Annotated in this window: 40 protein-coding genes and 2 pseudogenes; 17 read left to right on the top strand and 25 right to left on the bottom strand. The window is 63.5% G+C overall.

Translation table 11 applies throughout. The annotated features are described in order from the left end of the window. From CC207_RS27370 to CC207_RS03350, 4 genes and pseudogenes are all read left to right on the top strand, one after another. Positions 1 to 396, top strand: a pseudogene (locus tag CC207_RS27370) (ABC transporter substrate-binding protein); the annotation flags it as partial. 1 nt (position 397) lies between these two features. Beyond that, positions 398 to 1471 (top strand): microcin C ABC transporter permease YejB, encoded by a 1074-nt coding sequence (locus tag CC207_RS03360; RefSeq protein WP_011534684.1) that lies wholly within the window; start codon positions 398 to 400, stop codon positions 1469 to 1471. 1 nt (position 1472) lies between these two features. Continuing rightward, entirely contained in the window at positions 1473 to 2492 is a 1020-nt protein-coding gene (locus CC207_RS03355) for an ABC transporter permease (RefSeq protein ID WP_028690523.1), read from the top strand. A 1-nt stretch (position 2493) separates the two neighbouring features. Next, positions 2494 to 4095: an ABC transporter ATP-binding protein gene (locus CC207_RS03350; protein WP_088851587.1), complete on the top strand. Its 1602-nt coding sequence runs from the start codon at positions 2494 to 2496 to the stop codon at positions 4093 to 4095. 116 nt (positions 4096 to 4211) lie between these two features. Here CC207_RS03350 and CC207_RS03345 read toward each other — a convergent pair whose 3' ends face one another. Beyond that, complete coding sequence (locus CC207_RS03345) at positions 4212 to 5729, bottom strand: ATP-dependent endonuclease (RefSeq protein WP_088851586.1); 1518 nt, start codon at positions 5727 to 5729, stop codon at positions 4212 to 4214. A gap of 495 nt (positions 5730 to 6224) precedes the next feature. On the opposite strand from CC207_RS03345, the gene CC207_RS03340 reads away from it, so the two are divergent. The 3 genes and pseudogenes from CC207_RS03340 to CC207_RS03330 form a co-directional block, all read left to right on the top strand. After that, on the top strand, positions 6225 to 6470 hold the full coding sequence (locus CC207_RS03340; protein ID WP_011534689.1) for a hypothetical protein: 246 nt from the start codon (positions 6225 to 6227) through the stop codon (positions 6468 to 6470). Between the two features lie 145 nt (positions 6471 to 6615). Continuing rightward, positions 6616 to 6885: a DUF3077 domain-containing protein gene (locus tag CC207_RS03335; protein ID WP_046854813.1), complete on the top strand. Its 270-nt coding sequence runs from the start codon at positions 6616 to 6618 to the stop codon at positions 6883 to 6885. Positions 6886 to 7061: 176 nt separating this feature from the next. Continuing rightward, positions 7062 to 7502 (top strand): annotated as a pseudogene (locus CC207_RS03330) (GNAT family N-acetyltransferase); the annotation flags it as partial. A 355-nt stretch (positions 7503 to 7857) separates the two neighbouring features. On the opposite strand, the gene CC207_RS03325 reads toward CC207_RS03330, so the two are convergent. From CC207_RS03325 to CC207_RS03310, 4 genes are all read right to left on the bottom strand, one after another. Next, positions 7858 to 8262, bottom strand: a complete 405-nt coding sequence (locus tag CC207_RS03325; protein ID WP_088851585.1) for a hypothetical protein — start codon at positions 8260 to 8262, stop codon at positions 7858 to 7860. A 26-nt stretch (positions 8263 to 8288) separates the two neighbouring features. Continuing rightward, complete coding sequence (locus CC207_RS03320) at positions 8289 to 9452, bottom strand: AAA family ATPase (protein WP_088851584.1); 1164 nt, start codon at positions 9450 to 9452, stop codon at positions 8289 to 8291. Positions 9453 to 9534: 82 nt separating this feature from the next. Then, a complete protein-coding gene (locus tag CC207_RS03315; RefSeq protein ID WP_088851583.1) occupies positions 9535 to 10851 on the bottom strand; it encodes an APC family permease in 1317 nt (438 codons plus the stop codon). A 281-nt stretch (positions 10852 to 11132) separates the two neighbouring features. Then, positions 11133 to 11945 (bottom strand): LuxR C-terminal-related transcriptional regulator, encoded by an 813-nt coding sequence (locus CC207_RS03310; protein ID WP_062363637.1) that lies wholly within the window; start codon positions 11943 to 11945, stop codon positions 11133 to 11135. 123 nt (positions 11946 to 12068) lie between these two features. On the opposite strand from CC207_RS03310, the gene CC207_RS03305 reads away from it, so the two are divergent. The 3 genes from CC207_RS03305 (at position 12069) to CC207_RS03295 (ending at position 14044) form a co-directional block, all read left to right on the top strand. Next, positions 12069 to 12884: a carbon-nitrogen hydrolase family protein gene (locus CC207_RS03305; RefSeq protein WP_062363639.1), complete on the top strand. Its 816-nt coding sequence runs from the start codon at positions 12069 to 12071 to the stop codon at positions 12882 to 12884. Between the two features lie 124 nt (positions 12885 to 13008). Next, entirely contained in the window at positions 13009 to 13668 is a 660-nt protein-coding gene (locus CC207_RS03300) for a hypothetical protein (protein ID WP_062363642.1), read from the top strand. Further along, the gene (locus CC207_RS03295; RefSeq protein ID WP_028690512.1) at positions 13658 to 14044 is read left to right on the top strand and encodes a hypothetical protein; all 387 of its coding nucleotides are present in this window, start codon (positions 13658 to 13660) and stop codon (positions 14042 to 14044) included. The genes CC207_RS03300 and CC207_RS03295 overlap by 11 nt, the downstream gene beginning before the upstream one ends. A gap of 13 nt (positions 14045 to 14057) precedes the next feature. On the opposite strand, the gene CC207_RS03290 is transcribed toward CC207_RS03295, so the two are convergent. The 3 genes from CC207_RS03290 to CC207_RS03280 form a co-directional block, all read right to left on the bottom strand. Next, the gene (locus CC207_RS03290; RefSeq protein WP_062363645.1) at positions 14058 to 14600 is read right to left on the bottom strand and encodes a hypothetical protein; all 543 of its coding nucleotides are present in this window, start codon (positions 14598 to 14600) and stop codon (positions 14058 to 14060) included. Between the two features lie 118 nt (positions 14601 to 14718). Then, positions 14719 to 15591: a contractile injection system protein, VgrG/Pvc8 family gene (locus CC207_RS03285; protein ID WP_062363648.1), complete on the bottom strand. Its 873-nt coding sequence runs from the start codon at positions 15589 to 15591 to the stop codon at positions 14719 to 14721. A 187-nt stretch (positions 15592 to 15778) separates the two neighbouring features. Next, a complete protein-coding gene (locus CC207_RS03280) occupies positions 15779 to 16882 on the bottom strand; it encodes a polyamine ABC transporter substrate-binding protein (RefSeq protein WP_088851582.1) in 1104 nt (367 codons plus the stop codon). 138 nt (positions 16883 to 17020) lie between these two features. Here CC207_RS03280 and CC207_RS03275 point away from each other — a divergent pair, with 138 nt between their 5' ends. Then, positions 17021 to 17812, top strand: coding sequence for a LuxR C-terminal-related transcriptional regulator (locus CC207_RS03275; RefSeq protein ID WP_088851581.1), 792 nt, complete (start codon positions 17021 to 17023; stop codon positions 17810 to 17812). Positions 17813 to 17859: 47 nt separating this feature from the next. Here CC207_RS03275 and CC207_RS03270 read toward each other — a convergent pair whose 3' ends face one another. Beyond that, the gene (locus CC207_RS03270) at positions 17860 to 18291 is read right to left on the bottom strand and encodes an MAPEG family protein (RefSeq protein ID WP_028690507.1); all 432 of its coding nucleotides are present in this window, start codon (positions 18289 to 18291) and stop codon (positions 17860 to 17862) included. Beyond that, positions 18288 to 18602: a hypothetical protein gene (locus tag CC207_RS03265; RefSeq protein WP_028690506.1), complete on the bottom strand. Its 315-nt coding sequence runs from the start codon at positions 18600 to 18602 to the stop codon at positions 18288 to 18290. The genes CC207_RS03270 and CC207_RS03265 overlap by 4 nt, the downstream gene beginning before the upstream one ends. Before the next feature lie 112 nt (positions 18603 to 18714). Between CC207_RS03265 and CC207_RS03260 the strand changes: the two genes are divergently transcribed. After that, positions 18715 to 19539: a helix-turn-helix domain-containing protein gene (locus CC207_RS03260; protein WP_232853672.1), complete on the top strand. Its 825-nt coding sequence runs from the start codon at positions 18715 to 18717 to the stop codon at positions 19537 to 19539. A gap of 45 nt (positions 19540 to 19584) precedes the next feature. Here the strand turns inward: CC207_RS03260 and CC207_RS03255 are convergent, their stop codons facing one another. From CC207_RS03255 to CC207_RS03235, 5 genes are all read right to left on the bottom strand, one after another. Further along, entirely contained in the window at positions 19585 to 20937 is a 1353-nt protein-coding gene (locus CC207_RS03255) for an MFS transporter (protein ID WP_088851579.1), read from the bottom strand. A gap of 179 nt (positions 20938 to 21116) precedes the next feature. Then, the gene (locus CC207_RS03250; RefSeq protein WP_062363659.1) at positions 21117 to 22370 is read right to left on the bottom strand and encodes an OprD family porin; all 1254 of its coding nucleotides are present in this window, start codon (positions 22368 to 22370) and stop codon (positions 21117 to 21119) included. 63 nt (positions 22371 to 22433) lie between these two features. Further along, entirely contained in the window at positions 22434 to 23738 is a 1305-nt protein-coding gene (locus CC207_RS03245; protein ID WP_088851578.1) for a CitMHS family transporter, read from the bottom strand. 124 nt (positions 23739 to 23862) lie between these two features. Continuing rightward, complete coding sequence (gene dctA / locus CC207_RS03240; RefSeq protein ID WP_088851577.1) at positions 23863 to 25176, bottom strand: C4-dicarboxylate transporter DctA; 1314 nt, start codon at positions 25174 to 25176, stop codon at positions 23863 to 23865. Between the two features lie 76 nt (positions 25177 to 25252). Next, on the bottom strand, positions 25253 to 26332 hold the full coding sequence (locus CC207_RS03235) for a 4-oxalomesaconate tautomerase (RefSeq protein WP_028690500.1): 1080 nt from the start codon (positions 26330 to 26332) through the stop codon (positions 25253 to 25255). Between the two features lie 146 nt (positions 26333 to 26478). On the opposite strand from CC207_RS03235, the gene CC207_RS03230 reads away from it, so the two are divergent. The 3 genes from CC207_RS03230 (at position 26479) to CC207_RS03220 (ending at position 30020) form a co-directional block, all read left to right on the top strand. Further along, positions 26479 to 27372, top strand: coding sequence for a LysR family transcriptional regulator (locus CC207_RS03230; protein WP_028690499.1), 894 nt, complete (start codon positions 26479 to 26481; stop codon positions 27370 to 27372). 132 nt (positions 27373 to 27504) lie between these two features. Then, complete coding sequence (locus tag CC207_RS03225) at positions 27505 to 28758, top strand: MFS transporter (protein ID WP_028690498.1); 1254 nt, start codon at positions 27505 to 27507, stop codon at positions 28756 to 28758. A gap of 8 nt (positions 28759 to 28766) precedes the next feature. Beyond that, a complete protein-coding gene (locus CC207_RS03220) occupies positions 28767 to 30020 on the top strand; it encodes an arsenic transporter (RefSeq protein WP_088851576.1) in 1254 nt (417 codons plus the stop codon). A gap of 9 nt (positions 30021 to 30029) precedes the next feature. Here CC207_RS03220 and CC207_RS03215 read toward each other — a convergent pair whose 3' ends face one another. The 3 genes from CC207_RS03215 to CC207_RS03205 form a co-directional block, all read right to left on the bottom strand. Then, positions 30030 to 31253 (bottom strand): amidohydrolase family protein, encoded by a 1224-nt coding sequence (locus CC207_RS03215; protein WP_088851575.1) that lies wholly within the window; start codon positions 31251 to 31253, stop codon positions 30030 to 30032. A gap of 84 nt (positions 31254 to 31337) precedes the next feature. Beyond that, the gene (gene cynS / locus CC207_RS03210; RefSeq protein ID WP_028690495.1) at positions 31338 to 31808 is read right to left on the bottom strand and encodes a cyanase; all 471 of its coding nucleotides are present in this window, start codon (positions 31806 to 31808) and stop codon (positions 31338 to 31340) included. A gap of 29 nt (positions 31809 to 31837) precedes the next feature. Next, positions 31838 to 32497 (bottom strand): carbonic anhydrase, encoded by a 660-nt coding sequence (locus CC207_RS03205; RefSeq protein ID WP_088851574.1) that lies wholly within the window; start codon positions 32495 to 32497, stop codon positions 31838 to 31840. A gap of 110 nt (positions 32498 to 32607) precedes the next feature. On the opposite strand from CC207_RS03205, the gene cynR reads away from it, so the two are divergent. Beyond that, positions 32608 to 33498, top strand: coding sequence for a transcriptional regulator CynR (gene cynR / locus CC207_RS03200; RefSeq protein ID WP_088851573.1), 891 nt, complete (start codon positions 32608 to 32610; stop codon positions 33496 to 33498). Positions 33499 to 33501: 3 nt separating this feature from the next. Here the strand turns inward: cynR and CC207_RS03195 are convergent, their stop codons facing one another. Further along, entirely contained in the window at positions 33502 to 33840 is a 339-nt protein-coding gene (locus CC207_RS03195; RefSeq protein ID WP_028690492.1) for a hypothetical protein, read from the bottom strand. Positions 33841 to 33919: 79 nt separating this feature from the next. After that, positions 33920 to 34834, bottom strand: a complete 915-nt coding sequence (locus tag CC207_RS03190) for a LysR family transcriptional regulator (RefSeq protein ID WP_088851572.1) — start codon at positions 34832 to 34834, stop codon at positions 33920 to 33922. A gap of 125 nt (positions 34835 to 34959) precedes the next feature. Here CC207_RS03190 and lysA point away from each other — a divergent pair, with 125 nt between their 5' ends. Beyond that, complete coding sequence (gene lysA, locus CC207_RS03185; protein ID WP_088851571.1) at positions 34960 to 36189, top strand: diaminopimelate decarboxylase; 1230 nt, start codon at positions 34960 to 34962, stop codon at positions 36187 to 36189. Positions 36190 to 36198: 9 nt separating this feature from the next. Here lysA and CC207_RS03180 read toward each other — a convergent pair whose 3' ends face one another. The 5 genes from CC207_RS03180 to kdpA form a co-directional block, all read right to left on the bottom strand. After that, positions 36199 to 36894, bottom strand: a complete 696-nt coding sequence (locus CC207_RS03180) for a response regulator (RefSeq protein ID WP_062363681.1) — start codon at positions 36892 to 36894, stop codon at positions 36199 to 36201. Beyond that, positions 36891 to 39545, bottom strand: a complete 2655-nt coding sequence (locus CC207_RS03175; RefSeq protein WP_088851570.1) for a sensor histidine kinase KdpD — start codon at positions 39543 to 39545, stop codon at positions 36891 to 36893. Before CC207_RS03175 ends, CC207_RS03180 begins: the two co-directional genes overlap by 4 nt. Positions 39546 to 39695: 150 nt before the next feature. Further along, the gene (gene kdpC, locus CC207_RS03170; protein ID WP_028690487.1) at positions 39696 to 40259 is read right to left on the bottom strand and encodes a potassium-transporting ATPase subunit KdpC; all 564 of its coding nucleotides are present in this window, start codon (positions 40257 to 40259) and stop codon (positions 39696 to 39698) included. Between the two features lie 12 nt (positions 40260 to 40271). Then, a complete protein-coding gene (kdpB, locus tag CC207_RS03165) occupies positions 40272 to 42326 on the bottom strand; it encodes a potassium-transporting ATPase subunit KdpB (protein WP_028690486.1) in 2055 nt (684 codons plus the stop codon). Positions 42327 to 42336: 10 nt separating this feature from the next. After that, positions 42337 to 44013, bottom strand: a 1677-nt coding sequence (gene kdpA / locus CC207_RS03160; RefSeq protein WP_256581983.1) for a potassium-transporting ATPase subunit KdpA, incomplete at its 5' end; no start/stop codon positions are given.

Here is a 44013-nt window from a genome sequence, read left to right as displayed (position 1 = left end):
CGGGACTACGACATGATCGTCGGCGGCTTCGCGCAATCGAACTCGCCCGGTAACGAGCAGCGCGAGTACTGGAACAGCGCCGCCGCCGACAACCCCGGCAGCCGCAACTTCATCGGTCTGCGCGATCCTGCCATCGACCAGCTGGTGGAACAGCTGATCAACGCCGATTCGCGCCAGAGCCTGGTCGACCACTGCCGCGCCCTGGACCGGGTGCTGCTGTGGGGCTACTACGTGATCCCCAACTGGCACATCAAGACCTGGCGCGTGGCCTACTGGAACCACATCGGTCACCCCGCCGTGTCGCCCAAGTACGACATCGGCATCGACACCTGGTGGATCAAGCCCGACGTCACGCCTGCCGTGAGCGAAGCCCCCGCCGTGGAAGAGGCCCACTGACATGCTGGCCTATATCCTGCGGCGCCTGCTGCTGATCATCCCGACCCTGTTCGGCATCCTCATCATCAACTTCATCATCGTCCAGGCCGCCCCCGGCGGCCCGGTGGAGCAGATGATCGCCAAGCTCGAAGGCTTCGACGGCGCCACCAGCCGCATCGCCGGCGGCGGCGCCGAAGTGTCGGTGGCCGGCTCCAACTACCGCGGCGCGCAAGGCCTGGACCCGGCGCTGATCGCCGAGATCGAGCGCATGTACGGCTTCGACAAGTCCGCGCCCGAGCGGCTGTGGATCATGGTCAAGAACTACGCCCAACTGGACTTTGGCAACAGCTTCTTCCGCGACGCCAAGGTCATCGACCTGATCGCCGAGAAGATGCCCGTGTCCATCTCGCTGGGGCTATGGAGCACGCTGATCATGTACCTGGTATCGATCCCCCTGGGGATCGCCAAGGCCGTGCGCCACGGCAGCCATTTCGACGTCTGGACCAGCTCGGCGATCATCGTCGGCTACGCCATCCCCGCGTTCCTGTTCGCCATCCTGCTGATCGTGCTGTTCGCCGGCGGCAGCTACTTCGACTGGTTCCCGCTGCGCGGGCTGACCTCCAACAACTTCGATGAGCTGAGCACCACCGGCAAGGTGCTCGACTACTTCTGGCACCTGGTGCTGCCCATCACCGCACTGGTGATCGGCAACTTCGCCACCATGACCCTGCTGACCAAGAACAGCTTCCTCGACGAGATCAACAAGCAGTACGTGGTCACCGCCAAGGCCAAGGGCCTGAGCCGCTCGCGGGTGCTGTACGGCCACGTGTTCCGCAACGCCATGCTGCTGGTGATCGCCGGCTTCCCCTCGGCGTTCATCGGCATCTTCTTCACAGGGTCCCTGCTGATCGAGGTGATCTTCAGCCTCGACGGCCTGGGCCTGATGAGTTTCGAGGCGGCGATCAACCGCGACTACCCGGTGGTGTTCGGCACCTTGTTCATCTTCACCCTGCTGGGTCTGGTGGTGAAGCTGATCGGCGACCTCACCTACACCCTGGTCGATCCACGCATCGACTTCGCCAGCCGGGAGCACTGACATGGCCCTCTCTCCCCTCAATCGCCGGCGCTTCGAGCGCTTCAAGGCCAACCGCCGCGGCTGGTGGTCGCTGTGGATCTTCCTGGTGCTGTTCGTGCTGAGCCTGGGCGCCGAGTTCATCGCCAACGACAAGCCGATTGCCGTGCGCTACGACGGCGAATGGTACTTCCCCGCCTTCAAGCGCTACCCGGAGACCACCTTCGGCGGCGAGTTCCCGCTGGAGGCCAACTACAAAAGCCCGTACATCCGCGAGCTGCTGGAGAAAAAGGACGCCTTCGTGCTGTGGGCGCCGATCCCCTACAGCTACCAAAGCATCAACTACGACCTGAAGGTGCCGGCCCCCGCGCCGCCCTCCACCGACAACCTGCTGGGCACCGACGACCAGGGCCGCGACGTGCTGGCCCGGGTGATCTACGGCTTCCGCATCTCGGTGCTGTTCGCTCTCACGCTGACCATCGCCAGCTCCATCGTCGGCGTGATCGCCGGCGCCTTGCAGGGCTTCTACGGCGGCTGGGTGGACCTGGCCGGCCAGCGCTTCCTGGAGATCTGGTCCGGCCTGCCGGTGCTGTACCTGCTGATCATCCTTGCCAGCTTCGTGCAGCCCAACTTCTGGTGGTTGCTGGGCATCATGCTGCTGTTCTCGTGGATGAGCCTGGTGGACGTGGTGCGCGCCGAGTTCCTGCGCGGGCGCAACCTCGAATACGTGCGCGCCGCCCGCGCGCTGGGCATGCGCAACGGCCCGATCATGTTCCGCCACATCCTGCCCAACGCCATGATCTCGACCATGACCTTCATGCCGTTCATCCTCACCGGCGCCATCGGCACCCTCACCGCCCTGGACTTCTTAGGCTTCGGCCTGCCCGCAGGCTCCCCGTCACTGGGCGAGCTGGTCGCCCAGGGCAAGTCCAACCTGCAAGCCCCCTGGCTGGGCATCAGCGCCTTCGCCGTGCTGGCGGTGATGCTGAGCCTGCTGGTATTCATCGGCGAATCCGCCCGCGACGCCTTCGACCCGAGGAAATGACATGAGCCAAGACACCCTGATCGAAGTCCGCGACCTGGCGGTGGAGTTCGTCACTGGCGAGCAGGTCAACCGCGTGGTCGACGGCATCAGCTTTGACATCCGCAAGGGCGAGACCCTGGCCCTGGTCGGCGAAAGCGGCTCGGGCAAGTCGGTGACCGCCCACTCGATCTTGCGCCTGCTGCCCTACCCGCTGGCGCGGCATCCGTCCGGCACCATCCAGTACGGCGGCAAGGACCTGCTGCACCTGGGTGAGAAGCCCATGCAGCGGATTCGCGGCAACCGCATTGCGATGATCTTCCAGGAGCCGATGACCTCGCTGAACCCGCTGCACAGCATCGAGAAGCAGATCAACGAGATCCTGTTGCTGCACAAGGGCCTCACCGGCAAGGCTGCTACGGCGCGCACGCTGGAGCTGCTGGAGCTGGTGGGCATTCCCGAGCCCAAGAAGCGCCTGAAAGCCCTGCCCCATGAGCTGTCTGGTGGTCAGCGCCAGCGGGTGATGATCGCCATGGCCCTGGCCAACGAACCCGAACTGCTGATCGCCGACGAGCCCACCACGGCGCTCGACGTGACCGTGCAGTTGAAGATCCTCGACCTGCTCAAGGAGCTGCAGGCGCGCCTCGGCATGGCCCTGCTGCTGATCAGCCACGACCTCAACCTGGTGCGCCGCATCGCCCACCGCGTGTGCGTGATGCAGTGCGGCAAGATCGTCGAGCAGGCTGACTGCGCCACGTTGTTCAGCAAGCCGCAGCATCCGTATACGCAGATGCTGATCAACGCCGAGCCCAGCGGCGCGCCCGCCGCGAATGCCGAAGGGGCGCCGTTGCTGGAGGTGAAGGACTTGAAAGTGTGGTTCCCGATCAAGAAGGGGCTGCTGCGCCGGACCGTGGACCATGTGAAAGCCGTGGATGGGGTGAACTTCAGCCTGCCCCAGGGGCAGACGCTGGGGATTGTTGGCGAGAGTGGGTCGGGCAAGTCCACCTTGGGGCTGGCCATCTTGCGGTTGATTTCCAGCCAGGGTGGCATTCGCTTCCATGGGCAGGATCTTGAAGGGCTGAACCAGAAGGCCGTGCGACCGCTGCGGCGGGAGATGCAGGTGGTGTTTCAGGATCCCTTCGGCAGCCTGAGCCCGCGCATGTGCGTGGCGGATATCGTTGGCGAAGGGTTACGGATTCACAAGATCGGCACGCCGGCTGAACAGGAAGCGGCGATTATCGCGGCGTTGGAGGAAGTGGGGCTGGATCCGAGGACGCGGCATCGGTATCCCCATGAGTTTTCTGGGGGGCAGCGCCAGCGGATTGCGATTGCTCGGGCGTTGGTGTTGAAGCCCGCTTTGATTTTGCTGGATGAGCCGACCTCGGCGCTGGATCGGACGGTGCAGCGGCAGGTGGTTGAGTTGCTGCGGAATTTGCAGGTTAAGTACAACCTGACTTATCTGTTTATCAGTCATGACCTGGCGGTGGTCAAGGCGTTGAGTCATCAGTTGATGGTGATCAAGCATGGGCAGGTGGTGGAACAAGGGGATGCGGGGGCTATATTTCATGAGCCGAAGCATGGGTATACGAGGCAGTTGTTGGAGGCGGCGTTTTTAGCTAAAACATAGAATGCAGAAAGTAGATATACATTTCGAGCCCCACCAACACAAGCCAACCTCGAAACTAGCGACTCAGCCGCCTTCTGAGTCGCCCTCACCAATTAATATAATATTACCAAAAAGCCCTACCTAAAAAGCTTATTACACAGTACAACCAACGAAGTAGGACTAGCAGAGTAAGTCGCCTCAACCAAATATTCAAAAAGAATTTCTCGCGCTCGCTCCGCTGAGCATCCTTTTTCCTTGACAATCTTTTCAGATATATTATCAACGGCTACTTTGCAAGCATCTCGCTGCGCCCTTCCAACCAGACCGACATGAGAAGATACATGTGAGATATTGATTGCAAGACTGGCAATGCCTGTCAACTGACGAAGCGAGGAAACATGCCGAGCCAAATCTCCTTTCAGTAGATCACATAACCCAACCTCTGGAGTCCACGGCAAAAAAAACACATCGCCTTTTTGGGAATCATACAAGTCTTGCACAATATTAAGTGCAGGTCTTGCATTAGAGGACGTTGACGCAGGAGGAAGACAGAGAGGTTCAGCGTCCTGATCAAGCACTGCCATTCGCCGCGTCATAGGATTGATAAAAGTCTTGCTTCTATCTAAAAACCTCAGTACCTCCTTGAAGCCGCCTACTATAGCAATCTGCACACTAGGTAAACCTACCGCCCCCGTAGAGCTCTGACTCTGGACATACTTAAGCCACAAAGCCTCTACGCATTGTTTAGCAGCCACATCCTCTACAAAAATTAACTTATCCGGCGCAGCATCTTCATCTAGCGACAAATACTGTAGAGCATATGTAGGATAAACATTCCTATGAGCAACAACACTACCACTATTGTTTTCTAGATAAATAATATTAGAACGCTTTACACTTTTAATTAGACTTGCCGAATGAGTAGAAACTAAAATCGTACAGTTATTTTTACCAGCTAAAATCTCAATTTCTCTAAAAAGTCGCGTCTGCGCGGCTGGATGCAACGCCATCTCAAACTCATCAACAATATACAACCCACCTGGCTTTGTTTGCAAAAGCTTCAAGGCAAGGCGCATCACACACAACTCACCCAAACTAAATGATTTTTCTGAATAGTATGTTTTTCTACCCCCAACCATAGTTCCCTTATCAATCAGATGCGCCACCAAGTTCCGCCCGCGCAACTGGACCTTATACATATTGTTAAACCGATCAGTATCAAACACCGCATTGAGCAACTTGCGAAGCTCATTGTCCGCCAACTGCTTCTTCACACCTTTCAAGTCATTCTGCGTAGGTTCAACCCTAGATGAATCAGCCTTAAAAAACAGAACCTCTTTAAAGGCCGTAGCAATCAACTTACTGAGAGATCTCGGAGTAGCCGACCATCGCGCACTGGTATATTTATAAACCACCGACTTCTTGCCAACCACATATTGGATCTCAGTATCATCAAATCCATCTATCCCTGCAGTAACCCCTCCCGGAAACCCGGTCTGGAAAGCATTCCTAGCTCCCATTCTATGCAACGTTGTTAGCAGTGAAGTTTTTCCACAACCGTTAGCACCAGTGAGCACAAAGGCCCCTTTCACAGGAACATCAAAAACGAGGTTTGTAATACCTTTTAAATTTCTTACTTGAACCTGAACCGCCATTTCAGATATCCCTACCCAAATTTGGTTTTTATTAGCTTACTTGTTAAAAATTGGAACCTACCACTAGTTTTTCGAGGATCAATTATATATCTATAATGTCAAAATGCCATACAACCTTATCCGATTCAATAGCTTGGCTTAGCTGCAGCGACACCCAGCAATTCACTTTTGGCGATGAACCTGCCCGATCGGCGATAAAATCGGATTTCTCTTCTTCCTTGTAGTCCGTTTCCCAAATACACTCCTGCCGCCTTTTTTCCGTTGCGGTCTCCCTGGTGGGGCTCTAGTCTCGGCCTATCGTTGCACATCAACGATACAGCTTTGACAGGCTGTGACGGCAAATTGCACGCAGCTCAGCCTTTATGGCAGCTGTACGTGCGGGCACGCTTGCGTGCGCCGGAACTTGCAATTTCCGCCGGTCTGTCAACCCACGTACAGCTGCCACCCTACTGTTTGACAGCAGGCAGGTGGCGGCACCACCAAAGGGAAATTGTTATGTTAAAGATCGTCCCCGATCCACCCCACAACCACCACTCCCTCGAAGACACCATCATCCAAGCCACCGAGTACGCCCTCTGCGCGCAGACCGTGGCCCATCAGGCTGTTCTGCTGCATCCCAAGTCGCCCGTGTCGATTCTGGTCATGGCCGCGATGCATGAAATGGAGGCGCTGCGGGTGCTGCTCGAATCGGCGTTGATTCAGGTGCAGATGCCGCAGGTGGAGCCTCGCACACTGCACTAGGCCGTTAGCTAAAGGTTGCCTGGGCTGGCCTCATCGCCGGCAAGCCGGCTCCCACAAGGGATCGGCGCGGCAGTGCTGTGTAGCTGATAGCGGATCTAACTGCGAGAGCTCGCCCAGGCACCAATCATTTCAGGGAGATTGAGCAATGAGCACAGACGACACCACGCCCCACACCACGGTGGGCAAGACGCGGTTCTACCAGGGTGAAGGGCATACCGACCCACTGTTCTGCATCGAACCCGGCATCCCTTGCCAGCACGCACGGGAACAGGCCTCAGAATTGATGGGCTGCGTGTGCGACCTGACCATCACCGGGATCATGGAGGAGAAGCCTCAGTTGATCTGGGCCTCGTATTACCTGAGTGCGCTGGCCAAGGCGCTGATGGATGATGCGGAGTTGGGGATGAAGCACTGACGTCACAGGCAAACGCGGGCCCTGTGGGAGCGGCCTTGTGTCGCGAAAGGGCTGCGTAGCAGCCCCGGCAATCTTCGCAACACATCAGAAACCGGGGGCCGCTTTGCGGCCCTTTCGCGACGCAAGGCCGCTCCCACAAGGGTTATGTGGTAGAGCCATCAATTCGGGATACGTCCATGGAATGTCATATCCGCCGCGCTCAGCGCGAAGACGCAGAAGCCATCAGCCGCATCGTGATCACGGCATTGCGCGAATCCAACTCGCAGGATTACCCGGCAGAGGTGATCGCCCAGGTCGAGCAGAGCTTTTCACCTGCGGCGGTCAGTGCATTGCTCGATAGCCGAATGGTATTCGTAGCAGTCAACCAAAACGAATTGCTGGGGACGGCAAGCCTGGATGGCGAGGTTGTCAGGACAGTGTTCGTCGCTCCAATCCATCATCGGACAGGTGTCGGCAAACGGTTGATGGAGGCCGTTCATGCTGCAGCGATCAGGGCAGGTGTCACGGCACTGCGCGTTCCTTCATCCATCACCGCCCAAGGGTTCTACGCGCGGTTGGGGTATCGGAAGCTTCGTGATGAATTCAATGGCGTGGAGCGCACCATTGTCATGGAAAAGTCCACGCTGACCATGACGGAGGCGGCCCTCGCGATTAACGTTTCTTGCGAGCATCTGGCAAAGCTGCTGGATGAGGGAGCAATCCCCCATTCCAGCGCTGAAGGTGAACGGGCTATCACGTTCTCCGAGCTGATTGCCTACAAGGACAAGCGAGACGAAGCCAGTCGTAGAGCGATGGATGAATTGGCAACCCAAGCCCAAAACCTGAAAATGGGTTATGAGTGAGTCCGTTCACATGCGCTCGGCCTAACCTTGCAGGATGTTCATTCGAGCGTCGCAGTGTTTGGCACCGGCATTGCCGGTGATCGCGGGGCAAGCCCGCTCCTACAGGTTGCGCGTAGGCTTGAATGGGTTGTCAGGGCGAAACGGCCTGCAGGCGATTGTCGATCGCCCGCTTCAAGTCATGAACATACCGCTCGAAACATTCGCTGGCCTGCTCCAGCGTCACATCGGGACCATGCTCGCACACCGCCCAACAGGACCATAGTGAGAAGACCGATCTGGTGCGGCAGTAGCGCAGCGCGATGATCGGTTCCTCTTCTTCGTCCATCGAGGCGTAGTAAAAATCCTGAGCCCCACGGGTGGCCACAGCTTTCAACCATTGCGTCATCACGTTCGCCAATTCGAGCAGCAAGCAGTACTCCACCTGCAAGAAAACCTGCCCTTTCACTTCAATGCGCAGGCGGCCTTCGGTAAAGGCCGCCGCGTTGTAGCCCGACATGTCGTCCGGCAATGTGAGCAATTCAAAGTCGACCTTCATCGGTGTTCACCTGCTCTGAACGTCTATCAGCGCTTACCCAGCATCGCCTGGCGCTCCCGCCAGATCTCCTGCACGAACGGATCGGTCACGCCATACAGGCCATGCCCCCGGCGAATGATCAGGTTCGCCGCCAGCAACTCATTGGCCACCGGCTGGATCTCTTCCACCCGCACTTCACGCCCCACGAACGTCGAATACTCGCCCGCGGCCTCGCTGGAAAACACGCCCCGCGTCTCGCCATCCACGGAGGCGATCCGGGCGAAAATGGCCTGGGCCAGCACGCCCAGTTCCTCGACCTTCATCAGTTCCAGGTCGGCCGCCGCCGAGCGCAGCGTGGCCGCGATCACCGGCAGCACCACATCCGCCCCGGAACCGAGGCTGGGTGAGTGAATCAACTGACGCAGGGCACGGATGAACTCTTCAGGCCGGCTGCCCAGCGTCTTGAACGCCTCGGTCGCCACCTCCAGCGAGGGCAGGTTATCGAGGCCATCTGCGGCGAGCCGCTGGAGCCAGAACGCGACATAGCCCTCGTCCAGCACCGGATAAGCCACGTTGGTGGCGCCGGCAAACGCCTGGTTACGCCGGGCGGTCAGCTCGTTGACCATGGCCCGGTGCGAGCCGGTGCCAATGAACAGGAAATGCCCTGGCGTCGCGGGCCTTGGGTTGATGGCGTCACGTGCGGCCTTCAGGGCCAGCATCATCTGCTGCCCGTCTTCTGTGGTGATGGCATGCTGCACTTCGTCGACGATCAGCACGACAGTCGCCTTGGCCTGGTCCACCGCTTCGGTCAGCGCTTCGGCGAGTGTCACGCCGCCTGCTTCACCCAGGGTATCGAGGTTGAAACCGAACTTGAAACCGGCCACCTCCACCTCGGCGCCACGCACGCGCTTGAGACGCTGCATGAACGACGAGGTCGGTGTCTGCAGTTCGAGCAGGGCTGTGCGCACGGCAGCCAGCACCAGCTTCACCGGGCTTGTCTGGGTGTCGCTCCACAGGTCGACGTAGATCACCAGTGCGCCCTGCGCCTCCAGGGCCGGGATCAGATCGTTCTTGAGGAAGGTGGTCTTGCCCGTCCGGCGCAGGCCGGACAGGAACAACCCGGAACGCAGGCCGATATCCAGTGCAGAGGGCTTGAGCAGTTGCCTGGCCATATCGGCCGCCAGTTCCGGGCGCAGGAAAATGTCAGCCATGGGTTTATCCTGAATTATGAATTACCAATAATTATTGGCCTGGAATAATTCCATGTAAAGCCGCAGTGGCTTGCGCATCACCTCAAGACTCAACCTCCATCAACCCCGGCGTGGGCTTGCTGAACCCCGCCGTCAGCCACATCAGGTACAACCCGCCACACACCAGCCAAGCCACCCCGGCCAGTATCACCACCGTGCTCAGCAGCGACAGCAGATACAGGTTCACCCCAATCGCCAGCAGCGGAAACACCACGAACCCCACCCCACTCAACCGCTGCTTGCGCCGCTCACGCCGGTAGTACGCAATCACGCAGACATTCACCGCCGCAAACGCCAGGAACGCGCCGAAGTTGATCAGCGAAGCGGCCGAGCTCACATCCGCGCCGATCCCGATCAACCCCAGCCCGGCGATCAGCAGCAGGTTGAACACCGGCGTGCGCGCCGTGCCCTGCAGCTTGGCGAAACAACGCGGTGGCAGCACGCCTTCGCGGCCCATGAAGTACAGCAAGCGGCTGGCGCTGACCTGCACCGCCAGGCACGAGGCGAAGCCGGCGACGATGCCGCCGAGGTTGACGAAGTCGGCGAAGAACTGCCCGCCCACCTCGATCGACAGCGCGTAGGTCGCGGTCTCTGGGTCGGCGAACTGGCCGCCGGGATGGCTCAGTTGCATCAGGTAGGCCACCGCCGTGAACAGCAGCCCGCCCACGCTGATCACCAGCAGCACCGCCCGGGGGATGTCGCGCTTGGGCTGCTCGGCCTCCTCGGCCAGGGTGGTCACGGCGTCGAAACCGAGGAACGAATAGGCGGCAATGGCGGCGGCGGCAGTGAGGCCGGTCAAGGTGCTGTGTTCGTTCCACACGGGGTGGGTGAAGCCGACCTGGGGCTGCCCGGCCACATAGCGCAGGCAGTAGCCAATGAACAACAGCACCAGGGCCACGCTCAGGACCGTGAGCACTTTGTTCAGGCGGTCGGTCAGGGTCATGCCGCTGACGGTCACCGCCGTGGTCAGGCCGATATTGATCAGCAGCCAGCCCCAGGTGGGCACCTGCGGGAACTGGGCGTTGAGGAACACCGACTGCAGCAGCCAGGCGACCATGGGCATGAACAGGTAGGCCAGCAGTACCGCCCAGCCGACCACGAAACCGCAGCCGGGACCGAGCAGGCGCTTGGCGTAGTAGTAGGCCGAGCCGGACACCGGGAACAGGCGCGACAGCTTGGCGTAGCTCAGGGCCGACAGCAGCATGGCACCGGTGGCCAGCAGGAAGGCGCTGGGGGCGATGCCGTCGCTGCGTTCGGAGATCACGCCGAAGATCACCATGGCCAGGCTCGGGCACATGTAGGCCAGACCGAAGACGGTCAGGGAAGTCAGGGAAAGTTTTGCAGGGGTGGCGTCAGGCATGGGTGGCCTCCTGGCGCGCAGGGGCGATGCCACGGGCCGGGCCGTGAGCGAAATGAGCCATGGGTCATCCTCTTGTGATTGTTCTAGGAAATTGCCCAGCCGGTCTGGCTGCATAGGGGCGCAGGGACGGCGTGCACAGCAAGTTACTCGGGGGATGGCACCGGCTTTGCCGGTGATCGCGGGGCTAGCCCGCGCCTACAAGGTGCAGGGCCAGTATGCGGATCCCCGTGCGGATTCCTATAACGTCGAAGGATTAACCTGGGGGTAATGGCGCGGGGGAATCACGGCGCCGGTTGCAGGCTGGCGAGGTCTTCGCCTGCCAAAAACAGTAGCGAGAACAGCTCGCTCTGGGAGTTCACGTCCAGCTTGCGGTAAACGTTGCGGCGATGGACCTTCACCGTCTCGGCCGACAGTTTGAGCTTGATGGCCGTCTCCTTGTTCGAATGCCCCGACAGGATCAGCCGCACCACGTCCAGCTCCCGCGCCGTGAGCACCGACTCCAGCTGCCGCCGTGCTTCGTCGCGCCCCTGGGCCAGGCCCAGCGCGGGCTTGGCCGGTGCGCGCTCGGGCAATTGCTCGAAGTGCAGCCGCTGGCGCAGCAGGCCGATCAGCCAGGGACGCACCAGCTCCAGCTGGGCGATGGCCTGGGCGTCGAAACGTGAGCGCCCGCCCAGCGACAGGCACAGCGTGCGCCCATCGCCCAGGGCCAGGTTGAACTGCACCTCGTCGGCGACCACGTTGTGGGTGAAGTACAGGCGGTAGTAATCGGTCTGCTGGAACTGCTCCGGGGCCACGTCGGCCAGGCGCACCAGGCCGGTCAGCGGCCGCTCGCGGCTGCTGATGTAGAACGGGTCGAGCAGGTACAGGCCGTTGGCGTACTCGCTCACCAGCGGGTCGATGCCCTCGCGCTCGTAGGGGCTCTGGTCGAAGATCAGCGGCTTGTCGTGGCTGAACAGCAGCGCCACCCAGGTGTCCACCTCGACGAAGTCGCCGAGCAGCGTCGCCAGGGTGCGCCAGAAGCTCGGCCGGTCGAGGTGCTCGATGCATTGGCCCACACCCTGGTGCCACGAAAGATCCTGCAGGCTCAAGCTCATGCCCTACCCCCGGGTTAACCCGTCGAAGTGATTGTTTTGCCAGTGATTGTTTTCATACTTGCACCACCCTTCGCAAATGTCACTCGCCCGCGGAAGGGTCGGGCCCAGCGAGACGGATTGCCCATGAAGATCGAAGTGGTACAGACGACAACCCGCGACGGCGACACCGCCCACAACCTGCGCGGTATCCTCGAGGCCCTGGCCCAGTGCGCGCCGGACACCGATATCCTGCTGTTCCCCGAGTCGCACCTGACCGGTTTTCTCACAGCAGATGACGTCGGCATGCTGTCCGAAGCCATCGACGGCGATGCCGTGCAGGCAGTGGTCGCGGCAGCGCGCCAGCGTAATGTCGCGGTAGTATTGGGGCTGTACGAAAACAACGGCGGCACCTTCTACAACACTACCCTGTTCATCGCCCCCGAAGGCATCCTGCTCACCTACCGCAAGACCCACCTGTGGTTGCCGGAGCACGGCATCGTCGTGCCGGGCGACCGCTTCGCCACCGTCGAATGGCGCGGCGTGCGCCTGGGCCTGTTGATCTGCTACGACAGCGAATTCCCCGAGACAGCGCGGGCACTGAAGGCCCTGGGCGCGCAGTTGATGCTGATCACCGATGGCCTGGCCGAACCGGAGGATCATGTGCACCGGGTGTCGGTGATGGCCCGGGCGATGGAGAACCAGGTGTTCGCCGTGGTCGCCAACCGCGTGGGCGAAGGGCCGGATGGCTGCGTGTTCGTGGGGGCGAGCCTGGCGGTGGACCCGTATGGCCAAACGCTGTTCGAGGCCGGGCGTGGCGAGTCGCGGCATAGCGTGACCCTGGACCTGTCGCTGATCGGCAAGGCCCGCGCCTTCCATGACTACAGCGCCAACCAGCGCATCCGGTTGCCGGGTGAGCGGATCGAGCATGCCAGTGGCGTATGGGAGCTGGTTATCGATTAAAGGAGAACACTCCCGCAACCGACAGGATTGGTCCATTCAACGAGGCCCGAACCCGGCGCTCGTTCCCTGGCGCAACAACCGAAGCGCGATGCACAATGCCCGCGCCCATAACCAAGGAAGCCGAATGGACACCTCCCTGCTGGATGATTGGCGCGCCTTGGTCGAAGGCCGCAGCGATATCGATAAATCCCAGTTCATCGCGCTGTTCAAGGAGCATGGCCAGCCCCACGAGGTGGCCACCATCCTCGAAGGCTTCAAGCACGCCCCCGAACTGGCCAGGCGCACGTTGGAAGTGCTGGCTGCCGGCACGCTTCCCTACCTGTACCTGCTCCCCACGCAACGAGGCACGCCAGAACAACTGGCAGCCGCTACCCGGCGATGGTTGGATGTGCAGGCCGACTTTTTCGAGCGGACGGGCGATTCAGAGTTGATGACCCTGACCCGCAATGCGCGGGTGATCTGCAAGCCCATGGCCGACCTCAAGGCTATCGACAACTTCGATATACCGGGCACCTGGGCCAGCGAAGCATTAGGGGATGCGGTTCGCGAAGTCGCCGACTGCCATACCGCCGCCGACTACGCATTGTTTGAGGCCTGGTACGGCATCGCGGCGGACTATGGGCTGGCTTGGTACATCGCCGCCCCGCTCATTGCACTGGACATCGACTTTACCGCCTACTTCGAGCTATGGCGGCTGGGTGGAGCCTTTCTGCACCTGGGGGAAGAATGCTGGGTCGCCCAGCGCTTCGAAGCGTCGACCGAGGGTAACGTCATTGAGCCTTGATCTGTTCCTGGAAGCTGACGCATCGCTTGACGCAGCAGCTCTGGCAAACGCCCTGCAAGCAGCCGGCGCGATTGAAGTCACGCGTACAAGCGACAGCCTGGAAGCCTACTTCCCGTCATGGCTGACGCTGACCGCCGACCTCGTCATCACCGACCACACCCTCTATGCAGAGGACACCAAACAGCTCGACTTCAGTGTCGCCACGCGCGCCAGCATCAGGATCAAAGGGCCTGGGCCGCAGGAACATTCACCCATGGCGGATCTGGACAAGATTGCCAATGCCATTGCGCGGACAGGCTCACGCTTCGTGATCAGTTTTCAATTCGAGCGAACCCTGTACTGGCAGGACGCAGAAGGATTGCATCGCGACGTTTAACCGGCTCCATGCATCAACTGCCTTTCAATGCCTCCCCCGTCACCACATCAAAACGGTAGACGGTGTCGTAGAAATCCACGACTTCCACATGGTCAGGCGCCAGCTGAAAGCGTCCGGTGAAGATGTCGGCACCCATGGCCTTCCAGATAACGTCGCCCTCAAGGGACAAACCTGTGATTTCCAACTCGCCGTGCGAAATCAGTGCACGCTGCCGCGCTGCCCAATAGAGACCGAAACAGGTCGCCAGATCCACCTTGCGCGACCAAAGCAGGTCATGGGGAGCGGTCAGCGACACGCAGGCAACCTGGTTGCCCACGGCCAATAGCAGCTTGTCGTCGATCACCAGCGCCGACTGTGCATGTACTCCTGTCCCGCCTCCGCCGGCACCGACCACCAGCAGGCCGAAGTCGTCCAGCATTACGCCATGAACCGATGACACGCCATCGTCGCCCAGGATGATTTCCCGCGCATAACACCGGATATTGTCTGTGGAGTCGAACGTGTAGGTCGGCTCGTCAACGACGGCAATCACACCATATCGAGAGTCGATATTCATCGGTGCGCACCACCGGGGGGCAGGGAATCGTCAACCATGAGTTTATTCGCAATTATGGGATGCCAATAATTATCAACCTGGAATAATTTCGGATAAAGCTGCCGTGGCCAGAATGAGGCTATCGGCAGCACAGGCACCCACTGACCCGCGGCTGATCGGGATCGTTTCCGAGAAATGAGACCATCACCTCCATGCCCGTTCGCGGAGGCGTGACCGCGCAAGGCCAATCGGACGCCACCGACAGCCAACAACAACTCTTGTCATCAAACCTGTCCTCAGGATCCCAGGGAAACTTCACCTGAATCCGGACAAGCCTCTGATCACACGGGCTCTCGTCATCCTCCACGGCAATGACCACGGCGGTCTGGTTCCCCGCCACCCGTGGTTTGGCATGAACCAGCGGCGGACGATAGAGCACGCCCCACGGCAGCACCGCCTGGCCATCGGCAAACACCAGCACATGCCCCTGGGCACTGTGCTGGAAGTGAAAACGGATGCCCTCCTCTTCACACAAGCGCTGGACGAAGTGCAGGTCCGTTTCGCCATACTGGGTGCAGTAGTCGCGCTCGGGGTAGCTCGCACTCAGCTCGAAGCGGTAAGCGTCGCCCACGATCCCATGCTCTTCCAGGATCAGGGCAACGATCCTGGGCACCGAGAACTGTTGAAAGATCCGCTGGTTGATGCGGTGACGCAGGTAGGACAAGTGCGGCACCAGGGTCAACCTGTAACGCGCCGAACACGGGGCCTGCCTCATCGGCGCGATGTGGTAGATCCGCCCATGGATGCCATTGCCGTTCATGTCGAAGCTGAAGAACGCCTCGAGGTCGAGGAAGCGTTCAAGGTCCAGGTCGGGCCATTCGCTGGCCAGTTCCACGTTGAAAAAGAAAGGCCTGTTGGCCACCGCTTCCCCGGTGTAGCCGAGCACCTGGAAATCGTGCTCCACACCTTTGATCGTCAAGTTCAAATATGTCTTCTGGGCTGGGCTGAACATCCGCTGTTCTCCTCCGGCTCAAGATGAAATCAGGTACGCAAGACCATCACCCGCCTCGGCTGAGCAGCCGGATACCGGGAGACGATGGTGTTCGCTGGTGCTTGGAGCAATGGGCCGCAGGCAACCTTGGTCAACGCGCTGTCCGGTACTCCCTTGCACCGGGCAGCTGCCGACACGTCAACTCAAGTCAGACGCCACTCTTCACCTTGATCCAGACCCGCGTGCGGATCCGCTCCAGCTTCAACGGCAGCGGCTCAAGCGGAATCAACGTGGCAATCGTCTTCTTGTCGGGGTAGATCCACGGGTTGTCCCGCAGCGCCTGTTCGACGAACTGGGTGGCGTCCTTGTTGGCGTTGGGGTACAGGGTGTGGTTCGAGGTCTTGGCGATCACTTCCGGGCGCATCATGTAGTTGATGAACGCCATGCCTGCCTTGGGATGGGGCGCATCCTTGAGCAGCACCAGGTTTTCCGACCACACCAGCGCGCCTTCGCGCGGCAGGCTGTAGTTGATCCTGCGCCCGGTGTTGTTCTTCTCGTTGAGGGCCTGGGCGGCCAGGGCGCCGTTGGCCCAGCCGACCACCGCGCAGATATTGCCGTCGGCCATGTCGGTGTCGATGCGCGACGAGTCGAAATACAGCACGTAGGGGCGGATCTTCATCAGCAGGTCTTGCGCCTTCTGGTAATCCGCAGGATTGCTGCTGTTGCTGGGCAGGCCCAGGTAGTTCAGGGCAATCGAGATGATCTCGCTGGGCGAGTCGAGCATCGCCACGCCACAGGACTTGAGCTTGCTGATGTTCTCTTCCTTGAAGATCAGGTCCCAGCTGTCCACCGGCGCCTGATCGCCCAGCGCGGCCTTGACCTTGTCGACGTCGTAGCCGATGCCGGTGGTGCCCCACAGGTAGGGCACCGCGTAGCGGTTGCCGGGGTCGTTGACCGCCAACTGGGCGAGGATATCGGGGTCGATGTGCGACAGGTTGCCCAGTTGCGCACGGTCCAGCGGTTGCAGCACGCCCGCCGCGATCAGGCTGGGCAGCACGTTGGAGGTCGCCACCACCACGTCATACCCGGTGCGCCCGGCCATGACCTTGCTCTGCATGATGTCGGCGCTGTCGAACGCGTCCATGTGCACGCGGGTGCCGGTTTCCTGCTCGAACGCCTTCGGCGTCTCCGGCGCGAGCAGCCCGAACCAGTTGTACAGGTGCATCCCGGGCTGGGCGGCCAGCACCGAGGTGCTGATCCCTGCGCAGAGCAGCGAGGCCGAAAAAAGGGTTCGCAAACGTGACCTTCTCATGCAACATCCTTATCGAATCGATGTATCTTCACGGCCATCCTAGGCCCAGTGAGCGACTATACCGGGCAGGACCGGATAGTAAATACCTCGGAATACTTACCTCTGACCTGCGAGTTCCTAACCCAAAAGGGGTAGATAATGCCGTTCGACCTGCAAAGCCTGGCCTGGCACCGATCGATCGGCAAGCTGATCATGCAGCTGGACCGTCCGGCGTTCTGGAGTTCGCTGGTTCGGGTATTGAACGAGTACGTGCAGATCGACAACTGGGTGGTGCTTATCTTCGCCAGCCAGCAAGTGGAAGTGGTGAGCCTGCCCGAGGTGGCGGATGCCGAAGAGGTCAACGCGTTCATCCATCGTTATGTAAAGGGGCTCTACCTGCTGGACCCGTTCTACATCGCCAACCGGGAAAACCCGCAGAGCGGGTTCTTCCACCTGCTGGATATCGCGCCGGAGTACTTTCTCGAAACCGAGTACTACCACCAGTACTTCGCGCACTACATCTCGGCCGATGAGGCGCAGTACAACGTTCAGCTCGACGCTGACCGCACGCTGTGCATCTCCATTGGCAGCAAGGCGCGCTTCAGCCAGGAGCAGATCACCATCCTCGACCTCATCAAGCCCTGGGTGACGGCCTTGATGCACCAGCGCATGGCCTTCGAGGTGGATGTCGAGAAGGACCTTGCCGAGGTACCGCCCTGGCAGGAAACACTGACCCAGCTGGGCGCGCAGATCACCACCCGTGAAAGCGATGTGCTCAGGCTGCTGCTGAGCGGTTTCTCCAACAAAGAGATTGCCGGAAAGCTTTCACTCTCGGCGGAAACGGTGAAAGTGCACCGCCGGAACATTTACGCCAAGTTGAACATCAAGTCGCAGTCTGAATTGTTTGCTCTCTTCTTTGTGCCGAAATCGGATGCTTTCTGTACCAGTTGAATTCAGGCACCTTGCCTGCCGCCGGCTGCTGCACGCCTGGCAGACCTTCAAGGCGTCGATGCCAGCGCCTCGATGACCAAGGTCGCCAATCCGATCAAACAGATTACCCCCACGCCATAACTCACCGTCCGCCACGGCTGGATACCCGCCAGGTAAGTCACCGTATGCGACACCCTGGCCACGGTGAATACCCCGCTCAGCCAAGCCGTCATGGCAACCGGCGCCTCCAGTACGACCGCCAGGCCGCCCAGCGCGAGGAACATCGGGATGTTCTCCAGATCGTTGCGCCAGGCCTGCATGGCCCGCGTGACCTGCGGCAGTTCCGCAGGGCAAGCCGCGCGCTTGAACACCGCCGCATCCTCGCGGTTGATGAAGGCCAGGAAACGCAGGCGGAAGTAACCTTGGTAGCAGGAAATCGCCAGCATCTTGAAGAACAGCACCACTACGCAGCAGGCGTAGACCGCCAGGGCGCCGCTCATGCCCCTGGCCTCTGCGCCAAGCCCTTGACCACGATGTACAGCAGCGGCCCCAGGGAGACAAACAGCGCCGTCAGCACCAGATAGGGCAAGACACCAAGCAACGACCCGCCCCGCTGGCGCTGGTCGTTTGCCATCCAGATACAGCCCAGACCGGCCATCACATACAGGTCGATAACGACCTGGGCCGTATCGGGTCGGGACAGCAGATCGAGGCCAAAGGCAAGAAGTGATTGCTCGGCACTCATCAACGTCCAACCGGTGTACAGGGTGAACAGCAACAACACTGGCAGCGCGATCCATCGTGCGTTCATTCGTCGATTCCTTCAGGGGCGATGTTGCCGTCACGGTAGTGATAGAGTCGTCCCCGCCTCAATGACCTCACAGGTCATGGATGCTTCAGCCAAGGACAGCCAGAGTCGACGCATGAGCCTTTCTCCCTTTCACCCGATGCACACACCTGCCATCACCGATGCCGGAGAGCACCTGCGCCGCCTACGCCGCCAGGCCGGGCTCAGCCAGCTCGACTTGGCGCTGGTGGCCGGCCTGTCGCAACGCCACCTGAGCTGCGTCGAAACCGGCCGCGCCAAGGCCAGCCCGAGCACCCTGCATGCCCTGCTCAGCGCGCTGGAAGTGCCGCTCGAACACTGCAACGAGGTGTTCCTCGCGGCAGGTTACGCACCACGCTATACGGCCTCGGCACCGGACGCCCCAGCCATGAAGATGGTGCATGACGCAGTGGAGCACATCCTGCAGGCCAACAACCCCGCACCGGCCATCGTCATCGCCAGCAACTGGGACATCACGGCGGCCAATGCCAGTGCCGGGCTGTTGTTCACCATGGTTGGCGTACCGACGAGCAGCACCTCGGGCCTGAACCTGCTGGACACACTGCTGCGCCCGGGCGGACTGGGTGATCATCTGGTCAATGCCGATGAGATACGGGCGATCGCCTGGCAGCGGGCGGCCAGGGAGGCGGTGGGCAATCCAGAATTGGCTCGGCGGCTGCAAAGCTTGCCCGTGCCACCCGCACTGGCGCCGGACACGCCGCCGTCACCGCTGGTGCTGACCCGGGTGCGTGCTGCCGAGGGCGAACTTAGGTTCCTGTCCACCTTCACCACCTTCGGCATGCCGCAGGACATCACGGTGGCATCGCTGCGCATCGAACACCTGGTACCGGCCGACGGCACCACGTGGCGAACAATGACGGCGGCCTTTGATCAATGGCTGGCTCGGCAGCAGCAACAATGAAACCAATGATGATCAGGCCGCAACATCTGACCGAACTACTGGGATTCAGGCCTGTGCCGCCTGCCCCGCCACCGCTGCGCCATCCAGCACCATGCCCTCGCGCATCCGCTGCGCATCCCGGCTGAAACACCGCGAGGCCGCCAGCAGGAACACCATGGTCAGCAACAGGGCAACGGGGATCAGGTACATCGCGTCATGCAGCCCCTGGGCCTTGAACGCTTCGCTCATCGCCACCTCGCCCGCCGCCGCCATGGCCGACACGGCAAAATGATCCGACAGTCCACCGACCACCACCGGCCCCAGGCCGCCACCCAGCAGGTACAGCCCAGCGAAGAACAGCGCCATGGCCGTGGCCCGCAGGCGCGGTTGCACCACGTCCTGGATGGCGGTGTACACGCAGGTGTAGAAGTTGTAGGAGAACAGCCAGCCGACCCCGAACACCGCCACGAACACCCCCAGTTCGATGCGCCCGGCATGCAGCGCCCAGGCGGTACACAAGGTGGCCACCAGCATGCTCAGCGCGGCGAACACCAGACGGCCGTTGGCGAAGCGCTGGTGCACCTTGTCGGCCATCCAGCCGCCAAGGGTCAGGCCCACCAGGCCGCTCAGGCCGACGATCATCCCGGTGGCCACCGCAGCGTCGTGCAGCGGCAACGCGAAGTAGCGCTGCAGCATCGGCACCATGAACGAGTTGCAGGCATACGAGGCGAAGTTGAAGGTCAGCCCCGCCAGCACCAGCCAGGCGAAGGTGGGCACGCTCAACACCCGGCGCAGGGGGCGGTCCAGCGGGGCCTGGGCGGTGGCCACCGTCTCCGCCGCGCCGCGCGCGGGCTCGCGGATCATGAAGATGAACAGCGCCAGCAGCACGCCAGGCACGGCGGCGATGAAGAACGGCGCGCGCCAGCTGTCGAAGGCCTGGACCATCGCACCGATGGTGAAGAATGCCAGCAGCAGGCCCAGCGGCAGGCCAAGCATGAAGATGCCCATCGCCCTCGCCCGCCGTCCGGCGGGGAACAGGTCGCCGATCAGCGAGTTGGCGGCCGGCGCGTAGCTGGCCTCGCCGATGCCCACGCCCATGCGTACCAGCAAAAAACTCCAGAAACTGCCGACCATGCCGTTGACCGCCGTCAGCCCGCTCCACGCCAGCAGACCCCAGCCCATCAGCCGGCTGCGCGAGCCGGTGTCGGCGATACGCGCCAGCGGCAGGCCGGCGATGGCGTAGACCAGGGTGAAGGCGGTGCCGATGATGCCGATCTGGAAGTCGCTCAGGTGCCACTCCAGACGGATCGGCTCGATGACGATGGCGGGGATGGTGCGGTCGAAGAAGTTGAACAGGTTGGCCAGGAACAGCAGGAACAGGATGCGCCAGGCGTTGGACGCTTGGGTGGCGGTGGGCATAGTCGGGTCCCTCGTTATTGTTGTTCGGGGCTTCCAGCACGCCTTTGCAATCTAGAGGGACATCAGGTCATCGTCTGCCAACATTGATCGCGTTGATACCAGCCGATGGGACGCCGCAAGCCCGCCATCAATGCCCACAACCGACGCCTGGACGCGCACCGGCCACCCAGGATGGACACTCACCAAAGCGCGATGTCGTAGGTCAGGTACACACGGTTGCTGTCGCGACCGCGGGCGAAGTCGGAACGATAGACATAGTTGCGCAACCTCACCCCCAGGCCTTTGAGCGGGCCACCCTGGACCACGTAGGCCAGCTCGGCGTCACGCTCCCATTCCTTGATACCCGCTTCCCCGGCGCGACCGTTGTCGCCGCTGAGGTAGCGCGTCATGAAGGTCAGCCCGGGCACCCCTGCGGCGGCGAAGTTGTAGGCATAGCTGGCCATCCAGGTTTTTTCCTGCTCCTCGATGAACTTGCCGATACCGACGTTGCTGAACGAATACACCGTTGCGCCGCTGATATAGGGCAGCCCCGCCTCGCCATCAAGCACCTGGTAGCCGGCACCGACCGTATGCCCGGAATGCGCATACGCCAGTTGCCCGCTGTACAGGTCGTTGTCGATGGCGCCGCCATGGGCGGCACCGCTGTCGCGGCTTCTGAAGTAGCGCAGGTCGGTGGTCAGCACCCCGCCGGCCAGCGGCAGGTCATGCACCAGGCCGGCGAAGTCCTGGCGATAGAAGCCGTCGAGCCGGGCGTGGAAGTAGCTCAGGCGCAGCGGCTTGCCCACCGCATAATCGGCACCGACGTAGGAGAAATCACCGGACGCGTTGCCGCTGTAGCCATCCAGGTACAAGCCGGTGCTGTCCGAGGAGTCGCGCAACTTGAACTTGTCCAGGTGACCGGCGGTGAGGCTCAACCCATCGATGTCGGTGCTGGTCAGCTGCGTGCCCTGGTAAGTCTGCGGCAACAACCGCGCGTCGTTGTAGACCAGCACCGGGGTCTTGGGCAGCAAGGTGCCGTGCTTGATCACGGTCTGGCCCAGGCGCGCCTTGGCGGTCAGGCCGGCGCTGCTGAACTCGTCCGCGGCCCGACCGTCGTCGTGCACCGGCAACAGGCCGCTGCCGCTGCGACCGCGTCCGGAGTCCAACCGCACGCCCACCAGGGCCAGGGCATCGAGCCCAACGCCCAAGGTGCCTTGGGTGAATCCGGACTGGTAGTCGAGCAAAAAGCCCTGCGCCCACTCGGTCCGCTCATGCTTGGCGGAGGCCGCCGCGCGTGGGGACAGGCCCTGCTCGTCACGGAAGTTCTCGTTGAAATAGACGTTGCGCAGCTGCAGCTTGAGCTTGCCGTCGTCGACGAATCCGCCAGCGCCGGCAACGGGCAACCAGCCGCAGAGCAGGCCACAGGTGGCCCCACGGAAAACACTTCGGAACATGATCGGTACTCTGTTGTTGTTCTTGGATGAGCGGTGGGTGGGCGCCGCGCGGCGCCCGGTGATTCACACGAAGAAGGACAAGGCACCTGTGAGCAGCGCCAGCGCGGTGATCACCAGCGAGGTAAGCACCGCCCACTTGACGGTGGCTTTCTGGAAGTCGCCGATATCGCGGTCGACCATCCCCACCAGCAACAGGGTCGAGGCAACCAACGGGCTCATCAGGTGCACCGGCTGCCCCAGTACCGAGGCCCGGGCGATTTCCACCGGGTCGATGCCATAGGCCGCGGCCGCGTTGGCCAGGATCGGCACCACCCCGAAGTAGTAGGCGTCATTGGACAGTACGAAGGTCAGCGGCATGCTGGTCAGCGCCACCACCAGCGGGAACCAGTGGCTCCAGGCGTCGGGGATCCAGTCCACCAAGGTCTGGGCGAGGGCGTCGACCATTTTGGTGCCGGAGAAGATGCCGGCGAATATGCCGGCGGCGAACACCAGCAGCACGACGGTCATGGCATTGCCCGAATGGGCGAGAATGCGCTCCTTCTGCAGCTCCAGTTGCGGATAGTTGATCACCAACGCGACGACGAAACCGATCATGAACAGCAGCGCGGAATGCATCACGCCCATCACCAGCGCGGTCATCACGGCGATCACCAGCATCAGGTTCACATAGGCCAGGCGCGGACGCTTGTGTGGGTTGTCACCGAGGATCTCCTTGATGTAGCAATTGCCGCCCCCTGACGCCAGGGTGACATTGCCGATGCGCCGACGCTCGGCGCGCCCCAACAGATAGGCGGTGAACACCACCCAGACCGCGCCGCCGATCACGGTGGGCAGCATCGGGATGAAGTATTCGGTCGCATCCAGGCCAAGGGCGGCGATCGCGCGGGTGGCAGGCCCGCCCCAGGGGCTCATGCCGCTCATGATGCTCAGCGATAGCATCGACACCGTGGCCAAAATCATCGGGTTCATGCCGATGCGTTTATACAGCGGCAGCATCGCCGCGCAGGTGATCATGTAGGTGGTGGTGCCGTCGCCGTCGAGGGCAACCAGCAACGACAGCAGCGCGGTGCCTATGGCGATCTTGATCGGATCGCCGTTCACCCGCTTGAGAATCTTGCGGATCAAAGGATCGAACAGGCCGGCATCGATCATCAGGCCGAAGAACAGGATGGCGAACAGCAGCAACGCCGCCGAGGGTGCCACCATCTTCAGGCCATCGAGCATCATCTTGCCGAGCTCGGGAGCGAAACCGCCAATCACGGCAAAAACGATGGGTACCACTGTGAGCGCGACGATCGGCGACAGGCGTTTGCTCATGATCAGGTAGGTGAACGTCACCACCATGATCAGGCCCAGGAGTGCGAGCATGGTTTTTTCTCTTGTTTTTATTCTGTGTTTGGCCGCCCGACGCGCAGGCGGCCCCCTGCCCCACCCGGCATCGCAGGGATGCTGGGGGGAAGTCTACTGCAACATGGGAGCGATAACCGGTTGGTCAGCCGTGCCGGGGAGGCTGCGCGGACCACTCGGGGTGAGCGTCGACGGCTTCGTCGGCCGCCGATGGCGCGCCGTCGAGGCGGCGCAGCAAGGTTTCGCGATCGCAGGCATGCTCCGACAGCGAGATGACCACGGTGGCCACAGCGTTGCTGGCCAGGCTGGTCAGGGCCCGCGCCTCGGACATGAAGCGATCGATACCGATCAACAAGGCAAGCCCGGCCAGCGGTATGTCGTGGATGACCGTGAGGGTCGAGGCCAACGCCACGAAGCCGCTGCCGGTCACGCCGGCGGCCCCCTTGGACGACAGCAGCATGATTGCCAGCATGGTCACCGTCTGCCCGAGGGTCAGGTCGATGTTGCAGGCCTGCGCGATGAACACGGCCGCCAGCGACAGGTAGATGGCGGTGCCATCGAGGTTGAAGGAATACCCGGTTGGCAGTACCAGCCCTACCACGCCTTTGCGACAACCGAGCCGCTCGAGCTTTTCGAGCATGCGCGGCAGCACCGGCTCGGTGGACGAGGTACCCAGCACCACCAGAAATTCTTCGCGGAAATAGCGCAGCAGCTTCCACAGGCTGAAGCCATGGGCGCGACAGATGCCGCCCAGCACAACCAGGACGAAGAAGGCGCAAGCGATGTACAGCGTGCCCACCAGCTTGGCCAGGGCGCCGAGGGAGGTAACGCCGTATTGCCCGACGGTGAAGGCCAGCGCACCGAACGCACCGACCGGGGCGAAACGCATCAGGTAACCGAAGATACGGAACACCATGATCGAGACCGACTCCAGCACCGCAAGGACGGGCCGGCCCTTCTCGCCCATGGACGACAGGGCGAAGCCGCTGAGTACGGCGATGAACAGCACCGGCAGCACCTCACCCTTGTTGAAGGCACCGACGAATGTCTCCGGAATGATGTGCATGAAGAAGTCGACCACGCCCAGTTTCGCCGCCGAGGCGGCGTACTGGCCCAGGCCTTCTGTACTCAGGGTGGCAGGATCGATGTTCATGCCGGCGCCGGGCCGGAACAGGTACACCGCCGCCAGGCCGATCACCAGGCTGATCACGGTCAGCAGCAGGAACAACAGCAAGGTCTTGCTCATCAGGCGCCCCAGGGAGCGCTTGTCGGTCATGCCGGCAATGCCGGTGACGATGGTGCAGAACACCACTGGCGCGATCATCATCTTGATCAACTTGATGAAGGCGTCGCCCAGAGGTTTGAGGGCAACGGCCTGTTGCGCCCAGAAGTGGCCGACCACCACGCCCAGCAGGACGGCGCAGAGGATCTGGAAATACAGGGATCTGGCAAGTTTCATGAGGCATCACCCATTGTTGAAATTGTGCGGATGCGCTTGTTGCTGAAGCCGCGCTGATGGTGGCGGCGGCCTGAGTCTATCCCGCCAGCCTGCGCGAGGACGGGGCATAGACGAACCCTGAGAAGAGCCGACGGGCGGTACGCACCACCGATGCCTGCAGGGTCTTGCCATCGACGCCGCTACGCGACAGCGCCACGTCGATGCCACCACTGGGATGTTCGATGCGCACCTGCTCCAAGTGTTGTGCACCCTCGCCGAGCAGGTCGCCGACCACCGTACCGGCGCTGACGCAAGCCGTGGCCAATCCGACGGCGCCGGTGATCGCCAGGGCCCGGTGGCAATTGTGCGGCATGAAATAGCGCACCTGCACCGTACCGTCATGCCGAGGTGGCGCGACCAGCACCGGCTTGGGGATCACCATGCCGCTGACATCACCCAGGCCCATGGCCTTGCCAGCCTTCAGGCGCAAGGCTTCCAGGCGCTGCAGCAAGGCATTGTCGGCATCCAGCTCGGCCGGGGTTTCCGAGCCGGTCACGCCCAGTTGCCGGGCGTCGACGATCATCATGGGCATCGCCATGTCGATGCAGGTGACCGGCACGCCGTCGATCACATCCTGAGGTTTGCCCGTAGGGAACAGCTTGCCGGTCTTGCTGCCCACTGCATCGAGGAACGTCAGGTGCACCGGGGCCGCCGTGCCAGGGACGCCGTCGATCGCCGTGCGCCCTTCGTAGCGCACGATGCCGCCAGGCGTTTGCACCAGTGAATCGACGAAGGTTCCGGTATTGAGGTTGCGGATGCGTACCAGGGTCTTGCCGTCGTTGGCCTTGACCAGCCCTTGCTCGATGGCGAACGGCCCCACGGCGCACAGCATGTTGCCGCAGTTGGGCGCGGTGTCGACGCGCCGCTGGGCGACCATCACCTGGACGAACAGGTAGTCGACATCGGCATCGGCGTGCAACGACGGGCTGATGATCGCCACTTTGCTGGTCTGCGGGCTGCCGCCACCGATGCCGTCGATTTCCAGCTCGTGTCCGGAGCCCATCAGGTTGATCAGCAACTCGTCGCGCTCGACCACGTTTGCAGGCAGGTCCCAGGCGTGGAAGAACGGCCCTTTGGAGGTACCGCCGCGCATGAGTACGCAAGGAATTCGTTGCATGATTTCGCACTCTTGTTGATCAATGGACATCATTGATGTTGTGAGCAAAAGAGTGACAGGGATGGATAAATCAATCCAATGCAAATATCGTAGTCATTATTGCGATACAAGCATCAATAATCGAACGGCCCACTGAGCGATGCCTGATGGAATATGAACTGCAAGATATAAGATCTTTCGTGAAAATCGCCGAACTTGGCAGCTTTCACGAAGCTGCAGAAGCGCTGCACTTGTCCCAACCCGCCCTGAGCCGACGAATCAAGAAGCTCGAGGAAGGGCTCGGTACTTCGTTACTCGAACGCACTACGCGCCGGGTCAGCCTGACGAGCGTGGGTCGGGATTTCCTGCCCAAGGCCAGGCGCCTGCTGGATGATTTCGAGGATTCGATCCTGAGCATCCGTGAACTGGCCGAGCGCCAGACGGGGCAGGTCACCCTCGCTTGCATTCCCACGGCAGCGTTCTACTTTCTGCCCTCGGTGATCCGCGACTACAACGCGCAGTACCCGAAGATCCGCATCCGCCTGCTGGACCTCAGTGCCAACGATGGGCTGGAAGCCGTACTGCGCGCAGAGGCCGATTTTGGCATCAACATGATGAGTGGCCAGCATCCGGACATCGAGTTCGTCTCGCTGGTACAGGAGCATTTTGTGCTCGCTTGCCGCCGGGACCACCCGTTGGCCAAGCGCGAGTCGGTGACCTGGGCCGAACTGGCCGACTACCGCTTGATCGGAGTCGGTCGCCTGAGCGGCAACCGCATGTTGCTCGATCATGCGCTGGCCGGTCTGAACCTTCGTCCTCAATGGTTCTACGAGGTCCAGCACCTGTCGACCTCGCTGGGCATGGTCGAGGCCGGGCTGGGGGTCTCGGCCATGCCTAGCCTGGCCATGCCCAGCGCCGACCATCCGACATTGGTCAGCGTGCCGCTGGGCGAGCCGCAGGTCAGCCGCACGCTGGGCTTGGTGTTTCGTCGCGGTGCGTCGCTGTCGCCGGCGGCCGAAAAGTTCGTATCGATCCTGTTGCAGCAATGGCCCAATCGCTGACCCCTGGGCCGATGGCATGCCGGATCCGCGCAAAGTTCATCAGCACCTGCGCCGCGGAGTGCTAACGTATGCGGCTATTGACCGCCCTTGAAATCCAGGGCGCTCTGTTCACTTGTCCCTGCGGAGTTTTCCTTGGCCTCGCCTGCTCATGAACGTTCGCTCGATGGGTTGAATTTTTTCCTGGCCGATGTCCGTGATGGGCTTGGCCCCTACCTGGCGATCTACCTGCTGGCGGTGCACCATTGGGAGCCCGGCAGTATCGGCCTGGTCATGACCTTGGCCAGCGTCACGGCATTGCTGACCCAGACGCCAGCTGGCGCGCTGATCGACAGGACCACGGCCAAGCGCGCCGTGATGGCCATCGCCGCGCTGCTGGTGACCGGCAGTTGCCTGGTGCTGCCCTGGGTCACCAGCGTCGCGCTGGTGACGTTGACCCAAGCCATCAGCGCGCTCGCCGGTTCCGTGTTCGCGCCGGCCATCGCTGCCATTTCACTGGGCCTGACCGGGCCGCGGGCATTCACCCGGCGCATGGGCCGCAACGAAACCTTCAACCATGCCGGCAATGCCTGCTCGGCGGTGCTCGCCGGCGGGCTGGCCTACCTGTTCGGACCGGTGGCGGTGTTCTACCTGATGGCGGCGATGACTGTGGCCAGCCTGATCGCCATCAGCCGAGTGCCGGCGACAGCCATCGACCATGACCTCGCGCGCGGCCTTGACCCGCGGCCGCCGGGCCAGCACGCCCACCCCGCCGGCCTTGCCGTACTGTTGCACAATCGCCCCTTGCTGCTGTTCGCCGTGTGCTGCGCGTTGTTCCATCTGGCCAACGCGGCAATGCTTCCGCTGGTGGGGCAGAAACTGGCTCAGGCCAACCTGCAGTTGGCCACGCCGCTGACCTCGGCGTGCATCGTCGCGGCGCAGCTGGTGATGGTGCCCATGGCGCTGCTGGCCGGCGCCAGGGCCGACCGCTGGGGACGCAAGCCGCTGTTGCTCGCCGGCTTTCTGATCCTGCCGCTGCGTGGCGTGCTGTACGTGATGTCGGACGATCCGTTCTGGCTGGTGGCCGTGCAATTGCTCGATGGCATAGGCGCCGGACTGTTCGGCGCATTGTTCCCGGTAGTGGTCAAGGACCTCACCCAAGGCAGCGGGCGCTTCAATGTCAGCCTTGGCGCATTGTCCACGGCCTTCGGCCTGGGCGCGGCGCTAAGTCCCGGTGTCGCGGGGCTGGTGGTACAGTCCGCAGGCTACGACGCGGCATTCCTGACATTGGCGGGCATCGCGACTGCAGCGTTGCTTCTGCTTTGGCTGGCCATGCCGGAGACCCGCCGACCGGCCAGCGATGCCAACGCCGAGCAAGCCCCTCCCCTTCACTCCCCTTCCGGAAACTGAGTCCTCGCATGCCAGTCGCTGAGTCATCCCTGATCATCTGGTCGGTTGCGGCCGCGGCCACCGCCCTGGTCATCCTTCGGCCGGGACGCGTGCCCGAATATGTCTGGGCGATGGGCGCCGCCTTAGGGCTGACGGCCTGCGGCCTGATCCCATGGCGCCTGGCCTTGGCGGCAATCGCCGAAGGAGGCGATGTCTACCTGTTCCTGACCGGCATGATGGTGCTGGCCGAGCTGGCTCGCCAGGAAGGCTTGTTCGACTGGCTGGCCAGGTACGCGGTGCAGCATGCCAGGGGCTCGGGCCAACGCCTGTTCGACCTGGTATTCCTGGTCGGTACACTGGTCACCGTGTTCCTGTCCAATGACGCCACCGCTGTGGTGCTGACACCGGCCGTGTATGCGGCGTGCAAGGCGGCCAAGGCCGAGCCGCTGCCCTACTTGTTCATCTGCGCCTTCATCGCCAATGCCGCCAGCTTCGTGCTGCCCATCTCCAACCCGGCCAACCTGGTAGTCTTCGGCAGCCAGATGCCGCCGCTGCTGGAATGGCTGCGCCAGTTCACCCTGCCCTCGCTGGGCGCCATCGCCATGACCTACCTGGTGCTGCGCCTGACCCAGCGCGAGCGCATCCGTCAGCCGCTGGCCGTGGCCATCGAGATGCGCCCCTTGTCGGCCGGCGCCCGGCTTTGCGCGCTGGGCCTGATGTTCACCGGCACCCTGCTGTTGACGGTATCGGCACTGGACGTGCCGCTAGGGCTGCCGACATTTTGCGCAGGCATGGCCACCACCGGGTTGATCCACCTGCGTCAGCGGCGCAACCCGGCGCCGTTGCTGCGCCACGTGGCCTGGGGGGTCCTGCCCTTGGTCGCAGGACTGTTCGTGCTGGTGGAAGCCGTGGCCCACACCGGCGTGATCGACCGTCTTGCCCAATCGTTGGCCGCCCTGGCGCAACAGTCGGCAGGCACGGCAAGCTGGACGGCGGGGGTGACTGCGGCCGTGGCCAGCAACCTGATGAACAATCTGCCCACCGGCCTGATCGCCGGTTCCATCGGCCACCTCGTCGAACTGCCCCGGCAGACCACCGCCGCCTTGCTTATCGGCGTCGACCTGGGACCGAACCTGTCGATCACCGGCTCCCTGGCCACGCTGCTGTGGCTGGTGGCGATCCGCCGCGAGGGCGAGCATGTCGGCGCATTGAGTTTCTTGCGTCTGGGCGTGCTGGTAATGCCCCCGGCACTGCTGGCGGCACTGTTGCTGCTGGCCGTATGAGCCCGGCCTTCAGAACACCACCGAGCGCCGCTGCTCCGCTGTCGCCACCACCCTGCCGCGCTTGAGCACCATCAGCCGCTCGGGCAGGTCGAGGATCACGTCGCTGATACGGTGGGTGTCCATCAGCACCAGGTCCGCGTCGTTGCCCACCGCCAAGCCATGGCTCTGCAACCCCAGGGCCTTGGCCGGGTTGCTGGTGAGCATCGGCAGCACCGTGGCCTGGTCGTCCGCCCCGCCCAGGTGACAGGCGGGGATGGCCAGCTGCGCGATATGCAGCAGGTCGCCGGTGCCGTAGGGAGTGAAGGCATTGCGGATGTTGTTGGTGGCCAGGCACACGTTCACTCCGCCATCGCGCAACGCCCGTACCGGGGTCAGGGTGCGCCGCACATTGTGGCTGTCGCCACGGGCGCCCAGGTGCAGGTCGGTGGCGGGCAGGCACATCACGCTGATGTCGGCTTCGCGCAGCAGCGCGATGATACGCGACTGGCGCGCTGGTTCGACGGCCGCCAGGCTGGTCAGGTGGCCGACGCTGACGCGCCCTTGGTAGCCTGCCGCGAGGGTCCGGCGGGCCACGTATTCGATGGTCATGTGCTCGGCGTCGTCGGCGAAGTCCTGGTGCAGGTCGATGTCCTTGCCATAGCGCTGGGCCAGGTCGAAGACGAAATCGATGTGCTCCAGGGGCGAGGCGTCGTTGTAGGGAATGCCGCCGACCACATCGGCGCCCTTCTCCATGGCCTCGACCATCATCGCTTTCATGCCGGGCAACTTGAGGATGCCTTCCTGGGGAAAGGCGACCACCTGGATATCGATGACATCGCGGAATGTTTCCCGTAGTTCCAGCACCACTTCAAGGCCCGTGAAACCCTGGCCGGGGTCGAACTCGGCGTGGGCACGGACATGGGTGGTGCCGGCCTGCACCAGCGCGCGCAACACCTGGGTCGAGCGCTCGCGGATGTCTTCGCGGGTGAGCGTGGGCTTGAGCTCGGCGGTGACGGCGATCGCTTCCGTCAAGGTGCCGGAGCGGTTGGCCTTGCGCTGCATGACGTTGGCTTTTTCCAGATGCAGGTGGCCTTCGACGAAGCCTGGGATCAGGACATTGCCGTTGCCTTGGATTTCCTGGGTTGCCGTTGCGGTGATCGTTTGGGCGATTTCAGTGATCTTGCCGTTGCGCACGGCCACATCCATCAAGGGTTTTGCATCATCGATGCGGACATTTCTGAAGATCAGGTCCATGCCGTCGCTCCTGTAGGGGATCATTAGCGCGCGTGGAAAAAGCCCGGGCGTCGTTCGGCGCCCGAGCCATTGCCTATGAGCGAATCAGAACGGCTTGGTCGGCAGGTACTTGCCATCCAGGGTGATCACAGCGCGCGAACCCCCTTCCGGATCGTCGACCTTCTTCACGTCCAGCTTGAAGTTGATGGCGCTGATGATGCCGTCGCCAAACTTCTCGTGGACCAGTGCCTTGAGGGTGGTGCCGTACACCTGCAGCATCTCGTAGAAGCGGTAGATGGTCGGGTCGGTCGGCACGCCGCCGGGGATGCTGCCGCGCAATGGCACGGTCTGCAGCAGGGCGATGCCGTCGGCGTCCAGGCCCAGCTTGTCGCCCACCACCTGGGCGGCGCTGGCCGGCAGCGGGTGCTGGCCCAGCAGCGCGGCGGTGACGAAGGCTTCGGACAGGCCGGTGCCGTCGGTGATCTGGGCGAACGACAGGTCCTTGCGGGCCTTGGCCAGGAGGATGGCTTCGCTCAGGGCAAGGCGGGCGTTCTGGCTGATTTGCGACTGGATCATGAGGTGTCTCCTTGGGTTGAAAATCGGGTTCAGGCAACGTGCCGGGAGGCGTGGGAAACAGCGCGGACTGCTGGGTTGTCCGCCAGGGATACGAACTGGCCGGTGCGTCCGTCGAAGGCGTCGATGCGACCGCTCTCGATGTCGTAGATCCAGCCGTGCAGGGCCACGCGGCCCTCTTCCAGGGCCAGGCGCACCGAGGGGTGAGTCTGGATGTTGGCCAGCTGGGCGATCACGTTCTCGCGCACCATGGCCTCGACCTTGGCGTGGGGGTTTTGATGCTGGCGGGCTTCATTCACCACCCGGGCCGAGTCGGCGTAGCGCAGCCAGCCGGCCACGGCGGGCATATGGTCCAGGCACTTGCAGGTGGCGATGGCGGTCATGGCGCCGCAGTCGGAGTGGCCGCAGATGACGATGTCGGCCACTTGCAGGGCGGCGACGGCATACTCGACCGAGGCCGACACCCCACCGGGTTCAGGGCCGTAGGACGGCACGATATTGCCGGCGTTGCGGATGACGAACAGGTCGCCGGGTTCACGCTGGGTGACCAGTTCGGGCACCAGGCGGCTGTCGGAACAGGAGATGAACAGCGCCCGAGGGCTTTGTTGGGTGGCCAGGTCCTTGAACAGCTTGACCCGCTCGGGGAAGGCGTCGCGCTGGAACTTCAGGAAGCCGTCGATGATGTCTTGCATGGCTGATGCCTCAGTGTCGCGGTGTGTGAGGCAAAGGTTAGGCGGTGCGTTACATAAGGTAAAAGTCTCATTTATGATGAACGGCATCAGATTATCTTATGGAGAGAAGCATGCTCGCCCGGCATATCCAGTACTTCCTCGCGGTCGCGCAACACCACAGTTTCACTCGGGCGGCGGCAGCCCTGCACGTCTCCCAGCCCGCGCTTTCGCAGCAGGTCAGGCAACTGGAGGAAAGCCTGGGCGCGCAGTTGTTCGATCGCTCGGGGCGCACCACGCGGCTGACCGATGCCGGCGAGGTCTATCTGCGCTATGCGAAACGGGCGTCGCAGGAACTGCAGGAGGCCAGGCGCGCGATCCATGACGTGGGCGACCTCAGCCGAGGCTCATTGCGGGTGGCAGTGACACCCACCTTTACCAGCTACCTGGTCGGCCCCCTGGTCGAGGCCTTTCATGGCCGGTACCCCAACATCACCCTGAACCTGAGCGAAATCGCCCAGGAGCGTATGGAACAGATGCTGCAGTTGGACGAACTGGATGTCGGTATCGCCTTCGATGAACGCCATGCCCAGGACATCGACACCTACCCCTTACTGGTCGAGACCCTGGCGCTGGTGGTCGGCAGCCAACACCCGTTGGCCCAGGCAAGTGCCATCGGGCCACAGGCGCTGAATGACGAATCGATGATCCTGCTCAGCGCCGAATTTGCCACCCGTGAGCAGATCGAGCGCTACTGCAGGCAGCACGGTATCCGCCCGCAGGTAATGATGGAGGCCAACGCCATCGGCGCGGTCATCGAAGTGGTGCGCAGGACAACGCTGTCGACACTGCTCCCGGCCAACATCGTCCTGGCGCATGACGACCTGGCCGCCATCGCCCTGGACCCCTTGCGCCTGCAACGCACGGCCGTGCTCATGCAGCGCAGGGGTGTCTACCAGACGGCGGCGGCGCGGGCCTTCCTGGCGCTGGCCAAGGAGGTGGCCGCGCAACTGGAGCACGGCTGAGGCTCAGCTCAATTGCGCAATCAGCACCGCGTTGGTGTAGATCAGGCTGCCATCGCTGGCCCGATGCCCGACCAAGTGAAACTGGCCACGTTCGTCGTTGCTCAGGTAGACGCGCAGGCGGCAGTCGGCCAGCGGGCCGTAGCCTTCGGGCAAGACCAGGTTCAGCGTTTCCATGTCGACATCAACCATCGCTTCGGGCTCGTGGCTCTGTTGTAGACGTTCCTCGGCCTGCTCCAGCGCCGTGTGGGTCGGGCCCTGGATGTCGAAGTGGATATCACCCACCGGGGAAGATCGGCGGTCGCCGTCACTTTTGCACCAGCCTTCGATTGTCAGGGTACTCATGGCGAGTCCTCGTTTGAACACTGTCGAAAGGGTTGACTGCGCCACGTTCCGAATCGTTCCAACAGGTGACACGGCGTGCTCAAGCGTCCTTTGCCAATGCCCGCTCCATCTCCCCGGCCTGCAGCCTAAGCGCCTTGCAGAACGGCTCCAGCACCGCCGACGCCGGGCGCAGCTCTGGTCGGATCAGCATTACCTGATACGGTACCGAGAGACTCAAACGGCGCATGGGCAGCCCACCCTGCCCTGCCTCCAACCCGCTCAGCGGGTTGATGATCGCCACGCCCAGCCCTTGCCGGACCATGGCGCATACCGAGGCGGCGCTGGTGGTTTCGATCACCGTGCGCCTGTTTACTCCAGCCTCGCGGAAGTGGCGGTCCAGCTGTTGCCGATAGCTGTCCAGACTGGCCAGGTTGATGAAGTCGACCTCATGGAAGTCGTGCAACTCAAGCACTGGCTTGGCGAGCAACGGATGATGCTCGGGCAACACGCAGACCATGTCGGCGCTGAATAGCAGTTCCCCGACCGCGCCCCTGGGCACCTGCGCGGTTTCGGTCAAGCCGAGGTCGTGCTGTTGGGCGACCAATGATTCTTCCAGCAACGGCGACTCCTGCGCGGTAATGCTCACGCTGACCCCCGGGTGTTGCTGGTGGAACGCCTTGCAGGCCTTGGGCAGCAGAGTCTGCGAGAACAGTGGCAGGCAGGTGATGGCCAGCCGGCCCTGCTCGAAGTTGCGGATGGCCTGGGCGAAGCGGTCGATGCGCTCCAGGCCGACGAAGGCGCGCTCGACCTCCTCGATCAGCAGCAAGGCCTGGGCCGTGGGCGTCAGGCGCCCGCCTTCGCGCTCGAACAGGTTCAAACCGGTGACCTGCTCCATGCGCGCCAGCTCACGGCTGACAGTGGGTTGCGAGGTGAACAGCAGGCGGGCGGCGCCGGTGACGCTGCCGGCGGCCATGATGGCGCGGAACACTTCGATGTGGCGGATGGTGAGTTTCATGGTGATGCCAAGACCCGTGAGATTGACGCATACATATCAAATATGAATCGAGCCAGCATAAATAGCTATTTTTCTGGATCAATCAACTGACTCAAGATCGGTGCATCCATTACAAGGAACACCCCATGACCACCACCCTCCTGGCCCAGGCCGTCCGCCAGCACGGCTCCCCACTGTGGGCCTACGACGCCCAGACCATCCACCAGCGCATCGATCAGTTGCAGCAGCACTTCGACACGGTCCGCTTCGCGCAGAAGGCCAACCCCAACCTGCACGTCCTGCGCCTGATGCGCGAACGTGGCCTGGTGCTCGATGCCGTGTCGCTGGGCGAAATGGAGCGGGCGTTCGCGGCCGGGGCGACAGTGGACGGCGAGCCGGCCGGCGTGGTGCTGACCTGCGACGTGCTCGACCAGCCCACCCTGGCTCGAGTGGTCGAGACAAAGATCGAGGTGAACGCCGGTTCCATCGACATGCTCCGCCAGCTGGGCGAGCACGCCGCCGGGCACCGGGTATGGCTGCGCATCAACCCGGGGTTCGGCCACGGCCACAGCCGCAAGACCAACACCGGCGGCGAGAACAGCAAGCACGGCATCTGGCACGAGCAGTTGCCCGAGGCGCTGGCCTGCGTGAAACAGTACGGATTGCACCTGGTGGGCGTGCACATGCACATCGGCTCGGGGGTGGACTACGAACACCTGGAACAGGTAGCCGGTGCCATGGTCGGGCTGGTCGACAAGCTGGGCATGGACATCGAGGCCTTCTCCATCGGCGGCGGGTTGTCCACGCCGTACCGCACCGACGACCAGCCGGTGGACCTGCAACGCTACGCCCATACCTGGGCAGTGGCGCGGGCGGAGATCGAAACCATGCTCGGCCACCCCGTGCGCATGGAGATCGAACCGGGCCGCTTCCTGGTGGCGGAGTCGGGTTGCCTGGTGGCCGAGGTACGCGCCGTCAAGCAGATGGGTGACCGGCACTACATCCTGGTCGATGCCGGTTTCAACGACCTGATGCGCCCGGCGATGTACGGCGCCTACCACCGCATGAGCCTGTTCGATGCGGTGGGCCGACCGGTGAGCCGTCCGCTGCAACCGACCGTGGTGGCCGGGCCGCTGTGCGAGTCGGGGGATGTATTCACCCAGAACGATGAGGAACTGACGCCACAGCAACTGCCCCAGGCCAAAGTGGGTGACCTGCTGGTGATCCACGATGCCGGGGCTTACGGGGCTTCGATGTCGTCGAACTACAACAGTCGCCCCCTGCTGCCTGAATTTCTGATCGAACAAGGCAACTTGCGCATGATCCGCCGGCGCCAGACCGTGCAGGAGCTTCTGGCACTGGAGCTGGGTATATAAAGCCCGCCCCTACTGGGCCGGCGTGACCAACCGATACCCCACCCCCGCCTCGGTGACGATGAACCGCGGCGCCGTGGGGTCATCCCCCAGTTTCTGCCGCAGGTGCCCTACCACGATGCGCAGGTAGTGGGTATCGTCCACATGGGTCGGCCCCCAGATGTCTTTCAACAGCTGCTGCTGGGTGATCACCCGTCCCGGGTGCCCGGCCAACTGCGCCAGCAACGCGTACTCCTTGCGCGTCAACGCCACCTCGACGCCGTCCAGGGTCACCTTGCGAAAGGCGAAGTCCACCACCAGCGCCCCGAAGCTCGCCGCCGACGGCCCGTTGCCTACCTGCGGCGCCTGGCGCAGCAGTGCGCGCACCCGGGCGAGGAACTCCTGGATGCCGAACGGCTTGGTCACGTAGTCGTTGGCCCCGCCATCCAGCGCATCGACCTTCTGCACCTCGCTGGCGCGCACCGACAGCACCATCACCGGTACCGCGCTCCACTCGCGCAGCTCGCGCAGCACCTGCTGGCCGTCCATGTCCGGCAGGCCCAGGTCGAGCACCACCAGGTCGGGCTTGTTCAGCGCGGCCTGGGCCAGGCCCTCGCCGCCGGTGGCGGCTTCGAGCACCTTGTAGCCCTGGGACGCCAGGCTGATGCGCAGGAACTTGCGGATCTGTGGCTCGTCGTCGATGACCAGCAGGGTGGCGGCTTGGCTCATGGGGCTTCACTTTCAGTATCGGGTTGGGTCGGCAGCGGCAAGCATAGAGTGATGCAGGTGCCGTGGCCATCGATGCCATCATCGACCAGGATGCGGCCACCATGGGCGCCGATCATGCCCTGGCAGATCGCCAGGCCCAGGCCGGTGCCCTGCCCGCCGCGGTCGCCACGGGCGGCGGTGTAGAACATGTCGAAGATCTTTTCACGCTCGTCCTGGGGGATGCCGGGACCTTCGTCGGCCACCGCGAAGCACAGCTGCTCGTCACGCACCGAAACCTGCAGCGCCAGGCGGCCCTGCGGCGGGGAAAAACGGGCGGCGTTCTCCAGCACGTTGATCAGCGCCTGCTCGATCAGCGCCGCATGCACGAACAACAGCGGCAGCTCGGGCGGCACTTCGGTGTGCACGCGCAAGGGCGCCAGCACCACGCGCAGGCGATTGAGGGCACTGCCGACGATGTCGGCAGGGGCCACCCAGTCGCGGGCCAGCTTGAGCGTACCGTGGCCCAGGCGGGTCATGTCCAGCAGGTTCTGGATGTAGCGGTCCAGGCGCTCGGCTTCGTTGCGGGTGCCTTCGAGCAGTTCGCGGCGGTCATCCGGGGGAATCGCGTCGCCCAGGGCCAGCAGGCTGTCGATGCTGCCGCGCATGGACGTCAGCGGGGTGCGCAGGTCGTGGGAGACCGAGGCGAGCAAGGCGCTGCGCAGTTGCTCGGTTTCACCGTGCAGGCGCGCGGCTTCCAGTTGCTCGCCAAGGCGTGCGCGGGCCAGGGCCTGGGCCAGGGGTTGCGCCAGGGCCTTCAGCAGGCGGCGGCGCTGGGCGCTCAGCGGCTCGCCATCGCGGGGGCGAATGCCGAGCAGCGCCAAGGGTTGCTCTTCCACGGCCAACGGCCACCACCACCAACGCCCGTGAGGCAAGGTGTCGCTGCCAAAGCCTGCAGCCTGGCCATGCTGCCAGGCCCACTCGGCGGCGGCGCGTTCGTTGTCGGTGAAGGCATGGTTGCCGCCACTGGCGACCTGCAACAAGCCATCGGCGCTGCGTTCAAGCAGGCACACCTGCACGTCCTGCCAGCCATCCATATGCTGGCCGGCGGCGCTGAACACGGCCTGGCGGTCGGTGGCCACGGTCAGGCGGCGCGACAGGTCGAGCAACTGGTTGGTCTGCGCCTGGGTCTCGCGCAAGGCCTGCAGTTGGCGACGCTGGCGAGCGGCCAGGTTGCCGGTGAGCGCGGCCATCAGCAGGAAGAACACCAGGGTCAGCACGTCCTCCTCACGCTGGATGGCGAAGGAGAAGTTCGGCGGGATGAACAGGAAGTCGTAGGTCAGGAACGACAACGCCGCGCAGGCCAACGCCGGACCCAGGCTGCTGCGCACCGCCACCAACAGCACGGCGGCGAGGAACACCAGGGAGATGTTGGGCAGCGCCAGCAGGCTCGACACGGCCCAGGCCAGGCCGGTGGCCAGCATCGTGGCGAACAGCGCCAGCAGGTAGTGGCGCCATACCCACACGCGTTTGACCGCCGCGCGCGCCGGTTGCGGCTGGGTGTCGCGGTCGAGCACGTTGATCTCCAGGCCGTGGCTCTCGCGCAACAGGCGCGCGGCGACACCGGCGCCGAAGAAGCGCCGACGCAGCAGATCGCGGGACTGGCCCACCAGCACCAGGCTGGCGCGGCGCTCGTCGGCGTGCTGGATCAGCGTACGGGCCACCTCGCCGGCGCGCAGCAGCACGACTTCACCGCCCAGGCGCTCGGCCAGTTGCTGGGCGGCCTGCAAGCGATGGCGGGCGGTCTCGTCACGCAGTCGGCCATTGTCGACATGGACCACGCTCCACGGCAGATGGCGACGCTGGGCCACGCGACAGGCATGACGCACCAGGCGCTCGGCCTGGTCGTCGCCGTCAATGCCCACCAGCAGGCGACCGCGCAGGGCCGGTGCTTCCTGGCCACGCTGGCGGTAGCCGCTGGCCAGGTCCGCATCGACCTGGGCGGCGGCAGTCTGCATGGCCAGCTCGCGCAGGGCGGTGAGGTTGGTCTGGGAGAAATAGGCCTCGATGGCTGCCCGCGCCTGCTCGGGGACGTAGACCTTGCCCTCGCGCAGACGCTCGAGCAGCTCGCGCGGCGGCAAGTCGATCAACACCAGTTCGAAGGCCTCCTGCAGCACCCAGTCGGGCAGGGTCTCGCGCACCTGCACGCCGGTGATGTCGCGGACCTTGTCGTTGAGGCTTTCCAGGTGCTGGACGTTGACCGTGGTGTACACGTCGATGCCGGCGGCGAGCAGTTCCTGCACGTCCTGCCAGCGCTTGGCGTGGCGGCTGCCGGGGGCGTTGGTGTGGGCCAGTTCGTCGACCAGCACCAAGGGGGGCGCGGCCTTGAGCAGGCCGTCGAGGTCCATTTCCTCGAGCATCACGCCACGGTACTCGCTGCGCAGCAGCGGTTGCTGGGTCAGGCCCCCGAGCAGGGCCTCGGTCTCGGCGCGGCCGTGGGTCTCGACCACCCCGGCCACCACGCGCACGCCGTGGCGTTGCTGGGCGTGGGCGGCCTGCAGCATGGAAAAGGTCTTGCCGACCCCGGGCGCGGCGCCGAGAAAAACCTTGAGCCTGCCCCGGCCTTCCCGGGGCAGGCCCGCCAACAGCGCGTCGGCGCGGGCGGAGTCACTCATGTTTTATCCTTTGCTTGTTCACGGTCACTGTGGGAGCGGCCTTGTGTCGCGAAAGGGCCGCAAAGCGGCCCCGGCGATCTTTGTATAAACACTTGAACCCTGGGGGCCGCTGCGCAGCCCTTTCGCGACACAAGGCCGCTCCTACAAGGGTCAGTGCACGGCCACAGGCGCCAGGCGCTCAAGCGCCTGGTTCAGCGCCAGCACATTGACCACAGGCGGCCCGATCAGTGGACGCAGGGTGGCCTCATTCACCAGCGCTTGCAAGCGCTCAACCGGCACCTGCCGCGCCGCCGCCACACGCGGCAGCTGGTAGGCGACCGCCTCGGGCGGCAGGTGCGGGTCCAGCCCGCTGCCCGAGGTGGTCAGCAGCGCCTGCGGCACCGGCCCCTGTTGCACCTGGTACTGCGCGGCGGCATCAGTTTTCACGCGCTCGGCCAGCGCCGGGTTGCTCGGCGCCAGGTTGCTGGCGCCGCTGGCCACGGTGGCATAGGCCCCCGCCGAAGGCCGCGACTGGAACCAGGCGTCACCCTTGAATTCCTGGGCGATCAACGCCGAACCGCGCACCTCGCCCCGATCATCGCGCACCAGGCTGCCATTGGCCTGGTCAGGGAAGGCGACCTGGGCGATGCCGGTCACCGCCAGGGGATACAGCGCGCCGGTGACCACGGTCATCAGCAGGATCAGGCTCAGGGCCGGGCGTACATAGGCGGTCATGTCAGTCTCTCCTCAAACCAAGTGCAGTGCAGTGAGCAGCATGTCGATCAGCTTGATCCCGGCGAACGGCACGATGATGCCGCCCACGCCGTAGATCAGCAGGTTGCGCCGCAGCAGGTGGGCGGCGCTGGCGGCCTGCACCCGCACCCCGCGCAGCGCCAGGGGGATCAGCACGATGATGATCAGCGCGTTGAACACGATGGCCGAGAGGATCGCGCTCTGCGGGCTGGCCAGGTGCATCAGGTTGAGCACGCCCAGCTGCGGGTAGATGGCGGCGAACAGCGCCGGCAGAATGGCGAAGTACTTGGCCACATCGTTGGCGATGGAGAAGGTGGTCAGCGCGCCGCGGGTGACCAGCAGTTCCTTGCCCACCTGCACCACGTCCAGCAGCTTGGTCGGGTCGCTGTCCAGGTCGACCATGTTGGCCGCCTCGCGGGCAGCCTGGGTGCCGTCGTTCATGGCCATGCCCACGTCGGCCTGGGCCAGGGCCGGGGCGTCGTTGGCGCCGTCGCCGCACATGGCCACCAGGCGTCCGTCGTTCTGCTCCTGGCGGATGCGCGCCAGCTTCTTCTCGGGGGTAGCTTCGGCGAGCACGTCGTCCACGCCGGCCTCGGCGGCGATGGCGGCGGCGGTCAGCGGGTTGTCGCCGGTGACCATCACGGTGCGGATACCGAGCTTGCGCAGTTCGGCGAAACGCTCGCGGATACCGGGCTTGACCACGTCCTTGAGGTGGATCACGCCGAGCAGGTGCGTGTCGACACACACCAGCAGCGGCGTGCCGCCGCTCTGGGCGATGCGCTCCACTTCACGGGCCAGGGCGGCGGGCAGCTCCAGGCGTTGCAGACCACAGAAGGCCAGCACCGCGTCGACGGCGCCCTTGCGGTAGCGGCGCTGCTGGAAATCGATGCCCGACAGCCGGGTCTCGGCGCTGAAAGCGATGGCTTCATATTGCGTGCTCGAGGGCTCGTCGAAATCGTGCAGTTGACGCAGGTACTCGACGATCGACTTGCCTTCGGCCGTGTCGTCGGCCAGCGAGGCGAGCAAGGCGCCCTCCCCCAGCTCCTTGGCGGTCACCCCGGAGGCGGCGTGCAGCGCGCTGCAACGACGGTTGCCGAAGGTGATGGTGCCAGTCTTGTCGAGCATCAAGGTGTGCACGTCGCCAGCTGCCTCCACCGCCCGACCGGAGCGGGCGATCACGTTCAGGCGCACCAGGCGGTCCATGCCGGCGATGCCGATGGCCGACAGCAGGCCGCCGATGGTGGTGGGGATCAAGGTCACCAGCAGCGCGGCGAGGAAGATCAGTGGCAGCTCGCCGCCGGCGAAACGGGCGAACGGCTGCAAGGTAACCACCACGATCAGGAAGATCAGGGTCAGGCCGATCAGCAAGATGTCCAGGGCGATCTCGTTGGGGGTTTTCTGGCGTTTCGCGCCTTCGACCAGGGCGATCATACGGTCCAGGGTCGACTCACCCGGGTTGCTGGTGATGCGGATCAGCAGCCAGTCGGAGACCAGGCGGGTGTTGCCGGTGACCGCCGAGCGGTCGCCGCCGGACTCGCGGATCACCGGGGCGGACTCGCCAGTGATCGCCGACTCGTTGACCGCGGCGATGCCTTCGAGCACCTCGCCGTCGCCGGGGATCATCTCGCCGGCCACGACGCGCACCACATCGTCCTTGCGAAGCTGGGTGGCGGCGACACTCTCGAAACTGCCGTCGCTCTTGCGGCGCTTGGCGGTCAGGCCCTGGCTGCCGGCCTTGAGGCTGTCGGCGCGGGCCTTGCCACGGCCTTCGGCGAGGGCTTCGGCAAAGTTGGCGAACAGCACGGTGAACCACAGCCAGACGGCGATCTGCACCGCCACGCCGGTGCTCACGCCGCTGCCGGGCACCAAGCACAACACGGTGGTGAGCACGGCGGTGAGGGCCACCACCAGCATCACCGGGGCGCGCTTGAGCTGGCGCGGATCAAGCTTGACGAAAGCCTGGACCAGGGCCGGGCGCCACAACGCGCTGAAGCGGGTCTGGTCCTTGGCGCCTTGATGCGCCTTCACTTCGGGAATGGGCATGTTCATTGTGTATTCCTCAGAAACCCAGGCTCAGGTGTTCGGCAATCGGCCCCAGGGCCAGGGCCGGCAGGAAGGTCAGGCCGCCGACCAAAAGGATGGTCACCAGCAGCAGCGTGGTGAACAGCGGGCCGTGGGTGGGGAAGCTGTTGAGGCCTTGCGGCGCGCTCTTCTTCGCCGCCAGGCCGCCGGCCAGGGCCAACACCGGCAGGATGTAGCCGAAGCGACCGATCAGCATGGCCAAGCCGATCATCACGTTGTGGTACACCGTGTTGGCGCCGAAACCGGCGAAGGCCGAACCGTTGTTGGCAGCGCCGGAGGTGTAGGCGTACAACAGCTGGCTGAAACCGTGGGCGCCGGGGTTGGTCACCGCGCCGGCCGGCCCGGGCAGGCTGGCGGCGATGGCACCGAGGATCAGCACGCCCACCGGCATCACCAGCAGGCTCGCCACCAGCAGTTGCACTTCACGGGCCTGCAGCTTCTTGCCCAGGTACTCCGGGGTGCGGCCGATCATCAGGCCGGCCAGGAACACCGCGATCAACACGAACAGCAGCATGCCGTAGAGGCCGGCGCCGACGCCGCCGAAGATCACTTCGCCAAGCATCATGTTGACCATCGCCACCATGCCGGTAATCGGGTTGAGGCTGTCGTGCATGGCGTTGACCGAGCCGTTGGAGGCGGAGGTGGTGGTCACCGTCCACAGCACGGAACCGGTGGTACCGAAGCGGCTCTCCTTGCCTTCCAGTGGCGCGCTCTGCTGAACCTGGGCGCTTTCCAGGGCCGGGTTGGGCTGATGCTCCGACCACAGCGCGGTGCTGCCGCCGATCAGGAACAGCGCCAGCATGCAGGCGATGATCGCGCGGCTCTGGCGCAGGTCCTTGACGTAATGGCCGAAGGTGAACACCAGGGCCACCGGGATCAGGATGATCGAAGCCACCTCGAACAGGTTGCTCCAGGCCGTGGGGTTCTCGAACGGGTGCGCCGAGTTGACGCCGAAGAAGCCGCCGCCGTTGGTGCCCAGTTGCTTGATGGCGATCTGGCTGGCGGCCGGGCCCAGCGGGATGGTCTGGTCGGTGCCTTGCAGGGTCACGGCGTGGACGTAGTCGGCAAAGGTCTGCGGCACGCCCTGCCAGACCAGCAGCAGCGCCAGCACCAGGCACAGCGGCAGCAGGCCGTAGAGGGTGGCGCGGGTCAGGTCGACCCAGAAGTTGCCCAGGGTGTTGGCCGAGCGCCGGGCGATACCCCTGCACAAGGCGACCAGCACGGCAAGGCCGGTGGCGGCGCTGACGAAGTTCTGCACGGTCAGGCCGATCATCTGGCTCAGGTAGCTGACCGAGGCTTCACCGCTGTAGGCCTGCCAGTTGGTGTTGGTCATGAAGCTGACCGCGGTGTTGAACGCCAGCGACCATTCCTGGCCCGGCAGGTGCTGCGGGTTGAGCGGCAGGCTGCCCTGCAGTTGCAGGACGCCGAACACCATCAAGAAACCGACCAGGTTGAAGGCCAGCAGGGCCAGGGTGTACTGCTTCCAGCTCTGCTCCTGGTCTGCACGCACGCCGGCCACGCGGTAGCAGCCCCGCTCCACTGGACCGAGGAGCGGCGACAGCCAGGTGCGCTGGCCTTCCATCACCTTGTAGTAGAAACGCCCGAGCCAGGGCGCCGGCAGCAGCACGATGGCGAAGAACGCCAGCAGCAGCAG

The organism is Pseudomonas sp. DrBHI1, assembly GCF_002205115.1.
GTDB lineage: Bacteria > Pseudomonadota > Gammaproteobacteria > Pseudomonadales > Pseudomonadaceae > Aquipseudomonas > Aquipseudomonas mosselii.
Note: the sequence above shows the minus strand (reverse complement) of the source record. Positions and strands in the feature narration are given on the sequence as shown.

What these genes read in the sequence shown, in the direction of transcription:
- CC207_RS03310 (WP_062363637.1), bottom strand. Translation starts at nt 11,945, where the DNA reads ATGAGCTTGAGCCTGCAGGATCTTTCGTGGCACCAGGGTGTGGGCCAA.
- CC207_RS03270 (WP_028690507.1), bottom strand. Translation starts at nt 18,291, where the DNA reads ATGAGCGGCGCCCTGGCGGTCTACGCCTGCTGCGTAGTGGTGCTGTTC.
- CC207_RS03315 (WP_088851583.1), bottom strand. Translation starts at nt 10,851, where the DNA reads ATGCCTGACGCCACCCCTGCAAAACTTTCCCTGACTTCCCTGACCGTC.
- cynS (WP_028690495.1), bottom strand. Translation starts at nt 31,808, where the DNA reads ATGATCCAGTCGCAAATCAGCCAGAACGCCCGCCTTGCCCTGAGCGAA.
- CC207_RS03230 (WP_028690499.1), top strand. Translation starts at nt 26,479, where the DNA reads ATGGAATATGAACTGCAAGATATAAGATCTTTCGTGAAAATCGCCGAA.
- lysA (WP_088851571.1), top strand. Translation starts at nt 34,960, where the DNA reads ATGACCACCACCCTCCTGGCCCAGGCCGTCCGCCAGCACGGCTCCCCA.
- CC207_RS03340 (WP_011534689.1), top strand. Translation starts at nt 6,225, where the DNA reads ATGTTAAAGATCGTCCCCGATCCACCCCACAACCACCACTCCCTCGAA.
- CC207_RS03285 (WP_062363648.1), bottom strand. Translation starts at nt 15,591, where the DNA reads ATGTTCAGCCCAGCCCAGAAGACATATTTGAACTTGACGATCAAAGGT.
- CC207_RS03260 (WP_232853672.1), top strand. Translation starts at nt 18,715, where the DNA reads ATGAGCCTTTCTCCCTTTCACCCGATGCACACACCTGCCATCACCGAT.
- CC207_RS03290 (WP_062363645.1), bottom strand. Translation starts at nt 14,600, where the DNA reads ATGAATATCGACTCTCGATATGGTGTGATTGCCGTCGTTGACGAGCCG.
- CC207_RS03265 (WP_028690506.1), bottom strand. Translation starts at nt 18,602, where the DNA reads ATGAACGCACGATGGATCGCGCTGCCAGTGTTGTTGCTGTTCACCCTG.
- kdpC (WP_028690487.1), bottom strand. Translation starts at nt 40,259, where the DNA reads ATGACCGCCTATGTACGCCCGGCCCTGAGCCTGATCCTGCTGATGACC.
- CC207_RS03215 (WP_088851575.1), bottom strand. Translation starts at nt 31,253, where the DNA reads ATGGACCTGATCTTCAGAAATGTCCGCATCGATGATGCAAAACCCTTG.
- CC207_RS03255 (WP_088851579.1), bottom strand. Translation starts at nt 20,937, where the DNA reads ATGCCCACCGCCACCCAAGCGTCCAACGCCTGGCGCATCCTGTTCCTG.
- CC207_RS03280 (WP_088851582.1), bottom strand. Translation starts at nt 16,882, where the DNA reads ATGAGAAGGTCACGTTTGCGAACCCTTTTTTCGGCCTCGCTGCTCTGC.
- kdpB (WP_028690486.1), bottom strand. Translation starts at nt 42,326, where the DNA reads ATGAACATGCCCATTCCCGAAGTGAAGGCGCATCAAGGCGCCAAGGAC.
- CC207_RS03220 (WP_088851576.1), top strand. Translation starts at nt 28,767, where the DNA reads ATGCCAGTCGCTGAGTCATCCCTGATCATCTGGTCGGTTGCGGCCGCG.
- CC207_RS03355 (WP_028690523.1), top strand. Translation starts at nt 1,473, where the DNA reads ATGGCCCTCTCTCCCCTCAATCGCCGGCGCTTCGAGCGCTTCAAGGCC.
- CC207_RS03360 (WP_011534684.1), top strand. Translation starts at nt 398, where the DNA reads ATGCTGGCCTATATCCTGCGGCGCCTGCTGCTGATCATCCCGACCCTG.
- CC207_RS03345 (WP_088851586.1), bottom strand. Translation starts at nt 5,729, where the DNA reads ATGGCGGTTCAGGTTCAAGTAAGAAATTTAAAAGGTATTACAAACCTC.
- CC207_RS03305 (WP_062363639.1), top strand. Translation starts at nt 12,069, where the DNA reads ATGAAGATCGAAGTGGTACAGACGACAACCCGCGACGGCGACACCGCC.
- CC207_RS03300 (WP_062363642.1), top strand. Translation starts at nt 13,009, where the DNA reads ATGGACACCTCCCTGCTGGATGATTGGCGCGCCTTGGTCGAAGGCCGC.
- CC207_RS03245 (WP_088851578.1), bottom strand. Translation starts at nt 23,738, where the DNA reads ATGCTCGCACTCCTGGGCCTGATCATGGTGGTGACGTTCACCTACCTG.
- CC207_RS03195 (WP_028690492.1), bottom strand. Translation starts at nt 33,840, where the DNA reads ATGAGTACCCTGACAATCGAAGGCTGGTGCAAAAGTGACGGCGACCGC.
- CC207_RS03190 (WP_088851572.1), bottom strand. Translation starts at nt 34,834, where the DNA reads ATGAAACTCACCATCCGCCACATCGAAGTGTTCCGCGCCATCATGGCC.
- CC207_RS03320 (WP_088851584.1), bottom strand. Translation starts at nt 9,452, where the DNA reads ATGGCTGACATTTTCCTGCGCCCGGAACTGGCGGCCGATATGGCCAGG.
- CC207_RS03350 (WP_088851587.1), top strand. Translation starts at nt 2,494, where the DNA reads ATGAGCCAAGACACCCTGATCGAAGTCCGCGACCTGGCGGTGGAGTTC.
- CC207_RS03180 (WP_062363681.1), bottom strand. Translation starts at nt 36,894, where the DNA reads ATGAGCCAAGCCGCCACCCTGCTGGTCATCGACGACGAGCCACAGATC.
- dctA (WP_088851577.1), bottom strand. Translation starts at nt 25,176, where the DNA reads ATGAAACTTGCCAGATCCCTGTATTTCCAGATCCTCTGCGCCGTCCTG.
- cynR (WP_088851573.1), top strand. Translation starts at nt 32,608, where the DNA reads ATGCTCGCCCGGCATATCCAGTACTTCCTCGCGGTCGCGCAACACCAC.
- CC207_RS03325 (WP_088851585.1), bottom strand. Translation starts at nt 8,262, where the DNA reads ATGAAGGTCGACTTTGAATTGCTCACATTGCCGGACGACATGTCGGGC.
- CC207_RS03235 (WP_028690500.1), bottom strand. Translation starts at nt 26,332, where the DNA reads ATGCAACGAATTCCTTGCGTACTCATGCGCGGCGGTACCTCCAAAGGG.
- CC207_RS03275 (WP_088851581.1), top strand. Translation starts at nt 17,021, where the DNA reads ATGCCGTTCGACCTGCAAAGCCTGGCCTGGCACCGATCGATCGGCAAG.
- CC207_RS03250 (WP_062363659.1), bottom strand. Translation starts at nt 22,370, where the DNA reads ATGTTCCGAAGTGTTTTCCGTGGGGCCACCTGTGGCCTGCTCTGCGGC.
- CC207_RS03205 (WP_088851574.1), bottom strand. Translation starts at nt 32,497, where the DNA reads ATGCAAGACATCATCGACGGCTTCCTGAAGTTCCAGCGCGACGCCTTC.
- CC207_RS03335 (WP_046854813.1), top strand. Translation starts at nt 6,616, where the DNA reads ATGAGCACAGACGACACCACGCCCCACACCACGGTGGGCAAGACGCGG.
- CC207_RS03175 (WP_088851570.1), bottom strand. Translation starts at nt 39,545, where the DNA reads ATGAGTGACTCCGCCCGCGCCGACGCGCTGTTGGCGGGCCTGCCCCGG.